Here is a 53738-nt window from a genome sequence, read left to right on the forward strand (position 1 = left end):
CTCACCGAGGGCACCGAGGACTACCTCGCCTCGGAGAAGTACCAGTTGCGGCCCCGTGACTGGGCGGGCCGCCCCTGGACGGTGCGGCCCTGACGGCCACGGGACGGGGAAGACGTGCGGCGGGGACGCTCCACGGCCGGAGCGGTGATGACGACCGGGACACCGGACGGCGCCTGGGCGCCGGTGATGCGGCTCAGCTCCGCCTCACCCGAGCGCACCGGAGTGATGCGCGGGGTGATGCCGGCCGAGGCCATCAGTCGGCTCATGTCGCGGCGCTGGCGGGGTGTCACCAGGGTGACGACGCTGCCGGACTCCCCCGCACGGGCCGTACGACCGCCACGGTGCAGGTAGTCCTTGTGGTCGCCGGGCGGATCCACGTTGACGACCAGGTCGAGGTTGTCGACATGGATGCCGCGGGCCGCGACGTTGGTGGCGACCAGCACCGTGACGTGACCGTCCTTGAACTGAGCCAGGGTCCGGGTGCGCTGCGGCTGGGACCTGCCACCGTGCAGGGCGGCGGCGCGGACGCCGCTGCTGAGGAGGTGCTCGGTCAACCGGTCCACGGCGTGCTTGGTGTCCAGGAACATGATGACCCGGCCGTCCCGTGCCGCGATCTCGGTGGTCGTCCGGTGCTTGTCCGCGTCGTGCACGTGGAGTACGTGGTGCTCCATCGTGGTGACGGCACCGGCCGACGGGTCGACCGAGTGGACCACCGGGTCGGTCAGGTAGCGACGGACCAACAGGTCCACGTTACGGTCCAGGGTCGCCGAGAAGAGCATCCGCTGGCCCTCCGGCCGCACCTGGTCGAGCAGGGCGGTGACCTGGGGCATGAAGCCCATGTCGGTCATCTGGTCGGCCTCGTCCAGGACAGTGACGGCGACGTCCCGCAGCCGGCAGTCGCCCCGGTCGATCAGGTCCTTGAGCCGCCCCGGTGTCGCGACGACGACCTCGGCCCCGGCCCGCAGCGCACTCGCCTGCCTGCCGATCGACATTCCGCCGACCACGGTGGCCAGCCGCAGCCGGACGGCGCGGGCATACGGGGTGAGCGCGTCGGTGACCTGCTGGGCGAGTTCACGGGTGGGTACGAGGATCAGGGCCAGCGGCTCCCGTGGTTCGGCGCGCCGGCCTGCCGTGCGAGCCATTACCGCGAGGCCGAAGGCGAGCGTCTTGCCCGACCCGGTGCGGCCACGACCGAGTACGTCACGGCCGGCCAGGGAGTTCGGCAGGGTCGCCGCCTGGATGGGGAACGGTACGGTCACGCCCTCGTGGCCGAGCGCGGCCAGCAACGGCGTCGGCATGGCGAGATCGGCGAACGTCTCGACGGCGGGCAACGCCGGTGTGGTCGTCTTCGGCGGTGCGAACTCACCTTGTGCGGCCTGCCGGTTTCCGTTGCCCGTGGAGCGGCCTGCAACACCGGAGCGGCCGACGGCAGCGCTTCCTCCGAAGCGGTCGTATGCGCGAGTCGTGCGTGTGCGAGTCGTGCGTGCACGGTTCATGTGGAACCTTCCTCGACGTGGGCACGTATCAAGGAATTTCCGCAGCAAAACGAGCGGCGCAGAGAATCGCGAGAACGAGCCGAAAAAAACAGGGCTGAATCGCCCTGAAAATGAAGCGAGCTGGGGCCCGCACCCCAAGGTGCGGGCCCCAGCTGCGAAGTATGCGTCAGTGCCGGCGCGTCAGGCGGGAACGATGTTCTCGGCCGTCGGGCCCTTCTGGCCCTGCGCGATGTCGAACGAAACCTTCTGGCCTTCCAGCAGCTCACGGAAGCCCTGGGCGGCGATGTTGGAGTAGTGGGCGAAGACGTCGGCGCCGCCGCCGTCCTGCTCGATGAAACCGAAGCCCTTTTCCGCGTTGAACCACTTCACGGTGCCAGTAGCCATTTTGTTTCCCCTTCGGAGACGGTGTCAGGAATACGCTCTGTGCGCTTTCCGTGTCGCCGTGATGATCAGCCGCCGGAAAAACCATTCTGGCAACCACACCTGCAACTGATACTGACAGTAGCACGTCGTGAGCGACCCCACGCGGTGAACAATTCCCGGCCGTCTCCCACCTCAGGAATATTTCTCGTGCGCCGTGTCGATTTCTCACTTCCCGACCACAGGAATTGCTCTCCCGGGCCGCACTGTTGCCGTCGAGTCTGTCCGGTCGCGGCGCCGTGACCTCCCACGACGGCTTGGGCGCGCTGCCGTCGCCATCAGCTGGCGACATGCCGACGAACGCGCCGAGACCCCAGCGGCGAGACGAGGCCTCACGGCGGTTCCGGCGGGGCGCCCGCGGCGGTCTTGCGGCCAGCGGGCCGATCGAGCTCCGCACTTGGACGCGCCTCTCACCCTCGACCGGTGCGGCTTCCGAGCTGTCCGCCCGCCGGGCCGCCACAAGGCACTCCGGGTGCTGCCCGACGATCCGCCACTTCGACGCGAGCGTCCTGGTACTGAAGTCCCGTCCACAGACGGGACCTGGTCAGCGGTCGCCTTCAGGCCCAGGCGCACGCGACTCGGCCTCACCGAGGGAACGGCAGGCCGAGGGCCAGGACGGGCGCCCGCGGCTCCCGAACGGTGCGCCGCCGATGCGCATCGAACCGGGTGACCCCACTCTGACGTGCGCTCCCGGCGGCTCGGGAGAGTCTCTTCCCCCGTCTCGGCGGCTACTTGTTCTTGCCGTTGCCCCGCCCGCCGTTCGCCCGGCCGTTGCCGGCAGCGGCGGTGGCGGTGGCGGTGGCGGTGGCGGTGGCACCTGCCGTGGCGGCGGAGTTCCCGGCACTCTTGCCGGACTTGCCCGAACCGGTCGAGCGGCTCGGCTTGGCCGTCGCGGCTGCCAGTTGTTCGGCGCAGTAGGCGGCCACCTTGTCCGTACCGCCGGCTGCCGCGATCAGCCGTTGCCAGGCCGTCGCGTCGAGCGCCTTGCCATGGCCCTGGACCTGGTCGTAGGCGCGGCAGTGGGCTTCGGTGTCCTGGGCGGTGGCGGGCCGGTCCGTCAACCGAGCCTTGCCGGAGGACGGTGCCGAGGCCGCACCGCCCGGCCGGTTCGGGGCGGTCGCCGAGGGGTTCGGCGTTCCCCGGCCGGGTCCGGCGCCCTCGGTGGAGGAGCCGACGGAACCGATGGCCGCGACCGCCACACCACCGAGGGCGAGGCTGGCGAAGACCACGCCGAACGTCAGCCTGACCGGGCGCCGCACCCGCCGCTCGGCTGCCGGCCGCCAGTCGTCCCGGCGCCGGGTACGTGCGCGATACGCGCCCGCCGCGTGGGCTGCCCGGAACGCGGCCACGGCCTGCCGCTCGCCCTGGGGCCCGCGATCGTCCGCACGGACGGCTGCGGCCAGTGCCGCCTCCAGCGCCGTGTCGTCACCCGCGTCCCGGGGATCCGACAGGGTGCCGCCGGGCCGCACACGTCGACGGCCCCCCACCCCGTCGCCGCTCAGCCGTTCACCCATGTCCGTTTCCGTTCCTGTCCGACCGCTTCGATTCGTCCCCTGTGCCGGCTCCGACGCCTGCCTGCCGATCTTGTCGCGGTTGTCGTTCATGTCGACTCCCCCAGCGCGCGGGAAGCCACATCCGTCACACTCTCCTCCGCCTCGCCGCCGATCCCGAGCTGACGGGCAAGGCGCTTCAGGCCCCGGTGGGCGGCCGTGCGCACCGCACCCGGCCGCTTGCCGAGGACGCGCGCGGCGGACGGGCCGTCCAGACCGACCACGACCCGCAGCAGCACGGCCTCGCACTGGTCCCGCGGCAGCCCGCGGATCAACTCCAGAGCCCACTCCGTGGAGAGGGACTCAAGGGCCTGCTCATGCGTGTTGTGCGGGCCGGCCAGATCCAGTACGTCCTGTTCGGTACCGCCGGCCTGGGGCCGCACCCGGCGCCGACGCAGGTGATCCAGTGCCCGGTGCCGGGCGATGGTCGCGGTCCAGCCGCGAAAGCCCGCGCCGTCCCCTTTGAACCGCCCGAGGTCGCGGGCTATCTCCAGCCAGGCGTCGGACGCCACGTCCTCCGCGTCGTCGCCGACGACACCCCGCAGGTAGCCCAGAAGGCCCGGCTGCACGATCCGGTAGAGGACCGCGAAGGCGCCCTCGTCGCCGTCCTGGGCGCGCACGACCGCCGCGCCCAGCTCCCCGTCGTACGCCTGTACGCGCCGGGTTTGCCGCACCTGGCCCAAGATTGCCCTCGTTCGCACCGATCACAACCGATTTCCCACCACCGCCGCGCTCCGGTCGCACCGACGGCCCCACGACAACCAGCGCGCGCGCTCACAGAAACGTCACAATGCCCAGGAGCGCTGTCCGGTATCACCCGTCTCCCGGCGCTCAGCCGCGGGATTCGGCGGACGCGACCGCGACGCAGCGGAACCGGTGCCGTCCGCACCCGCAGCAGCGATCCTCACCGGTAACGGCGCCGCAGGCCCGCCCCCCGGCCCCCCTCTCCGCACCGTTCACGACTCCCCCGTGAGCGGCGCGGAGAGGACCGGACAGACCTGCGGCGGGCGGTCGCTCCGTCCCCGGCACCGTTGGGGCGCGTGATGCTTCGGCGCTCTGGTGCGCTCCCCCTGTCATGAGTACGTACCTCCGTCTGCGTGCGGTGCCGGCCCCGGCACTGCGCAACAGTCCGGCTTGGCTGGAGCGGCTTTTCGCGAGCGGTGCGGAGTCCCTCCAGCACCCGGCCGGCCGGTGCCCCGAGGAGGTCCTGGACGTGTGCTGTGCGAACCAGGAGCGCCTCTACACCGGCGCTCCGCCGGACGCGCCGGGGGGCCGGCCACAGGCCCAGGTGGTGCTCGGCGGCCGCCCCGTGCTCCGCACCGACCGGCGCGAGCCGCCGTTGCTGGTCCTCACGGCGGCCCAGACCCGCCGGGTGGCCGGATTCCTGGAGCGCTCCGACTTCGACACGCTGTGGGACCTCGCCCGGGACCGGCTGCTGCCCGGCTACGGCGGGATGACCGCGGAGACCGAGACGTCCCGCGCGTTCGCCATGACGCACCGGGAGCTGCGGACCTTCTACGCTCACGCGGCCCAGTGCGGGGAAGCGGTGGTGAAGTGCCGCTCCAAGGCGTGAGGGGTCGCGATCCAGGACAGGCGAGGAAGCGCCGCGAGGCGGGACCTGCGGAGACCCGGAGCCGGACGTGTGGCCGTGCGGGGTGGGAGGTGTAACAGTTTCGGCCTGCTGCGCTCTCTCCATGCGGACGACCACGTCGGTCGGCTTGGAGGGAGGCGGAACTCGTGCAGTGGACGGGCGACGGCGGCGCAGGGTACGGCGAGGAGCCGCCCCCCGGCCGCGGGTACGGGTACGGGTATGCACACGGTCACGAGGCCACCGGCGGCACTACCGTCGACACGGCGACGGCGGAGCCGGAGCCCTGGGCCGCCGGTGCACCGGTGCTCGTCGCCGGGCCGGACCGCCTCGCCGGGGCGGAGTGGGACTCTCCGCACGGTGACGTCATCACCGTGCTGCCGACGGACCGCGACGAGTCCGGCCGTCCCCTACCGGAGCCGGACACGCCGGAGAACGATCCGGCGCGCCCCGTCTTCGTGGACGCCTCGGGGCGCCGCCAGCGGCGCGTGCGGCGTTCCGCACGACTGCTGTTGATCCCCGCGGGCGTCTATGTCGCCATGCTGGTCAGCGCGTTGCTGGGCGGCCCCACCATCAGCGCGCCGTTCGTCCCGCTGCCCGACACAACGCATCCGGCCACGCCCCGCGCGACCACACCCGGCTCCCCCGCCGGCACGGATCACGGTCACCCGGCGCGGAGCACGGACTCCGGCGCGGCGGACCAGGACGCCCGTCCCACCGCACCGCGGACGGTCTCCGGCCGGACCGGCGGGCAGGCGGCCGCGACCACCCCCGCGGCCACGTCCACCAGCACCGCGACGCCCGCCGGGACCGCCGCCCCGACCACGACCGCGACTCCCCCCACCAGTGCCGGTGCCACCAGCACCGAAGCACCCTCCGCCAAGGGGCGTGCCAACGCCGCGTCCCACAAGCCCGTGAAGTGACCCCAGGCACCGACGTGACAGATCCGACCGATCACCGGCCCCGCACCGCGGTGCCCCGCCCCACCGCCGTGCCGCGCCTCCGCGGCCGCACCCGCCGAGTCACCCCCCGCACCCACTGGCTGCTGCTGTGCGTGCTCGTGGTGACCCTGTCCGCGGCCCTCCTGCTGCAGGGCTACACCCACCACATGTTCGGGATCACCTCGGACGACGTGACCGGTCCCCCCGGCCGTGCCGACGCGGTACCCGGCCAGGTCGCCCACGGCGGCCCCGTGATCGCGGGCGCCGCCGGCTCCCCGCACACCGCCCGCCCGAAGACCCGTACCATCGCCCTCACCTTCGACGACGGCCCCGACCCGGTCTGGACCCCGCGCATCCTCGACGTCCTGCGCCGCAACCACGTGCACGCGACCTTCTTCGTCGTCGGCACCCAGGTCGTCGCCCACCCGGAACTGGTCCGCCGGATCGTCGCCGAGGGGCACCAGATCGGCATCCACACCTTCACCCACCCCGACCTCTCCCGCCTCGCCCCGTGGCAGCGCTCCCTGGAGCTGCGCGAGACCCAGCTCGCGGTGGCCGGCGCGGCCGGCGTCACCACCGCGCTGCTCAGACCGCCGTACTCCTCGGAGAACGACGCCCTGGACGACGCCGACTGGTCCGTCCTCGAACAGGCCGACGGGGCCGGGTACGTCACGGTGCTCTCCACCCTGGACGCCGAGGACTGGCAGCGCCCCGGCACCGCCCGCGTCCTCGCGAACGCGACACCGCACGGCAGGACCGGGCAGATCGTGCTGATGCACGACGCCGGAGGCGACCGCTCCCAGACCGTCGCCGCCCTGGGCACGCTCATCCCACGGCTCAAGGCACAGGGCTTCCGGTTCACGACGGTCGGCGCCGCGGTCGGCATGACCGATCCCGTCCGGACGGCCGGGCTGGGCGACCACCTCCAAGGCGTCGCCCTCATCAAGATGCTGCAACTCGGCGACGGGACCATCCGGCTGCTTGGCGTGCTGATGTACGCGGCCGGGGCGGTGAGCGTGCTGCGCGCGGCCGTCGTACTGGTCGCGGCCCGCCGGCACCGCCGGCTGCGGACCGGGCGCCGGGCTAGGCCGTGGGGACCGCCGGTGACCGAACCGGTCAGCGTCATCGTCCCGGCGTACAACGAGAGCGCCGGAATCGAGGCGGCCGTACGCTCTCTGGTCGCCTCGGACCACCCGGTGGAGATCATCGTGGTGGACGACGGCTCCACCGACGGCACCGCCGATCTCGTCGAGTCCCTGCGGCTGCCGGGTGTGCGGGTGATCCGACAGCGGAACGCGGGCAAGCCCGCCGCGCTCAACACCGGCCTGGCCGCTGCCACCTGCGAGCTGGTGGTCATGGTCGACGGTGACACCGTCTTCGAACAGGACGCCGTCCGCACGATCGTGCAGCCCTTCGCCGACCCCGCTGTGGGTGCCGTCTCCGGTAACGCGAAGGTCGTCAACCGAGGCGGACTGCTGGGCCGTTGGCAGCACATCGAGTACGTGGTCGGCTTCAACCTCGACCGCCGCCTCTTCGACCTCGCCGAGTGCATGCCGACCGTGCCCGGCGCGGTCGGGGCGTTCCGGCGCCGGGCCCTGCTCGCGCTCGGCGGGGTCAGCGACGTCACCCTCGCCGAGGACACCGACCTCACCATGGCGCTGTGCCGGGCCGGCTGGCGCGTCGTGTACGAGGAAGGGGCGGTGGCCTGGACCGAGGCGCCCGCATCCCTGGGTGCCCTGTGGCGGCAGCGATACCGCTGGTGCTACGGCACGCTGCAGGCGATGTGGAAGCACCGTGGCGCGCTGGTGCAGGGCGGCGCCGCAGGCCGCCTCGGCCGCCGGGGCCTGGTCTACCTCCTCCTCTTCCAGGTCCTGCTGCCGCTGCTCGCCCCCGTGGTCGACGTCTTCGCGCTCTACGGCCTGGTCTTCCTCGACCCGTTGCGGATCACCGTTCTCTGGCTCGCCTTCCTGCTCCTGCAATTGGTCATGGGCCTGTACGCGTTCCGCCTGGACGGAGAACGCCCCGGCCCGTTGTGGAGCATGCCGCTGCAGCAGTTCGTCTACCGCCAACTGATGTATCTGGTGGTCATCCAGTCCGTCTTCACCGCCGTGGCGGGTTCGCGGTTGCGGTGGCAGCGCATGGAGCGCTACGGCACCCTACGGGCACCGACGGGTGCGGAGACATCCGGCGAGGACCCCCCTCCGCGGGTCCCCGCCTGAACCGGGGTCCGCCCCGGGCCCCGGACGACGACACCGATCCGGCGGGCCATGACGCGGGCCCCTCGGTACCAAGGGCCGCCCCTCGCGCTTTCCGGTGTGCAGGGCCGCGAGAGCCGGCGTCGGCGTGCGTCCCTTCCTGCCCGGGCTCGGGAACGTGACATCTGGTCGTCCGGGTGCGCTGGTATGTCAGGGCACTCCCGTGACGGCTGTGCCCCGTGATGGCTGATGACAACGACAACGGGGCTTCAGGGTGGGGCATGAGAACTGAACACAGCGTTCGGCACGGTCGCCGTCGATCCGGTCCGAAGAGATCCGGTCCGAAGAAGCGAACGTGGGTGGCGTTGGGGGTGGTTGTAGCCGGTGGCGGCGTGGTTGCGGCGACCGTCGCCATGGCCGGCTCACCAGGCCGTGGAGCGCCGACCGCGCAGGGACCGATCAAGACGCATGTCCACTCGCTGTCCCTGACCGGATCCGGTGCGTCACGCAAAACGCTCGGGGCCCGGTCCACGGCTCCGTTCAGCATGGTCGGTGTCACCTGGAACGGTGCGCACGCCAAGCTGCGCGGCACGGTGGAGGTGCGGACCCGTTCCGCCGCCGACGGTCACTGGACCCAGTGGCTGAAGATGCAGCAGCCGGACGACCTCCCCGACGCCGCTGAGCTGAACCGTCCCGGTGTGCGCGGCGGGATGTCCCCGCTGTGGGCAGGACCGTCGAACGGAATCCAGGTCCGCGCGACCGGCGCGGGCAGGACCACCACGCTGCCCGCCGGGCTGCGAGTGGACCTGGTCGATCCGGGCGAGCCCGCCACCGACGGGACACCGGACTCCGGCATGGGCATGGCGGGCTACGCCATGGATGCGACGGCCACCGACACCGCCACCCCGCCGGGGGGCGACACCGCCTCGCCGACGGACAGCTCCGCCCCGACCGACACCGCGACGCCCACCACGGGCACCGGTGCCCCGGACACCGCGACCGCGACGGACTCCACGTCGCCCACGGACACCTCCACGGCCACGGACCCCACCTCCACCACCCCGTCCACCACGTCCACCCCGTCCACCGGGACCTCCGCGTCGTCCTCGCCGAGTGGGTCCCCGACGGCCTGGCCCAGCCAGCTTCCGACGACGGCCCAGGCGTACCCGTCCTGCACGACCTCCTCCGCCGCCCCGTCGGCGACCCCGCCGGACCCGATGCCGGCCACGACCGTCTCGACGGTGGCACCGCCCCCCGTGGTGACCCGGGCCGGCTGGGGTGCGGACGAGTGTGCGCGGGACTCGGGTTACCCGTCGTACGGCTCGGCGGTGAAGGTGATGTTCGTCCACCACACGGACACCACCAACAACTACTCCTGCGCCGACTCCCCGGCGATCGTGCGCGGCATCTACGCCGAGCACCTCAACCAGGGCTGGCGCGACCTGGGTTACAACTTCCTCGTCGACAAGTGCGGCACCATCTTCGAGGGCCGCTTCGGCGGAATGGCGCTACCCGTCGTCGGCGCCCAGACCTACGGGTTCAACACCAACAGCATGGGCGTGGCCGCCATCGGCACGTACACCGACCTCAGCGGCGGCGACTCCACGGCCAGCACCTTCACCGGCGCCGCGCCGAGCCAGGCGATGCTGGCCTCCATCGCCCGCATCGCGGCCTGGAAGTTCGGCATGACCGGCGTGAACCCGGGCACCGGTACCGCGTCCCTGCCCGAGGGCTCCTCCGACAGCTACGGCTTCTCCCTGGGCAAGAGCTACACCTTCAACGCGATATCCGGGCACCGCAACGGCTTCGCCACCGACTGCCCAGGCAACCAGCTCTACAACGCCCTGAGCACGATCCGCTCCTACGCGGCAGGCCCGGTCGGCACGGTCTCCGTCACCGGGATGTCCGGCGGGGCGGCCAAGTCCGGGACGAGCTACTACACCAGGGGCGCGGCCACGGTGAGCTGGACGACAGCCACGCCGTCCGCGGTGATCTCCGGCTTCGACGTCCTGGTCGACGGCAAGGCGGTGGCCCACACCTCCGGCTCCGCCCGCTCCGCCTCGGTCACGGTCGCCTCCGGCAGCCACACCGTCCAGGTGCGCGCCACCCACGTCCGAGGGGCGACCACGCTGTCCGGCTCGGTCACCCTGGTCGGCGACACCACCGCGCCCACCTTCCCGACCGCTCCCGGCGTGCGGCTGCGCACCGGCACGGTGAACTCCACCTCCGTCCCGGTCTCGGTGACCTGGAAGGCCGCCGACAACGCGGCACTCGCCAAAGTCACGTCGACCTCGCCGTCCTCGGCCACCTTCGGCCCGACGGCGACCTCCTGGTCGGCCAGTGCCAAGCCCGGCACGTCGGACCTGTTCGCCCTGAAGGCGTACGACGTGGCCGGCAACGCCGCCGGCGCCTCCGTCCAGCGGACGCCGAGCATCGTCCAGGAGACCTCCACCACCCGGACCGGCACCTGGACGCGCAAGAGCAGCACCAGCTACCTGGGCGGGTACTCCTACGGTTCCTCGTCCGCCAAGGCCTCGATCAGCTGGACCTTCACCGGACGCTCGGTGGCCTGGATCGTCTCGCGGGCCGCGACCTCGGGCCAGGCGTACATCTACGTCGACGGCACCAAGGTCACCACGGTGGACCTGAAGTCCTCCACGACCCTCTACCGCCAGGCGATCTGGACCAAGACCTGGTCGGCCTCCGCCAAGCACACCCTGAAGATCGTCGTGGTGGGCACCGCGGGCCGCCCGACCGTCACCACCGACGGCATCGCAACCATCGGCTGAACCGCCGCCCGCACCTCACGAAGGAGCTCTCCGCCCGCAGGAAGTCCGTGGGCGGAGAGCTCCTTCATGATCGGCGAAGTCCCGCAGCGCCCGGCCGAGGATCACGTCGCTGGAGCCCTGCGAGTAAGCGTTCGCCGTGTCGAGGACGTGGGCACGGAGGACATCCGCGCACTGCGCGCCGTCGCGCGAGAACTCAGCACTGACCAGCAGGAACAGCGATCCGCAACTGGAGTACTCGGCGTACGGCGCGGGAGATGCTGAAGCGGGGTGATCTCCTGAGCTCCCGCGTGTTCACCGGTGCTGCGACGACTTTCGCGGAACCGTGAACTTTTTGGATCTCGGCGGGGAACAGCAGGTGACATGCACTCGCCGATGAGTCAGGGGAAGCATTGTGAGCGGACCACCGCCGTCTGTGGCACGGACGGAGGACGACGCGGAAACAGTCGCGCAGTCGTTGGAGCAGCCGGAGCTGTTCGCCCTGCTCTACGACCGTTACGCCCCCGACATCCACCGCTACGTGGCCCGTCGCCTGGGCGACAGTGCCGCCGATGACATCACCGCCGACACCTTCCTGGTGGCTTTCCGGATCCGGTCCCGTTACGACCGTACGCGCGCCAACGCGCGTCCCTGGCTGTACGGCATCGCCGGGAACCTCATCGGCAAGCAGCGCCGCGCCGAGGTACGGGCGCTCAGGGCGCTCGCCCGCACCGGCCGCGACCCGCTCGCCGCGTCCGGGGGCGAGTTCTGGCTCGAGGACACCGACCGCCGGATCGCGGCACAGGGCCCGCTGGCCGGCGCCCTCGCGGGACTGTCGGCGCCGGACCGGCACGTCCTGCTGCTCGTCGCCTGGGCCGAACTGACCTACCAGGAGGTCGCGGAGGCGCTGGACATACCGGTGGGCACGGTTCGTTCGCGGCTCAACCGGGCGCGACGCAAGGTACGTACGGCGCTGGGTGCCGATCCCGCGTTCGTGATCGACGCGGCGGAGGTGGCGTAGCCATGGACGAGATGATCGAAGTGCGCGAGCTGCGCGCACAGGTGCCGGTGCCCGACCGGGCCCGGCTCGCACCGGGACGGGCCCGGCTCATCGAGGCCGTGCGGGCCAGTGAGTCGCGCCGTGCGTTGTGGCGACGGCGGGAGTTCGCGATCGTCGCGGTCGTGGCCGCGGTGACCGCCGTCGCCGTCACCGCCACCTTGCTGCTGGGCGGCAAGGACACGGGACGCACGGTGCGGCCCGCGGCCACGCCGGGCGTGCGCTTCAAGGGGGTGAGCGCGGCCGAGTTCCTGCGGCAGGCCGCCGACGCGGTCCAGAGGCAGCCGGACGGCACCGTCCCGACGGCGAAGCAGTGGATCTACATCAAGTCGGCGCAGGAGCCTGCGAACAAGTCCACCAAATTCGTGGGCGATGTGGAGAACTGGATTCGCTACGACGGCTCCGCCAGTGCCTTCCGGCTGAGGGACAGGCCGGTCGAGGTCACCAAGATGCACCTGGAGAACGGCGGCGAGGGCGATGACCGCTCGCCACGTGAGATGTACCGGGTCCTCACCGCTCTGCCGGCCGACGGCAAGGGGACGCTGAAGGCGCTGCGCGAGCAGGATGCCATCGCCGACTCCAAGGAAGTCTCACAGGCACGCAACGACTACTTCGAGATCAGGGTCCTGCTGTCGGCCGACGTGATGCCGGCCAAGGGCCTGGCGTCTCTCTACCGTGCCCTCGCACTCCTGCCGGGCGGAAAGGTCACCGGCCACCTGGTCGACACCGCCGCCGGACGCCGGGTGATCGCCCTGAACTACTCCCGTGGGGAGAACTCTGCGACCGGTGGATCGATGGCCGACCAGTGGCTGATCGACCCGCAGACCTACCGGATCGTCGGCACCCGGATGATCTCGGCACGCGGCAAGGTCCTCGGTGGTGATTCGATCGTCAGGACGGCCGTGGTGGACAAGGCGGGCAACCGCAACTGACCGACCGTAATCCCGGGCGGCCCGCGCCACGGGGGGGCGGGCCGCCCTTCTTCCGAGACCCGCAGGGCGCTCCGAGAGCCCGGCCAGGGGCATGGCGGTTGCTGCACTTCACTGCTGTACGCAGACGGCGCCTCGCGAGCCTCGCCTCCCTACTGACCAGCCACATCGCCCGGACGAGACCGAAGCTTCGCGAGTGTCACGGACTGGCCTACGTCCTCCGCGGCCATGGAACCGCCAACGGGTCCGAGGGCCGTCCCGGGGCGAAGCCGGTCGACGTGGCGCGCCGCTCCGGCGTATCGACCGGCACCGTCTCCAACGTCCTCAACCGCCCGGATGCCGTGGCGGAGCAGACTCGCCCGCCCTCCGCCGCCGGGATGTCGACCTCGACAACCTGCGCGTCCGCGTTCGCCTCGCCGAGCCGGAGCGGATGAACCGGCGGCGCGTGCAGGGCGACACCAAGTCCGAGGCCGGAACCCGGACTGCGATTCTTCCCGCGTTCCTCCACCGGGAGCTCCGCCGGCATCTGGAGAGCTACGCCGAGCAAGGGCCGGATGGGCTGCTCTTCGTGGGCGAGAAAGGTGCTCCCTTCCGGCGCAGCACCGTCGGGCGGAGGTGGCGGAAGGCGCGCGAGATCGTCGGCATGCCCGGGGGCTTCCGGTTCTACGATCTCCGAACGTCGATCGCCTCTACGCCATGTGGCAGCACGCCGACCCCGTGACCCGCTTCGATCCCCAGACCGTCTACGGTGCCGCCGATCCCGAGGACCCGATGTGGTTCGCGCGCCGGCTCGGCCCCTGGGACGGCTCGGGGAGGATGCGGCCCTGGTCGGCGCCGGAGTTCGAGGAAGAGGAGAAGAACTACCTCGATCTCAGCGTGGTCACACCACCCCAGTACGACACGATCCCGCCGGTCGGAAACGGCGCGGCCACCGGAAAAAGCTGGATGACCTGCGGCACCTGCTTGAGGACCCTGCCGTTCGGCAAGCGGTCAGGACTCTCCTGCCCGCGTAGGGCGCATCGGGGAGTCCGGGCCGGCGTTCCCGCCGACCGCCCGAACCACACCAGACAGTTCTCAGCCCCGTCTCTGTCGAGAGGGGGCTGAGAACTCCCCCTCCCGTTGGACCGATCGGCCCAACGGGAGGGAAGGCGGCGGCCCGGCGCGACCTTCAGGCACGCCGCCGGCCCCGTCGGCGCAGTCGGCGGCCTACGACCAGGACGGCGGCGAGTTTGGTCACGATCACGACCAGGACCGCTCCGAGGACCCAGGACGTCCAGCCCGAGGCGGTCAGCAGCGCGTCGGCCAGGCCCAGATGCACGGCCACGGCGACAGCGACGAGCGCCGCGAGCCCTGCCCATCCGAGACGGCTGCGGCGTGCGGACGCCGGGCCCGTGGGGGACGGGGGGTCGGCCATCACCGTGGACTCCCGCCATTCCACCCGCAGCTCGTCCCGCCTGCCGAATCGGCCGATGTGCATGGTGAGGAGGTCCTGCAGTCTGCGGAGATCCTCATCGGTGTCGGTCTCGACCCGTAGGACGAGTTCGCGCTCGGCGGCCCGGAGTTCGCACTCGCCCGTGGGCAGGGTGACCCTGCCGTGAGTGTCGGACCACTCGACGCGGATCTGATCGGGGGCGATGTCGAGTGGTTTGTGACACGCGGCGGAGGCTGTTTCGTCAGTACCGGTGTGGTGGCTGCGCGGGCGGTGTCCCAGGTGGCGGCCCTTGTTGCTGAAGTGTTTGCAGAGCTGGACGAGATACCGGCTCGGACGGTCGGTCGGGACGTGGGCTTCGGCGATGGGCATGGTGATCCTCGGGGTCAGGTCCGGGTGACGGTGATGAGCCACGCCTCGACATGGCCGGGCTCGGCGTTGATGTCGATGGCGGACGGCTCGACGGAGTCGAGCCGCCAGCCGTCCGCGAAGGCGGCTTCTACCCGAGCCCTGCTCGACTTGTGCAGCGGACCCCAGGCACCGCTTTCCTGGTCGCTGATGCAGAGGATGAAGCAGTGCCCACTCGGGCGCAGCAGGGTACGGAGCCCGTCGACGTACGCGGCGCGGTCCTCGTCGCCGAAGACGTGGAAGAGGCCGCAGTCCAGGACGGTGTCGAACTCCTCCGCGAGTACGGCCAGCTCGCGGGCGTCGTGGAGCAGGAACCGTGCCGTGCAACCCCGCTCTCGTGCCTTGTCCCGTGCGGTGCGCAGAGCGCGGGCGGCGAGGTCGATGCCGGTGGCATCGAGGCCGAGACCCGCGGCCAGGAGCGTGTGCTCGCCGGTTCCGCAGCCCGCGTCCAGCACGCGGCCCCGGAAGGCACCGGACGCGGCGAGGGCGGCGAACACCGGCTGGGGCCGGCCGATGTCCCAGGGGGGCGGCGTGACGTACAGGTCGTCGGGTGAGCGCGGAGCGGCTGCGCCCTGGCCGTGGGGTGAGGCCGGCATGGGTTCGTTCCTTCCGTTCTGGGCGGACGGAACCCCACCTCTTCCTCGCGGGGGTTCAGTTCCGTCGGGTGGATGACTCCGCCAGATTTATCGAGACACTGTGTCTTCGTCAAGTCATGGTGTATCGAGTGAGGCGTCTCGTACACTGCACGGGTGCCGAAGCTGTGGAACGAGACGATCGAGGAGCACCGCCGCGCGGTACGGGACGCGGTGCTGGAGGTCACCGCGGGGTTGGTGGCCGAGCATGGGCTGCGCGGGGTGACGATGTCGCGGATCGCCGAGGGGACCGGGATCGGCCGGGCCACGCTGTACAAGTACTTCCCGGACGTCGAATCGATCATGACGGCGTGGCACGAGCGCCAGATCTCCGGCCATCTGCGGGAGCTCGCCGCGTTGCGCGACCGGCCCGGCACCCCGGGCCAGCGGCTCACCGCCGTGCTCGACGCCTACGCCCGCATCCAGCAGCGACGCCACGGCCACGATGCGGAGATCGGCGCCTTGCTGCACCGCGGGGAGCACGTCGCGCACGCCGAGCAGCATCTGCGCGGGTTCATCCGCGACCTGCTCGCCGAGGGCGTGGCGTCCGGCGAGGTGCGCGACGATGTGGCCCCGGACGAGCTCGCCGGCTTCTGTCTGCACGCCCTCGGGGCGGCGAGCGGGGCGGATTCCGAGGACGCGGTACGCAGGCTCGTCCAGGTCACGGTGGACGGGCTGCGTCCGGGCCATTGAGGGGGCAGCGGGGGCAGGCGTTACGGACCCGCTTCGGGCAGAGCGAGGCAACCGGCGTCCAGCGGTGACGGAGTGCGGTCGCTGTCACTTCGGTCGGTGCGCGGCGAGCCGCTCGCCGGCCTGGCCTGCGCCATGCTGCCCGGTCTCGCCGGCATCCTGACCGGCGCCGGTACGGGGCTGATCACGCCACTCGGCTTCGCCGCGCTGGCCGCCAGCACGCCCACGGAGCGGCTCGGCCAGACCATGGGCGCCGCTGCGGCCGCGAACTCGGCGACGCGGGCGGCCCGCTGCTCGTCACCGCCGTCGCCTCGCTCGCCACCCTCACCTACGGCTGCGGGGCCCTCGCGGCCCTGATCGGGCTGGGCGCGTGGTCGCGCTCGTTCGCCGTCGCCAGGTGTCGGCCGTACCCGAGCCGGAGAGCTGAACGGTCTCCGGGTCAGTCCCGGTGCCGGTGGCGCAGTACGTGCCGGAGGACGAGTGCGGCGACCAGGACACCGAGGGCGATGAGCGCGTAGAGCTGGTAGCGGCTGATCTCGTCGTAGACGGCGGTGATGTGGGTGCCCGCCACATAGGCCAGGCTCACCCACAGGCCGGCCCACAGCGCGGCGCCGAGGGCGTTGAAGACGAGGAAGCGACGCCAGGGCATGCCGCTGGTGCCCGCGACGATGCCGTTGACCTGGCGCAGTCCTTCGACGAAGCGGGCGACGGTGACGATCTTGCCGCCGTGGCGGGTGAAGAACTCCTCGGCCGCCGCGAATCGCTCCGGCGTCAGGAACACGTAGCGGCCCCAGCGGTGCACGAAGGCCCGTCCGCCGGTGTGGCCGATCAGATAGCCGACGTTGTCCCCGACGACGGCGGCGGCGAACGCGATGACCGCCACGGCCACGATGTTCAGATCTCCTGCCCCCGCGTAGACCCCGGCGGCGATCAGGACGGTCTCTCCCGGCGCGGGCACTCCGAAGTCCTCCACGAGGACGACACCGCCGACGGCCCAGTAGCCGTAGTGGGTGAGCAGCGGGGCCAGGTGGGCCAGCGGGCCCGGAAGCGGCGGCGCCATGCCCCCACCGTACGCGGCCACCGAACCTGTGTGCCGGTCAGCAGGGCAGGGCGAGGACGACGCAGACCCCGTGCTCGGTGTTCTCGGCGTGCGCGGCGCCGCCGTGGGCGGTGGCCACCGCCTGGACGAAGGCGAGCCCCAGGCCGGAGCCCTCGCCGGTGCGGCTGGCCTCGGCGCGGGCGAAGCGGTCGAACGCCCGGGGCAGGAACTCCGGTGGGAAGCCGCTCCCCTCGTCCGTGACGCACAGCCGCAGCCTGCCCTTGTGGACGGCGGCCGTGAGGCGGACGGTGCCGGTGCCGTGCCGAAGGGCGTTGTCGACCAGGTTGCCGATGGCGGGCCGCAGCCAGCGATCGTCGACGTCGACGATCGCGCGGGCGGCGTCGACGGTCACGGCCCGCCCCTTCCGCTCGGCGGTGCGCCGATGGGGGGCGACGGCGGCGCCGACGAGGTCGGCGAGGTCAGTGGGAGCCCGGCTGAGGTGCTGGGCGGTGCCGAGTTCTTCCAGGTCCAGCAGTGCGTTGGAGAGCTCGATCAGGCGCTGGACCTCGGTGTCCACCGAACGGAGGGTCTCAGTGAGTTCGCCGGCGGAGCGGGGACGGTGCAAAGCGACGTCGAGTTCGGCGCGCATCAGGGTCAGCGGGGTGCGCAGTTCGTGACTGGCGTCCGCGACGAACCGGCGCTCGCGTTCTGCGGACGCCGCCAGGCGGTCGAGCATCTGGTTGAGGGTGTGGCCGAGCCGGGTGATCTCGTCGTCGCGGTCGGCGGGCACGTCCAGGCGCAGGTTCTGGGCGCCGTCCGCGAGACCGGCGACACCGCCGCGGTAGCGCTCGACGGGACGCAGTGCGGCGCGCGCGGTGCGGTAGCCGACGTAGGAGGCCGCGATCAGGGTCAGGCCGGAGGCGAGGGCCAGCTGGGCGAGGAGTTCACGCAGCGCCTCGTCGCGGTGTCCGCGCCGGACGGCGGCGACCACGATCCGGCCCTGGCCGCCGACTGTGACGCGCTTGGCCTGCAGCCGCAGGGTGTCCGAGGTGATCGGCAGCAGGGAGCCGACGTCACGCCGGACGGTGGCTCCGTGCGCGGCAGCGCCCAGCTCGGCCGGGGTCAGCAGCGACCGGTCGTGGAGGGCGTCGCTGGAGACCAGGACCCGGCCCTGCGCGTCGAGGATCTGCCGGAGGCTGCCGCTGGGGCCGGGCGGGAGCTGTCCTTTGGCCCGTACGGCCTGGTCGAGACTGCGCTGGTAGGCAGTCAGGTCGTCGTTCAGCTGCCGGTCCAGGGCGGCCTGGACCCGCCAGTAGACCAGGCCCGCCGTGCCCGCCAGCACCAGGGACATGGTGACGGCGACGGCCAGCACCAGACGGGCGACGACGGGCAGCCGCCGGAACCACGGCCACGACCGCCTGGTAGGACGGCTCACGGGGCGGTCTCCAGGCGGTAGCCGCGTCCGCGCAGGGTCGTGATCGTCGTACGGCCGAAGGCCCGGTCGACCTTGCCGCGCACCTTGGAGACGTGCACGTCGATGGCGTTGCTGCGCAGGTCGGTCTCGCCGTCCCAGACCTCGTCGAGCAAGTGGAGGCGGGTGACCACGCACCCGGCGTTCTCCATCAGCACCCGCAGTACGTCGAACTCCCGCCGGGACAGCTCCAGTTCGGCGTCCGCCCGCCAGGCCCGCTGCTGCTCGGGGTCGAGGACGAGGTCGCCGACCTGCAGACGCCCGGGGTGCTCGGGACGCCGCCGGGATATCGCCCGCAGCCGGGCCAGCAGCTCCTCCATCGCGAACGGCTTGACCACGTAGTCGTCGGCGCCGGCGTCGAGCCCGGCCACCCGCTCGCTGATCGCGCCACGCGCGGTGAGCAGGATCACGGGCACGTCGATGCCCTCGCCGCGCAGCGTCCGGCACACCTCGACACCGTCCATGCCGGGCAGCATCACGTCCAGCAGCACGGCGTCCAGGCGCGGATCGCGGGCGGCGGCGAGGCCGGAGGGCCCGTCGTAGCGGCCTTCGGCGGTGTGACCGGACTCGGTCAGGTAGCGGACGACCAGATCGGTCAGGCGGGTCTCGTCGTCGACGACCAGGCAGTGCATGCCGGCCAGGCTAACCGCGCGCCGGACCCTCCACCGCCACCGGGAAGGCTTCATGGTCTGTTCATGTGACATCCCTACCGTCCTTCAGGTCGCGGTGCTCCGCGGACCGCGACCAGTCCCCGTTTGACGCGCCGTGACGGAAGGGACCCCCATGCACGCATCGGTGCTCGCCGCCAAAGGCATCACCGCCCACCTCACGGTCACCGATCTGATGACCCGCGGCGGTCTCGACGTCCTCGCCCTGCTGCTCCTGGTCGGCTGGCTCTACCGGCGCCGGCCCAGCGTGCCCGCGATGCCGCTGGTGCTGGCCGCGCTCAACATCGGCCTGTTCGCCGCGATGAGCACGATCAGCGCCGGCAAGTTCCCGGCCGGGGTCGGGTTCGGGCTGTTCGGCATCCTCTCCCTGGTCCGGCTGCGCAGCGCGGCGTTCACCCTCCGGGACGTCGCCTACACCTTCGTCAGCCTGGTGATCGCCCTGTGCACGGGTCTGCCGCAGCGGCAGACCTGGCTCGTGGTCGCGCTGGACGTGGTGGTGCTCATCGCCGTCCTCGTGGTCGACGACCCCACGTCGTACGAGCCGCCGACCCGGACCGTGAAACTCACCCTCGACCGGATATACACGGACCCCGCCGTGATCGCCCCCGACGTGGCCTTCCGCTTCGGTCAGGCGCCGCTGTCGGTGGTTGTGGACGAGGTCGACTACGTCCGTGAGACCACCCGGGTCTCTGCTCGTTACCCTGCCGAGCCGGCCGTCGCAACGGATTCCGAGCCGAGTGAGCCGGTGATGGCGCCATGACCGTCGCCCCGCCCCTCACCATGCCCCTCGCGGCCCGGCTGGGTCTGGCGGAGCTGCGCGGCGCGTCCCTCGCCGAGGTGGACGCGGCGGCGGCGCTCCAGCACCGTGTCGACCGCAAGTACCTGGTCCCGCTCGACCGGGCGCGCCATCTCGTCGCGCGCCTCGCCGACAGCCACCACGTCCTCGACCTGGGCGACGACCGTCGTACGACGAACTACTTCAGTACGTACTTCGACACCCCGGAGCTGGGCGCCTGGCGGGCCCACGTCCAGCAGCGGCGTCGGCGCTGGAAGGTCCGCACCCGCCTGTACGCCGAGGACGGCCTGTGCCGGGTGGAGGTGAAGACGAAGGACGGCCGCGGCGCCACGGTCAAGCACGCCCTGCGGATCCCGGCCGCCGAGTACGGCGAACTGACCAGCCCCGCGGCCGAGTTCGTCGAGTCGGTGCTGGAGCAGACCGGTGTCCCTGTCACGGTCAAGGAGCTGTCCGCCGCAGTAGAGGTCCGCTACGTCCGCGCGGCTCTCGCCGATCTCCGCCACGGCAGCCGCGTCACCCTCGACTCCACCCTCAGCTGCGGTCGCGACGACCGGACCGTCGCGCTCGACCCCGGGCACGTCCTGATCGAGACCAAGGGCGGAGCACGCCCCGCCCTCGCCGACCGCCTGCTGCTGGGCATGGGGGTCCGGCCGGTCTCGCTCAGCAAGTACGTCATCGGCCAGTCCCTGCTCACCCCGGGCCTGCCCGACCACGACGTACGCCGTCTCGCCCGCGCCCACTTCACCACCGAGGCGCATCCGGCACCGCTCCCGGCACAGCCCCCGGCACCGCTTCCCGAAGGGATCCCCGCCGCATGAACGTCCTGCGCGGCATCAAATGGCGCTACCCGCTGATCGCACTGCTCGCCGTCGCGGCCGTGGGCATCAGCACCCTGCGACCGCAGTTGGTCACGGCTGTCACCTCCGCGGTGAACAACCCGAGCGCAACGGACCTGATCAAGCAGGACCCGCCGCCCAGGCTTTTCACCGACGCCGAGATCGCGGCGATCGCCAAGGCGGCCGATGCCCAGCGCACAAAGGCCGACGCCCTCTTCGCCCGATGGGCGAAGGCCCACGGCACCACCCGCGACGACAAGGCGTTCACCGCCTGGGCGGCGCAACAGGTCCCGGCCCCGCCGTCGGCGAAGCAGCGCACCGCCGAACTCCGTCAGGACCAGGCCCTCGCCAAGACCCGCACCACGGCAGGGAAGAAGGCCGCGACCTGGCTGGAGCTGCACGGCAAGAAGGACGTCTGGCAGCTCTACCTCCACGACCAGCGTGAACTGATCCCCGTCGCGCGCGGCAAGACCGAGAAGGCCGAGCTGAAGGCGGCCCTGAAACTGGCCAAGACGATCAGCGATCAACTGGCGGCCAAGGACAAGCAGCCGGCCCCGTTCGTCCTCGACCCGACCCTGCGCCCGGACAAGCACATCCAGCCCGGCGCCAAGGGCCCCTACTCCTACCCCTCCCGGCACGCGACCCGCTCCGCCGCGGCCGTGACCTTCCTCAGCGCCCTGTCCCCGCACCGCGCCGCGGACTACCAGTGGATGCAGGACGAAGTCCTCTACTCCCGCCTCTACATGGCAGGCCACGTCACCAGCGACCTCACCGCCGGCACGCTGCTAGGCGACCTGATCGGCGACTACGAACTCGCCGTCAGCGGACACTGACCTGGCCGACACCCGCCGATCTGCCGAACCAGCAACTCACCGGAGGCGTCTCCATGCCCTCCGGCGCGGCACACGAGGACGCGGGATCGCACCGCTATTGACCATGGTTGATCGGTCTCATGGGCAGGTACGGGCAGGACCGCCCGGCCGGAGACGTCAGCAGCCGCGCCTCGCGGCCTAAAAACCGCCGAGCCCCGGCCGGGTGCTACTCGTCCAGCGATGGGAAGCTGGAAGGCACTGAGCTGGGGTTTCGCAAGGAAATGCGCTGACGCGGGAAAAAATCTTCTTCGTGGTTCTCACGGGTCAACGCCGTTCCCCAGGCTCATGTGCGGCACGGGAGAGGGGCCTGGCCCTGCTGGCGGCCGAGGGCTTCGGCTCGACGCCCGGCGTGGGAGTCCGGGCCACCGTGGGCTCCCGCCCGGTCGTGGTCGGAGCTCCCGCGCGGCTGCTCGCCGGCGCCGGGGACGCCGACTCGGCACGTGCGTCGGTCCTCGGCGCCGAGCTGGAGGACGGCGGCCGGACCGCCGTTCCGGTCATGGCGGACGGCAAGCCCCTCGGTGTCCTCGGGATCGCCGACCGTCTCCGCCCGGACGGCAGGTCCACCGTCGTCTCCCTGACGGCGCTGACCGGAACGGCACCTCTCCTGCTGACCGGCGACAATCCGCGCGCCGCGGCCCTGTTGGCCGCCGAGGTCGGCATCGCGGACGTACGCGCCGGGCTGCTCCCCGAGCACAAGGTGCGAGCGGTCCGGGAACTGGAGGAGTCCGGACGCAAGGTGATGGTCGTCGGTGACGGTGTCAACGACGCGCCCGCGCCCGTGGCGACCGGCGGGCTCCCGACGCTAGAGCGGTCAACTTCCGGACGTACGCCGAGAAGTGGGTCGAAGAGCGGGAACTGTCCGTACGTACCGTGGACCTGTACGAAGACCTCCTCAGGGTCCACATTTTCCCGGCCTTCGGCGCCCTCGACCTGGACGAGATCACCGCCCCTCGCGTCCGTGAGTGGCGCAGCGAGCGGCTCCGCGCAACCGGTGCAAAGACAACCGTCGCCAAGGCGTACCGCCTCGTCAAAGCCATCATGGAAACCGCCGTCGACGACGAACTGATCAGCCGCAACCCGTGCCGGATCAAGGGCGCGGGCAAGGAGTCAGCCGCCGAACGTCGTATCGCCACCGTCGCCCAGGTCGACGCCCTCGCCGACGCGATCGGCATCCGCTGGCGCCTCAAGACGGGGGCAGCTTCTCCTCGCTTCCGATGAGCAATACGTCCAGACCTTCGGAGCCGCCAGAGCAACCCAGCAGGGGCTCACTTACGAAGCCGTGGCCGGTTCGAACTCCGTGGCAGATTCCGCCGCGGCGGACGACACGAACAGGGCCGTCGCCGCTGCCGACTCCGATACCGGCGAGGGTGACGCGGCGGCAGACGATGATGCCGCGAGCAGCCACTGGAGCGTGGTGAAGTTCGTGGCCCATGACAAGGACGGGCGCTACATCCCAACCCGTCAGGGAAACCGGTTTTTCGGCTGGGTCCACTTCTCCGGACCGCACAACATCCACAGCGAGAAAGTCATCAGGGCAGCGGTGAACGAGCATCCCGAGCGAGGGAGCACGAGGACCCGCAAGGTGTACGGCGCCGTGCTGTACGACACCCTCGGGATCATTCTCGCCAAGGTCAAAATCATTGCGCAGTACCACTGGGAGACCAGCGACCGCAAGTACAAGCTCGCCGACACCGACGACAAGATCGGTGTGATCACGGCGTTCTGTCAGGGTGTCAACAAATGCCCGGACGCGTTGAACCGAGTATGACGGAGCACTCGATGGCATGGGACGAGACGGGCCTGTCCGGTCTGCAGGCCGGGCTGGCACACGAAATGCTCAGCCGTGTCACGGCCTTCATGTTCGGACCGGACGTCCGGCTGGTCCGAGGCGTGGTGATCTCTCCGGGCCGGCCCGGTGCCGGCCGCGTCGTCCTCTGGGACGGGCAGCGACTCGACAGCTCCGTCGCCTTCGACGTACCGCTCACGGACACCCAGGGCGGGAACATCCCCGCAGGGGACCTAGCAGCCGCGCTGCGCGGCGTGACGGCCGACCGCTCGGAACGCGAAATCTCGGAGGCACCGCGCGACGCCTTCGGGATCCCCGTGATAGACGCATCCGCCCTCGTTCAAGCCTTTGTCGCCGAGCCACGTTTCGAGGTTCCGGACGCACTGCACGCCGCGGCGGCCGCATTCTCCCTCCCTCCGGAGCCGGAAGAGCCTCCAGAACTGCGCCTGCGCGGCTTCTTCCTCCTCGACCGGACAACGTGCCGCCTCTACCTGGACACCCCCGAATCACAGGACGCACCCCCGTTCGGCATCGACCTCCCTCTCCAAGACGAGAAGGGCTCCGTCGCAGTCGGCGTAACAGCGGTGCACGCCGCGCTCCCGGTCCTTCTGCTGGGCGAGCTGGAACGCGTGCGCAAGGACGTCCACGACCCCTACTGCCACACCGTCTACGACTTGGCGGACTGGCTCTCCGGCAGCTGACCACTCGGTACCGAGAACCGCTTCGCACGTATCGACCCGCGCTTGGGGTGTCCATCAGCTCCCCGAGCGGACGGACCCACCAGGAAACTACGGCCATGCCGTACGACAGCGCCCTCGATCCAGACGGCCACCCCTTCGGCGCGAATCCGGCACGCGACAACTGATCACGACGGACAGCAAAAAGGCCCGGGTCTCTGACCTGGGCCTTCTCCATGGAGCGGGTGACGAGAATCGAACTCGCGCTCTCAGCTTGGGAAGCGACGGCGCTTGGATGGCGGCATGGCTTCTGACCTGCGGGTATGTCGCCCGGGGTGCAGTTTCGAGTGCTGGGTTCGCACCGCTGTTCACCGTGGTTGTCCGGTCTTATGGGCACGCTATGGGCACGCCTCCGCGTGGGGACGCCATGCGGGGCGGGACTGCTCCACTGCGGTTCCGCACCTGTGGATGCGGGACGTTCCCGACACATGGTCGCGGGCAGGAGCGTGCGAAGCCCGCCAGCAGTACGGCTTCCGCGTCCAGGATGGAGACCATGTGGTCTAGGAAGCGGTTGCGCACGGTGCGTTCCGCGACGGCGAGTCCGAAGGCTCGCCCCAACTCCCGTGCCTGCATGGCACAGCAGGAGAGTTCCGGACTCTGGCCCTCCTCGGACAGGGCCAGGTGGTCGCCGGGGCCGGTCGCCAGAGCCTGGCAGTACTTAAGCCCCTGCCAGTGTTCGGAGAGTCCTCTCCCACGTCCCTGACGGGCGAGTGCGGTCGCCCGCGCGAAGACGCCGAGCAGTTCCCAGGGCGTGGTGACGAGATCCTGCCGGCCGTCGCCCTGTAACGGACCGAGTTCGGGTTTACGGGAACTCGGCTCCTTCTCCTTGTGCTTGCGTGCGCGCTGTCGGTCGATGGCCGCGGCTGCCTTGTCCGTGTCCGTGACCAGAGCGGCGGTCGAATTGATACGGACGGGGATCTTCGTGCTGAGCCTGTCGAGTACCTCTTCCGTAGATGCTGACATGGCTCGGCACTGTACGAATGCGGATATGGGCGCACGCAAGTGTGCATGGGCGCCTGAAACCGTCTGGTGCAGCGCGCCTGCGCGGGGACGTCATGCCGAACGTGCTGTTTCCCGGGCCACGTGGCCCGCTCTCGGACGCCATCGTCACCGCCGACCCGGCGCCTTCCGTCATGGATGGGAGGGTCATCGCGCCCGCCGGTCCCCCGGCATCGCAGACGGACCAAACGGATGGCCGCACGATCAGCCTCAAGGCCAGTTCCGTCTCGGAACAGAGGGCCGTGCCGGCCGGTGGGAAGCGGTTGACACCTGCTGCCGCTATCTGAGCGGCCGCCTCGACATCACCGGCGCCCGCTGGGGCCTTCACAGCGCCGCAGCGGCCCTTGAACACCCCGCATTGATCGACAAAGGCGTTCTCGACACCTACTGGACTTACCACGCGCACCGCGAGCACTAGCGTCTCTGTCCTGCGCCTGGCCCGCGGGGATACGACCTCACCGCATGATCTGGAGATTCACTTCAGACGAACTGCACCCATCTCGGGTTTGGCTAATCCATGACCAGCTTCGGGACTGCCCGTGATGATTCGGGGGCTAAAATCCGGCCTCCGGGCCCCTCCGATGATATTTCAGATGTTCCCTGGAAGTGCCCATCTCTCCAGCCCATAGAGATACAAAAGGACACAATTGAAGAGAATTGCGGGGCCTTCCCGGGCCGCGGCTTTCGCGCTGCTGGGCCTGGCCCTCCCGGTTGCGTCCAGTGGCCCGGCCACGGCGGACACAGCGGCATCCAACGTGCTGTACGTCGCGAAGACGTCGACGTGTTCTGACACTGCGGCTGACAGCGGCAGCGAGGGGCGGCCGTTTTGCACGATCAGTGCCGCGGCGGGGGTCGTCGAGCCGGGCCAGACGGTGCTTGTCGAGGCGGGTGACTATCCGGAGTCGGTGACGATCACCCGCTCGGGTACCGCGGACGCGCCCATCACCTTCGTCTCCAACAACTCGTCGCTGAACATCGCTTACGTCAGGGGCCAGTCCACGACGCAGGGGGCGAATCCGGCGTTCACCGTCTCCGGCGCGGAGCATGTGGTACTCCGCGGCTTCTACACGACAGCCCCCGGCGGAGCTACCTCCGTGCTGATCGACCACTCCTCCGACGTCACCGTCGATCAGGCCGCCCTGAACAGCAGTACGGGCGCGTCGGCGATCCGGATCACCGGCACGTCCAGTGACGTCACACTGACCCGCACGAGCGTCACTCACCTCACCAACGGCAGCCCGGGCGTCGAGATCGACGCCGGCGCGTCGGGCACCGTGCTGAGCGCAGACAGCATCTTCAGCCCGTATGCGGCCAACCACGCGCCAGGCATCGCGGTTTCTGGCGCGCCCGGCACGGTCATCACCGGCGACACCGTGGTCGGCGACTGCGGGCAGGGCATTGTCCTGGCCGGGGATTCCTCCGGCTCGACGGTGAAGAACGACGTCGTCGAGGAGGCAGCCAACGGCTGGGGCTCCTCCCCTTCGGCCTGTGCATCGACGGTTGATGCGACCGCGATCTCGGTCGCCGACACTGCCACCTCCGGCACGAGCGTCGACGACAACGTGGTCGACCCCACCAGCGGCGGCTCCCTCTACTCGTGGGCGGGCACCGGCTATCCGGACGCGTCCTCCTTCGCGGCGGCCACCGGACAGGGCGGCGCCGACATCTCCGCCAGCCCCCAGCTGACCGCACAATCCACCGCGGGGCGGCAGTGGTTCAAGCCCGCCGGCTCCTCGCCCGTCATCGACTCCGCAGACCCCGGGGCGCCGGGCGAGACGGCCACGGACTTCTTCGGCAATCCCCGCGAGGACGACCCCTCGGTGTCCAACGCGTCGAGCGGCTACTACGACCGGGGCGCGGTGGAGTTGGTGGGCCCGGAGAGCGGCGGCGGCTACACGATTCAGCCGCTGGGCTCGCCGAATCCGCTGCAGGTCACCGTCACCACGACCGCCCCCACCCCCACCTGGACGGCCAATGGCCCCATCCACCGGGTGTATTCGTACGTCCCCGACGACGCCACCACCGGCTTCCCCATCGACACGGACGGCACGTTCACCTACACCTTCCACCGCGCAGGCGACCACGCGATCCACCGCTACGGCCCCTGGGGCGGCCCCTCCAGCGACAAGCACGTCGTCGTCGGTGCCGACTACACCCCGCTCACCCCGGTGCGGCTGCTGGACACCCGGCACGCCGTCGGGGTGACGACCACGACCCCCGTCGCCGCCGGAGCCGACCTCGTCCTGCCCGTCCCCAGCATCGCCGGCATCCCGGCCGCCGACGTCAGCGCGATCGTCGCCAACGTCACCGTCACCCAGCCCAGCGCCGCCGGGCACCTGACGCTCTACCCCCACAACGGACAGAGCCTTCCCACGGCGTCGAACCTCAACTTCATGGCCGGGCAGACGGTGGCGAACCTGGTGACGGTGCCGATGGGCGGCGATGCAGTGGTGATCCACAACGGCAGCAGCGGCATCGCCCACGTCCTGATGGACCTGCAGGGCTTCTACGGGCAGGCCGGTTCCGGCTTCAAGCCCGTCTCCCCGACCCGGGTCCTGGACACACGCTCCGGCCTCGGCACCTCGACGGCGAGAGCGATCAACGCCCACGCCTCCCTGTCCCTCAACCTGTCCGGACGCGTGCCGGCGGGCACCACGGCTGTGGTGCTCAACCTGACCGTCACCCGGCCGACCCAGCACGGCTACCTGACCGCCTACCCCGACGCAGGAACCATGCCGGGCGTGTCGAACCTGAACTTCACGACCGGGCAGACGGTCGCCAACCTGGCGATCGTCCCTGTCACCGACGGCAAGGTCGACTTCTACAACGGTAGCGGCGGCACCGTCCAGGTCGTCGCCGATCTGGAAGGCTTCTTCGGCTCGGCAGCCGCCGGGGCGAACCAGTCCTATGTCCCCTTCGGGCCCGCCCGTCTCGTCGACACCCGCGCTGACGCCGATATCCCGGGACCCGTCCCGGCCTACGGAAGCATCGGCTTCGCCCCGCAGTGGCACACCGACTGCACAGCCAGCTGCCCCCGGCCGGCCGGCGCAGTGCTCAACGTGACCGCGACGCAGCCGCAGAAGAACGGCTTCCTCACCGTCTACCCCAACGAGCAGACGGTGCCGAACGCCTCCAACCTGAACTTCACCGCGGGGCAGACCGTGCCCAACCTGGTGTCGGTCGCCGACCCCGGCCTGATGATCGGCGTCTACAACCACAGCAGCGGCAGCATGCAGGTCATCGTGGACGAGGAGGGCTACTACATCGCCCCGCAGACCTGGGCCAACTAAAGCGACACCAGTAGCTCAGTGCGCCCGCCGGACATCCCCTTTCCGGCGGGCCCGAAACCATCCAGGCACCGAACGACGGTGCTTGGATGGCGTCATGGATGCTGACCCGTGCTGGTCCATGGCCCACATGGAGGGCGTCTACAACGGTTTCCAGCGCCTGGTGGCCGACGGCCAGCTGATCGGTCTGGACACCGACGCACTGGGCACCGAACAGACACTCGCGCGGGTACGTGCTCGCATCGACGAACTGCACCTCGAACGTGCGGGGCAGCGGAGCCTGGCATCGTGACCGGCCACCTGACCACGACTCTGCTGGCCCGGCGGCCCTTTCGCTCGGGCCAGCGCGGGGACGGCACTCCATTGGCCAACTACTTCGACGGCCGTCGCCTTCTCGGTGAACCGCGCATGCCCGCCGCGCTCGCCGACGAGCTCTACCTCGCGAACGCGGGACGGACGCCGACCCGACCGCCGGAGAGGTGGCGGCCGGAGCCCAGTTGGCCACCGCGGTGGCACTGGCCAGTGTCCGGCACGACCGGATGTTGGAGTCCCGCGGAATTCGTCGCGTGCGCAAGGAGTAGGGTGTGTCGGCACTCCTGACCAGCCCCGCCCCGGCCGCCTCGCGAGTCTCGGTGGTAGACGACGTCGCGGATACTGGAGCCGGCGGTCTGCACTGCGTCGAGGCTCTGCGCGAGGCTGGGCACGAGGTGGTCGGTGTGTTCGCACCCCGGACCGCAGCCAAGGCGTCGCCGATGCGCTCGCACGCTCTGGTGTGACACTCACCTCGCTCTTCCGTTTGGAAGACGGTGGACGACGAGTTGATCACTCGCAATCCGTGCCGGATCAAGGGCGCCGGTAAGGAGAAGGCGGCTGAGCGGCGCATCGCCACCGTCGCCCAGGTCGACGCACTCGCCAACGCCGTGGGAATGCGCTGGCGGCTCATGGTCTACCTCGGTGCGTACGGTCCGATGCGGCCGGAAGAACTGGCCGGCCTCCGCCGCCGGGATGTCGACCTCGACAACCTGCGCGTCCGGGTTCGCCTCGCCGAGCCGGAGCGGATGAACGGGCGGCGCGTGCAAGGCGACACCAAGTCCGAGGCCGGAACCCGGACTGTGATTCTTCCCGCGTGCCTCCACCCGGAGCTCCGCCGGCATCTGGAGAGCTACGCCGAGCAAGGGATGGATGGGCTGCTCTTCGTGGGCGAGAAAGGTGCTCCCTTCCGGCGCAGCACCGTCGGGCGGAGGTGGCGGAAAGCGCGCGAGATCGTCGGCATGCCCGAAGGCTTCCGGTTCTACGATCTCCGACACACGGGGCACACACTGTCGACGCGCTCCGGGGCCACGCTCAAGGACACCATGGTCCGGGCCAGACAGTCCTCCGAGAAGGCGGCGCTGATCTATCAGCACTCCGACGACGAGCGGCAAGAGGAGGTTGCCGCCGGGCTGGACGCCACGGTCCGTAAGGCCCGGGCCGCTGCCGCGCAGTTTCCCTCCGGAGCGGGTGACGAGAATCGAACTCGCGCTCTCAGCTTGGGAAGCGACGGCGCTTGGATGGCGACACGGCTTCTGACCTGCTGGTATGCCGCCCGGGATGCAGTTTCGAGGGCTGGTTTCGCACCGCTGTTTACCGTGGTTGTCCGGTCTTATGGGCACGCTATGGGCCCGCCTCCGCGTGGGGACGCCATGCGGGGGCGGGACTGCTCCAATGCGGTTCTGCACCTGTGGATGCGGGCTGTGCCCGGCACATCGGCTTGCAGAAGCACACCCCTCCACGGGCACCTGACGGCCGGTGATCGACGAGACTTCCGGGCAGTACGCCCACTCGGCCGCCACAAGGCGTTCCGGGTACTCCCCGGTGACCTCCCGCTCCGACGCCGGCCCCCCGGCGGTCAAGTGCCCGCTGCCGCAAGGGCCTCGTGTCCTGCCCGCGACGAAGCATGTGCAGGACGGGTGTCTGCCGTCGCCCAGCGCCGGTGGCTTCGTGGTCGCCGGACAGCGCGTCCAGCTCGGCCGCGGTCATGCCCACCAGGTCGTCACCGCCCATCCGGACGAGACCAGCATCCGTGTCTTCCAGGGCACCGAGCTGATCACCACCGTCCCCCGCATCACCAGGAAGGAGGTGGTCGTGCGCAACTCCGGCGAACACAACCGCCGGAAGATCGTCTAGGGCAGACGTCAAGCATCACCCGACGCCAACCCGTCAACCATCAACTGAGGCTGGACACTCGTGGCTTCTCTCTCAAGTTCAGCGAGTTGAAACTGATTCCCTGGTTGCGCACAGTGCCGTTGCGGGCGTGATGGAGTTCATGTCTTTGGTTCGGAGCCCTGGTGGGCGTGCGCCGTCACGTCTGGGCCGCCACCGAGAGAGATCGAATGTCTCTCAAGCCGATGCGGTCAGTGGCAGTGCCGGATGATCCAGCGGGCGCCGCGGTTCGCTCCGTACCAGCGGTGGCGTGCGCGAGGTCCTTTGCCCGGTGGTGCAGTTCCTCGATCAAGCTCGGTGCTGGGGCGGCTGTGGCGGCCACGCGCTGGTAGGCGGCCTCTGCCGCAGCCCACGCTTCGGCGAGGCTCACGGCCTGTGAGGGGGCTGGGTGGTTCATGTCCACCCCCGGGGTCGACCAACAAAGTGGTGGACTGTCAACCGCGCTCGCTCGTCTCAGGTGCGGCCGGCGCTCTTCGTGAGGTAGCTCACCGCCCGGTGGATTCGGCGTGCCGGCTGCCTACCATGGGCGCCATTGAGCGCTTTGCCCGGTTTCATTCGACGGAAGGGAGGGGCGGGATGGTGTGGCTGGTTGCCCCGGACGACGTCCGTGTGATCTCGGTGCGTGAGGCGCTGGCGCCGTACGCGTGGCAGTCGCTCCGCCCTGAGGCGCTGTGCCGGCGAGCGCTGGCGGCTATGGACCGCGTGGACGTCCATCGGCCCCTTTCTGGCACGGATGAGCGTCTGGCTGCGCTGTCGGCTTTCCTGGACGGTCGCCCGTGGCGGTCACTCACGGTCCAGGCTCTGAGCCGGCAGCTGGTCAGCGCCGCTGAGAGATGGCGGCAGGAGCAGGCTTGGCTCGATATTCAGCTGGGCCTGCTCCTGGACGACGCCGGCTGAGCGGTCGCCGCTCGGCCCTACTGCCGGGCCATGTGCATGCGCATCTCGCTGTTCATATCGGTGATCAGCTCTCCGGACAGGTCGACCGTCACGCTGTGCAGGGTGCCGGTGAACGGGAACGGTGAGGTGTAGTCCGGGTCCACGGCGGAGCCCGGGTTGCGGCCGCATGTCAGGCCGCCGGGGTTGAACATGACCGGGGTGGTGACGGGGAAGTCCGTCTCGGCCGCGAGTTGGCGGTCGATGTAGAGCTGGGCCTTGCCCGGGGTGCCTTTGCCGTGCAGGATGTCGGGCTTGCCGGTGGGTTCGAACTCGAACCGCAGCTCGTGGCGGCCCTCGGGGACGGGGTCCGCTCCGGTCAGGCGGTACAGGGCGCGGCGGACGTAGTTGTGGGTGTAGTGCAGTCGGCCGTCCTTGATGAACAGCGTCCAGCCGCCGGCGTCGGTGCCCTGGCAGACCAGTACGCCGTCGGCGCCCGCCGGGAGGTCGACGTCGACGGTGACGCTGTGCGGGCGGTTGAGCACGCGCGGGGTGACCGCGGAAGGCAGGCTCTGGGTGCCGGGGCGGAAGGTGTAGCTGGTACGGGTCTCGGTGATCTGCGGGCGTTGTGTCATCATCCGCTGCACGGCGCTGCCGTCGATGGGCAGCACGTTGTACTTGCCGGCCTCGACGTACCACAGGGCGACCATCTCCACCAGCTTGTCGCGCTGCTCGGCGGCCAGGTCGCGGGTCTCGGCGAAGTCCTCGTCCACGTGGTACAGCTCCCAGTGATGGGCATCCAGGTCGGTGAGGTCCTGCACGGTGATCGGGGTGCCGAAGGGGCGACCGGCCTCGGCGAACGAGGGGCCGGGCCACGGGCATACCGCTCGCCAGCCGTCGTGGTCGATGGCACGGTGCCCGATCATCTCGAAGTACTGCGTGTGGTGGTTGCTGGGTGCGTCGGCGTCGTCGAAGGTGCGGGCGAAGCTCACGCCGTGCAGCGGCGCCTGCGTCACCCCCCGGATGGTGGACGGCGGCTCGATGCCCAGGGCGTCGAGCACCGTGGGGACCATGTCGACGAGGTGCGCGTACTGGGTGCGGATCTCCCCGCGTGCTCTGATCCCGCTGGGCCAGTGGACCAGGAACGGGTCGCTGGCGCCGCCGCGGTAGGTCTCCCTCTTCCACCTTCTGAAGGGGGTGTTGCCGGCCCAGGTCCAGCCCCACGGGTAGTGGTTGAAGGTGGTGGGGCCGCCGAGTTCGTCGATGGAGCGCAGGCTGTCCTCCAGCGGCTCAGGGGCGTTGTTGAAGAACTGGGCCTCGTTGGCGGTGCCGGTGACGCCGCCCTCCGGGCTGGCGCCATTGTCGGACACCACCATGATCAGGGTGTTGTCGAACTCGCCGATCTCCTTCAGGAAGGCGAGCAGGCGCCCGATGTGGTGGTCGGTGTGGCTGAGGAACCCCGCGTAGACCTCCATCATCCGTGCCGCCAGGCGCCGTGCGTCCGGGCTCAACGAGTCCCACTCGGGCACGTCCGGGTCGTGGCGGGAGAGCCGGGCGTCCGCGGGGGCGACGCCGAGTTCCTTCTGACGGGCGAAGGCGGCCTCTCGGTAGGCGTCCCAGCCCTCGTCGAACCGGCCCCGGTAGTGGTCCGCCCACTCCTTGGGCACGTGGTGAGGGGCGTGGGTCGCGCCGGTGGACAAGTTCAGGAAGAACGGCTTGTCCGGGGCGACCTGCTTGGCGTCGGCAACGAATGCCATCGCCTTGTCCACCAGGTCGGGGGTCAGGTGGTAGCCCTGCTCGGGTGTGGCCGGCGGCTCGATCTGGTGGTTGTCGTAGACCAGTTCCGGATACCACTGGCTGGTGTCGCCGCCCAGGAAGCCGTAGAACCGCTCGAAGCCGCGCCCCAGCGGCCAGCGGTCGTACGGGCCGGCCGCAGACTCCTGCTCGGAGGGCATCAGATGCCACTTGCCGACCATGTAGGTGTTATAGCCGTGCTGGAGCAGCATTTCCGAGACGAAGCCGTTCTCGAACGGTATCTGCCCGTTGTAGCCCGGGAAACCGGTGGACATCTCGGTCACACCGGCCATTCCGTTCGCATGGTGATTACGACCGGTGATGATGCACGACCGCGATGGTGAACACAGGGCCGTGGTGTGCATGTTGTTGTACAGCAGCCCGCCTTGGGCCAGGGAGTCCAGGTTGGGGGTGGCGATCGGACTGCCGTAGCACCCCAGTTGCCCGTACCCGGTGTCGTCCAGCACGATGAACATCACGTTCGGTGCACCCGGCGTCGCCCGCAGTGGCTGCGGCCACGCAGGCTGCGACTCCTCCGCGGTCCGTCCGATCACCCCCGGAAAAACCGCCCCCGGCCGGTACTCCTTCCACGACGGCTGCGACATGAGGCCCTCCGTCCCCGCCGGCCTGCGCCCAGCGCCATGGGTCGGCACTTTTCTCCGGGTTTGTTCGGGGCATGGACGACACGCGCCTCCGAATACGGCGATCGGCCGGACCGGCCTCCGGGCTCCCCTGTGTCCGGCTGCGGTGCGACGGCACACCATCCACACTAAGAACACAAGGCCACCTCTGCCACTGCAGGAGGAGGCATGAAAGGCACCGGCACACCGCGCCCCAACGCCGGCAGCACCGCCCGCGACCACCTGGCCAACGAACGTACCTACCTGGCCTGGCTGCGTACCGGTATCAGCGTCTCCTCGCTCGGCATAGCGATCGCCAAATTCGCCCCACACCGAGGTGAGCGGGCCGTCGCCGCAGGAGTGATCCTTCTTTTCGCCGGTCTCCTGGTGGCCGCCTACGGCACCTGGCGCTATCGGGATGTCGACCGTCAACTCGATGCTGGGCTCTTCACCCCTGCCGGCTTCACCGCCATCGTCACTGCCGGCGCTGTCACCTTCCTCGCTCTGATCGCCCTCCTCGTCCTCGTCTGACCGCCAGGCCCGCCGGGGAAAGGAAGTTCCAACCTGCCCTATCCTCTGTGGCCGATGTGGCGTCGGAGTCTCCGAGGCCGTCAGGGAAATCGGTGCCGAGTCGCAGGTGGACAGCGCTCGGGTGGATGGCCGGCACAAGAGGAACCTGTACTGCCTGCGCTTCGTCGCTCAACCTGGGCGCCTCCGTTCGGAGGGGCTTGCATGCGGCCTCGTGCTGCTGGTCCGTTCAGGAGTCCCAAGCACAGGAGCCCAGGCCGAGCAGCAGGGCGAGGGTGACGACGCCGAGGCCGACGTGCATCCTCCGCCGCTCTCGTTCAGCCCGCAGTCTTGCCCTCTCGACTCGGGCTTCTGCCTCCGCCTTTGCCGCTTCGCGCTCGGCCCGTGTCGCGTGATGGCGGCAGCCCCGGCCGATCTCTTGGGGGAGCTCGCACGGCGTCCCCTTCTTTGTGGGGCGCCCGCACCGCGGCGATGGCCGGCCTCTTCGAGAGCGGCTGTACCTGGGGGACATTCGCGCATTGTGAACCACCAGCTCGCCTGGCCGGGGCAGAACGGTCGAAGCAGGGCTGGCGCAGTCGAGGCCCGGCGCCATCCTTCAAGTCGCCTTTTGCGACGGTGACTTGTTCACCGTTTGCTCGACCTGTGACCGGGGTCACTCAAAATGCGCCTCGCCATTCGAGACACTCCGGCGCTGCCGAGGCCGAGCTGGCGCTCCAGGACCCCCTGAAGGCCGTTTGACCTGCACTTAGGGCACGCAGAGGGCACGCCACCCTCAAATTGGACTAGACAACAAACAAACCCCAGGCCAATGACCTGGGGTTTCCACTGGAGCGGGTGACGAGAATCGAACTCGCGCTCTCAGCTTGGGAAGCTGATGTTCTACCATTAAACTACACCCGCGTAAGACGCCGAGCTGGTCGGTGTCTGAATGCTCGCTCACTGTACCCCATGACGGACCCCCGGTGCTCGGACCGTGGGGTTCGTGTGCGTTTCGAGGGGTGGGGCGGGGGTGGGATCCGGGTGCGGGCGGCCGGAGTTGGGGCGTACGGTGGAGGTGTGGGAGAGGGGCCCGGCAGGCCGGAGTGCCGCCTGGAGAGCCGTCCCTTTGATCCCGTAATGTGGCTTTCCGTCGTCACGGCAGCAAGCCCGACGCGGCTCCTGGGGAAGGGACTTAAGGGACTTGATGGAACGCACCGTCGTCCGCTGTGCCGAAGGGCACGTGTTCAGCACCGCTTCGTTCCCGATGCAGCAGGCCGAGCGGCTCGGCCCCGGCAGGCTCGTGCGGTGTCCCAAGTGCGCCCGGCTGCGCAGCGTCGTGCCGGTCGCACTGGAGAAGCAGCAGTAGCGGAAGAAGGACGGAAACAGCAGCAGCACGGGCGCGCGGACTCGTCACGATTGTCATGGGTCCGCGCGCCTTGCGTATCCTCGGGGCGTGCTTCTCTCAGACAAGGACATCCGGGCCGAGATCGACGCCGGGCGGGTACGGATCGATCCCTACGACGAAACCATGGTGCAGCCGTCGAGCATCGACGTCCGGCTGGACCGTTTCTTCCGGGTGTTCGAGAACCACCGGTACCCGCACATCGACCCCTCCGTCGAGCAGCCGGACCTCACTCGGCTCGTGGAGCCCGAGGGCGACGAGCCCTTCATCCTCCACCCCGGTGAGTTCGTGCTCGCCTCGACGTACGAGGTCATCAGCCTGCCCGACGATCTCGCCTCCCGGCTGGAGGGGAAGTCCTCGCTCGGGCGGCTCGGACTGGTCACGCACTCCACCGCCGGGTTCATCGACCCCGGGTTCAGCGGGCACGTCACCCTCGAGCTGTCCAACCTCGCGACCCTCCCCATCAAGCTGTGGCCGGGCATGAAGATCGGGCAGCTGTGCATGTTCCGGCTCTCCTCCCCCGCCGAGCACTCCTACGGCAGTGAGCGCTACGGCTCCCGCTACCAGGGGCAGCGCGGACCCACCGCCTCCCGCTCCTACCTCAACTTCCATCGGACGCAGGTGTGAGGGACCGGTCATGAGCAGCGACAGTCCCGTGCGGGAGAACCTCACCTACGAGCAGTTCGGCGTCGCCGTGCGCGAGCTCGCGCAGACCATCGCCGACGACGGGTTCGAGCCCGACATAGTGCTCAGCATCGCGCGCGGCGGCGTCTTCGTCGCCGGCGGGCTCGCCTACGCCCTCGACTGCAAGAACCTGCACCTGGTGAACGTCGAGTTCTACACCGGGGTGGGGACGACCCTCGAAATGCCGGTCATGCTCGCGCCCGTCCCCAACGTCATCGACTTCAGCGACAAGAAGGTCCTGATCACGGACGACGTCGCCGACACCGGCCGGACGCTGAAGCTGGTCCGCGACTTCTGCCTCGAAACGGTCGCCGAGGTACGGTCCGCGGTGATCTATGAGAAGTCCCACTCCCTCGTGAAGTGCGAGTACGTGTGGAAGCGGACCGATGACTGGATCAACTTCCCGTGGTCCGTGCAGGCTCCCGTCGTGAAGAGGGACGGGCAGGTTCTCGACGCCTGAGCGCGGACAGGAACGCGGACGAGGGGCCCCGGCAGCAGTGCCGGGGCCCCTCGTCCGTGTGGGCGGTGCTAGAACGTGCCCAGCTTCACGATCGACAGCAGGGCGATCAGCTGGATCGCCGACGCGCCCAGGGCCTTCGGCCACGGCAGGTCGTGGGACTTGCCGACCATGAGGGTGAGCAGGACGCCCGCCGCGACCCAGGTGGCCCAGCCGAGGAGCTGGACGAAGCCCGCGTTGCCGCCGAAGAACATGGCGAAGAGCAGGCGGGGGGCGTCGGTGATGGACATGATCAGCATGGAGAGGCCGACCGTCGGCTGCCAGGCCCCGTCGCCGCCGAGCTGGCGGGCCAGGGTGTGGGTCACCACGCCCAGGACGAAGGACGACAGCACCATCGCGATGGCCGTCACCAGGACGATCGGGACCGCGTTGGTGAGGGTGGCGTTGATCGCGTCCGCGCGGGCACCGTCGAAGCCGAAGACCGCGAGCAGGCCGTAGAGGAAGGTCACGATGAGGGCGGGGCCCCACATCGCGTAGTCCCGCATCTGGAGGAAGGTCTGGTTCGGGGCCAGGACGATCCCCTTCAGCAGGTCCTTCCAGTGCAGGCGCGGGCCGATCGGGCCGGACGGCGCCGCCGAGCCCGCGTGGTAGGTCGCGCCCTGCGTGTAGCCCTCGGCCTCGTCGACGGAGAAGGACTGGGTGCTGCCCGGGTGGTTCGCCGCGTACGGGTCGGGGGCGCCGTAGCCGCCTGAGCCGTTGTCGTCGCCGAAGTACTCCGGGCCGTCGCCGGGCTGCGTACGGCCGGGGTGGCCGCCGCGCGCCTGCGCCTGCGGCCAGCCGGACGCGCCGCCGTGCTGCGGGTACGGCTGCGGGGCCGACGGGTATCCGTACGACGGCCCCGGCTGCCCCCCGTAGCTCTGGGGCGGCGTCTGCTGCCCGTACGCGGGTTGTTGCGGTCGCGCTTGCGGGGCGCGGTCGTCCCGGCCGCCGCGTCCGTTCCTGAATCCAGCCACGTCATCGAACGTACCTGGTCCTGGAGAACCGTGTGCGGGCTCAGGCGACGGAGCCCGCCATTGCGGCAGAGCTGTGACATCCCCTAGGGGGCCGGATCCGGGTCGGATCGGGGCCGGATCGGGGCCGGATCGGGGGCCGCCCGGGGTCGTGGGCGGGGGCGGCCCGGTCAGGCCTCGCCCAGCCGGGCCAGGGCGGCTCGCATCCCCTCGGTGAAGCGCCGGCCGGCCGGCAGGAGCTCGCCGCTGCCGAGGAGCGTGTCGACGGCGCCGCGGGTGTATCCGTACCAGGTGGCGTGCTCCCGCTCGGCCCGGGGAGACGGCGCTGCGGTGCCCCGCTCGGTGTGCCAGAAGTCGCAGACGCCCAGGTGGGCGTAGGTGCCCTGGAGCAGCGCGTCCAGCGGCCGGGGGTCGGGGCGCCAGGGGGCGTGGTAGCGGGCCGGTGACGCCGGGCCGTGCAGGGGGACCAGGTCGAGCAGGGCGCCGAGCTGCACGTGCAGGAACTCGTGGACCAGGGTCAGGGCGAAGAGCACGGGATCGGCGGGCGGGGAGAGGGCGACGGCGCCGTAGGCCCGGCGGGCCGCGGAGCTCACCGCCGTGCCGCCCGGCGCGGGGTGGAGCGGCACCAGGGTGGACAGGCAGGCGGCGACGGCCCGGGCGTGCCAGGGGTGCCGGCGGACCAGGACCTGCCAGGCGCCGTCCAGGGCGTGCTGCCAGCGCCCGGCCTCGGCGGCGCTCTGCGGCCCGGCGGGGAGATGGCCGTGGACGTCGCGGAAGGGGCCGCGGTCGGCCAGCCGCAGGCTCAGCACCAGGCCGTCGCACTCGGCGGTCAGCAGGTGCGGTCCGGACAGCGCGGCCGGTCCGCCGTCGGTCAGTTCGCCGAACCAGGAGAGGTCGGGCCGGTCACCGCGGGCGCACCCGGCCAGCGCGCGGGCCAGGCCCTCGTCCAGGTGGGGATGGAGCATCACCGCCCGCCAGCGGTCCGGTTCGTCGCGGTACAGGGCGGCCAGCCGTCGGTAGGGCTCGTCGAAGCCGGAGCCCGGGGGCAGCGACCGGCGGACGGCCGCCATCAGCAGCCTGCGCTTGCTGAGCTGACCGCGTCTCAGCTCGGCCACGGCCGCGGTGCCGCCGCGGGCCCGGGCGACGGCGTCGAACAGGTCCGGATCGACGTCGTGCATGGCGAGGGTGCCGGGAGCGGACGGGTCGGGGGGCGGGACGGGCACGGGGGCTTGCTCCTCGCGGGCGGGCCGGTCGTGGGGCGCCGTCATCCCGCCGCCGGCTGTGCCGCCGCCCGCAGCGCGGTGACGTCCCGGCGCAGTCGTTCGGCGATGTGGTCGACGAGGACGGCGAGGTCCTGGCAGTAGACGGAGGGGGCGGCGAACGGGGTCGGTGCCGCCCCGGGGTGGTAGCGGTGGGCGTACAGGCCGCCGCCGCAGACCGCCGCGCGGGGGCAGGCGGCGCAGACGGGGGCGAGGCCAGCCAGCCCGCGCTGACGGGCCCGGAAGGCCTCGTGGCGGGCGGCGTCGGCGAAGGTGTGCCGGAAGACGTCCAGGCCGGTGCCGGGGGCCCCGGGGTAGGTGACCTTGAGCGAGTCGGCCTGCTCGATCGTGCCGTCGGTCTCGACGACCACGAGGTCGACCGGGGTCAGTCCGACGGTCTCGCTGCGGGCGGTGCCGCCGAGCAGCAGCGCCAGGATCTCCTCGAAGAGCCGCACGCCGGTCTCCCGGCGCGGTGCGTCGTACCACCGGTCGAAGACCGCGCACAGCCACCGCGCGTACGGCGCCGGTCCGTCGGGTGCGGCTCCGGGCGCCGTGCGGGGCGGGCTGGTCCGGTCGGCGAGACCGGGTGGCGGGCTCTCCCAGGTGCCGTGCGGCAGCAGGAGGTTGAGCCGGGGCGGGGTGAACTCCAGCAGTGCCTCGTACGTCTCGACGGGGTCGGCGGCCAGGTCGACGGTGCACAGCAGCCCGGCGTAGAGGGCGCGGTACGGGCCGTCGGCGAGGAGCCGCAGCGCCCGTGCCACGTCGGCGTGGCTGCCGCGGCCGTCGGGGCGGCGGCGGTGCCGGTCGTGGGTGGCGGCCGTGCCGTCGACGCTGACCCCGATCCGGACGCCGTGGCGGGCCAGGACCGGCAGCAGTGCCGGGTCCTCGACCAGCCGCAGGCCGTTGGTCTGCAGCGTGAGCCGCAGCTCCGCCACCCCGTGCAGGGCGTCGGCGAGTGCGCCCAGTACGGCGTCCAGCCGTGCCGCCCCCACCAGCAGCGGCTCGCCGCCGTGCAGGACGACGTGCACCTCGCCCAGGCGGTGCCGGCGCGCGTGTTCGGCGATGAGTGCGGCCGTCCTGCGTACGGTGCCGGGGGCCATGACGCGGGGGCGGTCGCGCCAGCTCTGGTCCACCGACTCGTAGACGTAGCAGTAGTCGCAGGCGAGATTGCAGCGACTGTGGATCTTCAACAGGAACTGCCGGAACGGGACCATGAGCCAGCCTCGCTGGGGCGCACCGGAGCCGCTCCCGCCGACGGCCGGGTCGACACGGAACGGGTGCTGGCGGGTGGCCGCATCCTACCGCCCGGCAGGTGTCCCGGACGGCGCTCCGCTCACGTGGTCGGCGGCTCGATGTCGGAGTCCAGCCGGACCCCGCGTGTGATCGCCAGCGTCGTCGGGTGCTGCTCTCCCAGGGTGCGCCGGGCGCGGGCCAGGGCGTCCTCGCGCAGGGTGTCGGCCTCCGTCGCGCGGCCCAGTTCGCGCAGGCTCAGCGAGAGGTTGGAGCCGCTGCCGATGGCGTCGTAGTGGTCGGGTCCGAACGCGGCCAGCAGCCCTTCCCGGGCCCTGGTCTCGATGCGGGCGGCCTCCTGTGTGCGACCGGCCGCCACCAGGTCGTTGGCGTGGTTGAGCAGGCAGCAGCAGGTGTGCGGGTGGTTCTCCCCGAGGACGGCGCGCAGGTGCGCCGCGGTGCGCTCGGAGAGCGCGAGTGCCTCCTCCAGGCGGCCCTGCAGCCGGAGGTAGACCGACATGTTGTTGGCGCAGACCAGGGTGACCGGGTGCTCCTCGCCCAGGTAGTCCTTGTAGCGGCCGAGGGCCCGCTCGGTGAGCTCCAGCGCCTGGCTGGTGTCGCCGAGCGCGGCCAGGTCGCCGGCCAGGCTGCAGGCGACGGCGAGGGTGTCGTAGTGGTCGGGGCCGTGGGCCTGCAGGTAGCGGTTGTAGATGTCCTGGTCGATGTCGCGGGCCTCGGCGTACCTGCCGTCCCGGCACAGGGCCACGGCCAGGTTCTTGCGCGCCCGCAGGGTGTCGCTGTGCCCGTCGCCGAGCAGCTGCTGGTAGAGGCGGGTGGTCGTCTCCAGCAGGCTCAGCGCCTGCTGGAGTTCGCCGGTCTCGCGCAGGTCGCGCGCGTAGTTGTTGGCCAGGTTCAGGGTGCGCGGCTTCATGCTGCCCTGGTTCTGCCGCTGCCGTTCGTAGGCGCTGCGGTGCAGTTCCAGGGCGGCCCGGCGGTCGCCCGCCAGGTACTCGGACATGCCCAGGTTGTTGGCGTACATCAGGGTGCGCTGGTGGTCCTCGCCGAATTCGGCGTACGCCGCCTCGTAGGTGGTGCGGTCCAGCTCGCGGGCCTCCTGGTAGCGGCCGAGGGCCCGCAGATCGGCGCCGACGTTGCCGGCCGCGGCGAGGGTGGCCGGGTACTCGGCGCCCCTGGTGCGGGTGAACCGCTCCAGGACGTCGGCGTCGAGTTCGTACGCCTCGATCAGCCGGCCCTGCGAGCGGAGCACATTGCCCAGCTGGGTACTCAGCAGCAGGGTGTGCGTGTCGTCGGGGCCGCCCGGGAAGTCCGGCCGCCCCCAGCGTTCCAGGGTGCGTACGGCGAGGTCGTGGGCGGTGCCGTACAGGCTGCGCTTCCACAGGTAGCGCACCGAGTCGGTGATCAGCTTGCGGACCTCGGGGTTGGGGTCGGCGGAGGCGCGGGAGGGTTCCAGGTGGGGCAGGAGCTCGTCGTACTCGTCCCAGTCGGCGGTGGCCTCCGGGTTGCCCGGGTTGGCGTCCGCGAGTGCGGTGTGCACCACCCTGCGCAGCTCCGCCCAGCGCCGTTCGCCGACCCCGTCCCGGATGACGGCCTGGACCAGCCGGTGCACGCTCAGGGTCTCGCTGCCCTGGTCGCTGCGGGCCAGCCCGTAGCGGTTGAGGAGGCGCAGCAGCTGGGCGACGGCCATCTCGTCGCGGGGTTCGTCCGTGTCGGAGGTCAGCGCCCGGGTGACCGCCCGGCCGTAGAGCAGCCGCATGGGGATGGGGTCGGGGCCGAAGAAGGAGCAGATCTCCAGCATCTCGGCGGCCGCCCGGTCGCGCCTGCGCAGGTCCTCCACGGCGATCTGCCAGGTCCTGGCGGCGGAGTTGGGGTACTCCCGGGGCGGCAGCTGGGTGTGGTCGAGGATGTCGGCGGGGCGGTCCCGCAGCTGGGCGAGATAGCGGTCGACCGGCATGTTGCTCTCGCTCAGCCAGGTCGCCGTCTGCCCCACCGCGAGGGGCAGGTCGCCGAGTTCGCGGGCGATCTGCTCCGCGTCCTCGGTGGAGAGCAACGGGCTGAACCTGTGCAGCAGTTCGACGCTCTCCGCCCGGGTGAAGACCTCCACCTCGGCCCGGCCCGCGCTGTTGACCCAGGCCCGGTCCCGCGAGGTGATCAGCACGTGCCCGCCGGGCGGCCCGGAGGGCAGGAGTCCGTCGAGTTCCTTGGGGCTGCCGGCGTTGTCGTAGACCAGCAGCCAGCGGTCGTAGGGCTGTCCCTGTCCGAGGACGCGCAGTACGGCCTCCGCGGTGCTGCCCACGTCCTCGCCCTCCTCCAGGTCGAGGTAGGGGGCGAGGTCGGCGAGGGCGGAGCGGATCAGGCCGGGCTGGGCGGCGTTCATCCACCAGACCACGTCGTAGGAGGATTTGTGCCGGTGCGCGTACTCGAGCGCGGTCTGCGTCTTTCCCATGCCGCCGAGCCCGTACAGCGCCTGGCTGGGCACGGTGGCGGTGGGGCCGGCGGTGAAGTGGTCGCGGAGCCGTTCCAGCAGCGGGCCGCGCCCGGTGAAGGAGAGGTTGCGGGACGGCAGGCGCTGGGCCGCCGGGATCGAGCCGGGGAAGCCGGGCAGCGCGGCGGCCGCGGACGCCGCGGACCCGTCCGGGAGGCGCCGGCCGGAGGGCGGTCCGAGGACCGCCAGGAGCTGGTCGACGGCCTCGGCCGGACCGCACCGGCTGAGGTCGGCGGCCGTGCTGTCGAGGTAGGGGCCCGCGGCCGCCGGGTCGAGGTCCTGGACGCGGACGGCGACCAGGCCGGGGCCGCCGAGCGTCTCGTGCCCGGCCAGCTGGAGACGGATCGTGGCGGCCCGCGACTGGGTCGCGTACTCGGGTGACAGCAGGGCGAGCACCCGGCCCTGCCCGCTCAGGGTGCCGGCCACCTCGGGCAGGACGCTGCCGCCCGGGGCGACCGTGCTGTGCAGCGAGACCTGGTAGCCGACCGCCTCCAGGGCCTCCGCCGTCCACTCGGCCCAGACCCGGCCGAGCGGCGCGTAGCTGATGTAGACCTGGGTGGGCAGGGTGCGGGGCGCCCGCAGGTAGGCGGCGCGCAGTTCGGCCCGCCGGTCCACGGGCAGCGCGGCGAGCCGGCGTACCCGGCCGTCCGAGATCCATTCGGTGAGCCGCTCGAACGCGGTGAGCAGCGAGCGCTCCTGACGCGGCCGGTCGGCGATCGTGGCGGGGATCTCCTCGTACGCGTAGAACGCCTTGTACGGGATCTCTATCTCGCCCCAGTAGCGGCTGTGGTCCTCTTCCGGGAGCCAGCTCAGGAAGGGTTCGAACTCGGTGCGGGAGAAGTCCCGGCCCGCTTCCAGCCGTTCGGTCTCGGCCTCCTCGACCCGCATCGGGACGGGGAGCACCTTGATGTCCCGGGGGGCCGAGCGCCGCACGGCGGCCGCCGCGTCCACCCCGCCGCGGATGCTCTGGGCGCTCATCGTGAAGCAGTCGACGAGGACGTCGGGCAGGACGATGGTGCAGATGCCGGAGGTGTCGCTCACGCCCGTACGGCTGTCGATCAGCACGTAGTCGTAGGCGGCGATCATCTCCTCGCGCAGCGCCTGGAGGAAGTAGCCGCCGCCGTGCCGGTCGTAGAAGCTGTGCCAGTTGAAGCTGGTCACGGCGGCGGAGTAGGCGGCCGTCTGGCGTCCGGCGGGCAGGAAGTCGAGCCGGCCGCCGGAGGGGAACTCCAGCAGCAGTCCGACGGTGTACGGGCTCAGGTCCGCGGCTTCCCGCAGCCAGGCGTCGTGGCGGGCGGGCCCGGTCGGGCGCGGTCCGGGGCCGCCGACGGTCTGGCGGACCGCGGGCGGTTCGGGGCTCAGCACCGTGCGCACGTAGGCCTGCACCATGTTGATCAGGCCGTCGGAGGAGCGCAGTTCGGGGTCGACCAGCAGGGGGTGCAGATAGCGGTGCAGACCGGGGGCCTCCAGGTCCCAGTCGACCAGCAGCACCCGGTGGCCGCCGCTGGCGAGGATCCAGCCGACGTTGGCGAGCGCCATGGTGCGCCCGGTGCCGCCCTTGTACGAGTAGAACGTGACGATCTTGCCCGGTCCGCCGGTGCTACTGGTCATCGTCTGGGTCCTTCGGAACAATTCGTCCGCCGGGCGGCTGCGGTGGGTGCGGGGCAGCGTGCGGGCGGGGCGTCGGGGCGCCGCCGAGGAAGGGGAACCGCGGCGGCATGTCGGCAGGTACGGCGGGCACGGGCGGGCCCGGGATGGTGAGCCCCGCCATCGGGGGCGGGGTGGGACCCGTGGGAACCCGGACGGGAGTGGTGCTCTCCATCTCCATCAGCCGGTTCTGGGCGACGACCAGCATCACGGAGAGCCGTTCGTCGAACTCCTCCCCGCCCACCCGTACCCGGAACAGGGGATCGTGCGGGTCGTTGTGCCGGCGCCAGTTGCGCCAGAACACATGGCTTAGGTCCTCCCAGATCGACTCGCCGCCGGACTCCTCGTCGGAGTCGTGACAGGGCACGAGAACGCCGGTGGCCGGGCGGTTCTGGCCGTCGTAGTCCGCGAGCACGTCCCGGTAGGCCGGGCTGCGCGCGGCCCACGGATCGACCAGCAGGATGCTCGTCTGGTTGTTGGCCATCGACTCGTCGAGGCGGCTGCTCAGCGCGGCGTCGACGACCTCCACGCTGCTGGTGTAGGGGCCCGACTCCATGATCACCCGCTGGGCCCGCCGGGCGACCGTGGGGTCCCTGGGCGGGTGGTACGGCGTCCATTCCCGCGGCGAGCGCCCGTAGTACTCCGACCGGTGCCGCCCCTCGGGCAGCTCGTCCGCGACGCCGGCGGCCAGGAAGATCTCCACGTGCCCGGCACCCGGCGCGGCGGCCCGCCGGTGCCCGACCGCGGGGAAGAGGCCGCGGACCTCGCCGAGGTCGAGTCCGGACGTGAAGGGCAGCCGGAAGCGGTCCGCGGCCATCCGCACCCGGGCGGCGACCTTCCCGACGACCCTGCGGTAGGCCAGGCCCATCGGGTCGGTACGCAGGATCTGCAGCAGTCCCTGGGTGAGGTACTCCTCGCCCAGGTCGGCCTCGTGGTACTGGAAGCGGGCGATCTCGTCCGGCAGGTCCCCCTCCATGGGCGCCCAGAGGACCGGGACCAGCGCCGGTACGTCGATCTCGGTCTCCCGGCGGTACTCGTGCAGCCTGTCCCGGAAGGCCGTCCACTCCTTGCCGCAGTACTCGCTGTTCAGGTAGGCCGGCGAGTACAGCGCGACGAAGGCGCGGCAGTGCCCGACCGCGGCACCGAGCACCCGCGCCCAGTCGTCGCCCAGACCCAGCCCCTCGACGTCCCGGAACGGCGGCTGAGCGGCGGGATCGGCGCCGATCTGACGGAGTTCCAGCACGAGGTCGTCGTAGAACCGCTTCACGAACTCGTCAGGATTGTCTTTCCGCGCATAGCTGAGGAAGAAATACGGCTCCTGAACCAAGGCGCCCCCCGAGTGCTCTCCGGCCGACCTGACAGTGTGCCACCTGAATGCCAGAGCATGTCCGGGTCATACCCCGAGGGGTGAGACCTCAAGCTGCCGGCTCCTGATCACCTGTCAACTGCACGCACGGGGACGGGAGATGGCCGCAGCACCGGGGCGAGGTGGGGCGGAGGGGCGGAAGGACGGGGCGGGACGGCGGCGGGAGGAAGGACGGCGGCGGGAGGGAGGACGCGCTCAGCCCATCGCGGAGTCGAAGGCGGCGTAGGGCACACCGACCGGGTTGACCGCCTCGTCGACCATGCGTCGCAACGCCACGCCCAGCGCGTTGTCGGGCAGCTCCCCGAGCAGCCCCTCCAACGCTTCCGTACTCAGGTCCGCGACGTCGAGCAGACACGAGTCGATCCGAGCGCCAGCGTCCATCGACATCCTTCGCACACGGGCGTGCCCCGTAGGTGCTGGGGCACGCATAGTTCGCTCACCCTACAGGTCCGGGACCGCCTGATATCAAGCGTCGCACCCAGACGCGCGAAGCGGTTCGCGGCACGGGCGGACGGTCCACGCGCCGCGCCCTCCGCGGGGGTGCTCGGCAGCGTGGCCGGGCCTCCCAGGTCACTCCGGCCGTGCCGGGTTCGGCGTGCGGGAGCAGGGACGGCGCCGGGCGTCGGGCCGTGGCCGGGCAGGGGGTGACGCCGCGGCGGTGTGCCGTGCGTCGCCGCTCCACTCGGCGGTGACACGGCGGACTTGGCGGCTCGGGGGAAAACCGGATGCGGGGGCCGGGCGGGCTGGCTACCGTCCGGGCGTGGCCCACACCTATCCGCCGCTGAACGTCGAAGTCCGCACGCCGCGCCTGACGCTGGCCGGCGCCTCCGACGAACTGCTGGAACGCCTCGTGCCGCTCGTGCGGGCCGGGGTCGCCGACGCCGAGCCGTGGCCGTTCGACGACCCGAGCTCGTTCTACACCGAAGGACCCGAGCGGGAATGGCAATGGCTGCGCGCCGTCTGGTCGGGCCGCGCCCGCGTCAGTCCGGACGCGTGGCGGCTGTACTTCGCCGTCCTCGTCGACGGCGAACCGGTCGGCATGCAGGACCTCATCGGCAGCGACTTCACGCGCTTCGGCACGGTGTCCAGCTTCTCGTGGCTGGCCCCCGGCAGCCGCGGCCGCGGACTCGGCAGGGAGATGCGGGCGGCGGTCCTGCAGCTGGCCTTCGCCGGACTGGGCGCACGGGAGGCCGGCAGCGACGCCTTCGTCGACAACGAGGCGTCCAACCGCGTCTCCCGCGGCCTGGGCTACGAAGCGAACGGCACGGACTGGGACACCCGCCGCGGGGAGCCCGCGCTCATCCAGCGGTGGCGGCTCACCCGGGACGCGTGGGAACAAATCCGCCGCGACGACATCGAACTGACCGGCATCAGCGAATGCCTGCCCGTCCTGGGCATCCGCTAGCCGCCTCACGCCCTGCTGATCACCTTTGGGGCAGGATGGCCCCATGAGCGTAGTCAAGATCAACGTGCTGGAAGTGCCGGACGAGCAGCGGGAGACGCTGGAGAAGCGGTTCGCGCATCGCGCGCATGCCGTGGAGAGCTCCGACGGGTTCGAGTGGTTCGAGCTGCTGCGGCCGGTCGAGGGGACCGACAGCTACCTCGTGTACACGCGGTGGCGCGACGAGGAGTCGTTCCAGGCGTGGATGGAGGGGCCCATGAAGGCGGCGCACCAGGGCGGCGGCGAGGAGGGCGGCGAGAAGCCGAAGCCGGCGGCGTCGGGGTCGACCCTGTGGTCCTTCGAGGTGGTCCAGCAGGCGGAACCGAAGCAGGCCTAGATCCGTCGGTATCCCCTCGTACGCCGCTGCCGAGTGGCGGCGGGTGAACGTCATGCCGGGCTGGACGCCACCACCCGCCGCGTGGGTCCTGCCCGGTCGTCGCCGGAGGCCCGGGCGGGCTTGCCCGGGGTCCCCGTCCACGGCCGGCAGGAGAAGCCGTTGCCGGTGTACCGGTCCGGGCGGGTGTCGCCGCAGGCACTGCTGTGGACGTCGGGGAAGTCGTGATCGACCGCCTTGACGGACCTCTCGGCCGGTGCCCTCGTGGGCACCGGCGTGGTGGGGGTCAGGCGGCCTTTTCGGTGGTCGTCGTGAGCGATGGGGTGGAGCGGGCCGGGGCCGGTACGAGGGGGCGGCGGCGGGCCGGGAGGCCGAGCATCGGGTGGGACACGGCCCAGGCCGCGCCCTTGCAGATGAGTTCCTTGTAGAGGGCGGCGGTGCGACCCGTCAGGGCGGCCCGTACGGCGCGGTCGTCGGCCGTGACGTACTGGACCAGGCCCTGCCTGCGGCCCAGCGAGACACACTGGTTGACGTAGCGCAGCGGGGTGTTGGGGAGCTTTCCGCCGGTCAGGCGGGCCGCGATGGCGTCGGCGGCCTGCCAGGCCATCGGGAGGCCCGAGGCGCAGGACATGCGCAGCGGATTGCCGGCCGGGCCCGTCGCCTGGGCCGCGTCGCCGATGGCGTACACGTCCGGGTGCGAGACCGAGCGCATGGTCCGGTCGACGACGATCCGGCCGGTGCCGGTGACCTCCAGCGCGGTGGCCCGCGGGATCGGGTGGACGGCGAAGCCGGTGGTCCACACGGTGACCGCGGCCGGGACCGACCCGCCGTCGGCCGTGGTCACGTGGTCGGATGCCACGGCGGTGACGGCGGTGTGCTCGTGCACGGTGACGCCCAGCCCGTCGACGACCTTCCGCAGGTGCCGGCGGCCCTTCGGCGAGAGCCAGTCGCCGAGGGCACCGCGGGCGGCGAGGGCGACGTCGAGGTCCGGGCGGGCCTCGGCGATCTCGGTCACGGCCTCCAGACCGGTCAGTCCGCCGCCGACCACGAGCACCGGCTGTCCGGCCGGGAGCGCGGCGAGGCGACGGCGCAGCCGGAGCGCTCCGCGGCGGCCGGCGATCTCGTCGGCGTGCTCGGCGGCGCCGGGGACGCCCTGGTCGTTCCAGCCGCTGCCGAGGGCGTACACGAGGGTGTCGTACTCCAGTTCCTCGGGGGCGTCCTGCTCGGCGGTGGCGGCCGTCGTGACCGTCCTGCGGTCGACGTCCACGGCCGTGACCCTCGCGAGCCTCAGCCGCACGCCGGTCCCGGCGAACATCTCGGCGAAGGGCCGGGGCCGCAGCTCCTGACCGGTCGCGAGCTGATGCATCCGGACGCGCTCGACGAAGTCGGGTTCGGCGTTGACGAGGGTGATCGCGACGTCCTCGCGGCGCAGCCGCCGGGCGAGGCGGCCGGCGGCGACGGCTCCGGCGTATCCGGCGCCGAGGACGACGATGCGGTGCTGCATGTCCGTTCTCCTGTCATCCAGCTGTTCAGCGGTCGCCCCCTGAACCGGGCGGCCCGCCGTTTCCTGACAGGAGGGCGGTGTGAAGCGGCTCACATCACCCGGGAGAACTCGGCAGGGCTCAGAAGAGACAGGCGACGGGTTCGCCGTGGGCCGTCGCCGCCCACTGCCTGGTCGCGCGCTCCAGCTTGTCGGGGTTGACCTGGTTGCGGAACGCGGCGATGCCCTCGGTGGTGATCTCCAGGCACATCACGCCGAAGACCCGGCCGTCCACGATCGCCACCAGCGCGGGGCCGCCGTTGGCGGTCGTGGCGTACAGCTCGACGGAGCCGCCGACCAGCGCCCGCTGGGCCGGGCCCTGTTTGAACAGGCCCCGCATGAACTTCGCGACCGCGAGGGCACCCTCGAACGCCCTGGCCGCGGCCGGGACCTTCCCGCCGCCGTCACCGACCGCGACGGCGTCCTCGGTGAGCAGCCGGACGAGCGGCTCGGTCCGGCCGCCGGCCGCGGCCGCGAGGAACTCCTCGATGATCCGCCGGGCGGCGGCCTCGTCGACCGCGGTGCGGGTCCTGCCCTGCGCGAGGTGCTTCCTGGCCCGGTGCAGGATCTGCTGGCTGGCGGCCTCGGTGAGGTCGAGGATCCGGGCGATCTCCCGGTGCGGGTAGTCGAAGGCCTCGCGCAGCACGTACACCGCGCGCTCGGCCGGGGTGAGCCGCTCCAGCAGGACCAGGACCGCGTACGACACCGACTCCCGCCGTTCCGCGGTGTCGGCGGGGCCGAGCATCGGGTCGCCGGCGAGCAGCGGCTCGGGCAGCCACTGGCCCACGTAGGTCTCGCGCCGGGCGCGGGCCGAGGTGAGCTGGTTGAGGCACAGGTTGGTGAGCACCTTGGTCAGCCAGGCCTCGGGGACGTCGATGCGGGCGGTGTCGGCGGCCTGCCAGCGCAGGTACGTGTCCTGCACGGCGTCCTCGGCCTCGCTCGCGGAGCCGAGCAGGCGGTAGGCGATGGCCGCGAGGCGCGGCCGGGCCGCCTCGAACCGGTCCACGTCGGTAACGGTCACTGCCATGCTGCGGATCCTAGGCGTTCGGCCGGAGGCGCCGCGATGTGCCGTCGGCCGGCTGCTCCGCCGTCGTGGCCGGACGGGCCCTCGCCGCCCGGTCGCACAGGGCGGCAGCCCGCGTTCCTCAGGGTGTCGGCGCCGCGTTCCTCCGGGGCGGCGGCGCAGCGTCCTTCAGGGCGTCGGCGCGGCGTTCCTCCGGGGCGGCGGCGCCGGGGCGGCCGGGGCACCGCACCGTGCGAAGGTATGCGCATATGCAGCCGGAAGGTGAGCCACAGTGCCGCGGCGGCACCGGCGCGGTAGCACTCCAGGCTGATCTCCCCCAGGTGGAGCTCGCCGGAGGTGAAGTAGGTGTACGGCGAGTCGTGCAGGTAGAAGCGGTAGAAGCGGCCGACGTCGGGGTCGCGGAAGAGACGGCCCCGCGGCCGTGGGGCTGCAGCCCGTGCTTGTGCGGGTCGACGACGATCGAGTCGGCCCGGGCGAGGGCCCGCCAGGGCTCGGGCGGCAGCCCCTCCGGGCCGCCGGCGCCGTCAAGGAGCGTGAAGAAGCCGCCGTGGGCCGCGTCGACGTGCACCCGGGCCCCGTGGCGTGTTCTTCCACCCGCACTACGCCGGCGCGGCTGACCGGCGCGCCGGCCGCGATCGACCGGGCCCTGCGCGAGGACACCGGCTGACGGCTCGCGGGGCCGCAGGTTGAAGGGGATTCGGGGCGGCGCGATCCTGGGAGGTGTACCCGGACAGCCGGAGGCGCCATGGAGGGTTGCGTACCGGAGGACCTAGCGGTCGTCGTCGACGCCGGCGGGGCGGTCCTGGTGTGGAGTGCGGGGGCCCGGCGGCTCCTCGGGTACGAGCCCGCCGAGGTCGTCGGCCGCTCCGTACAGACGCTGCTCGCCGCCGACCTGCCCGTCTCCGCGCGCCGGCACCTCGCCGACGGGCAGCGCTGGTCCACCGAGGTGGCGCTGCTGCACCGCAACGGCGACCGGATCGTGGTGCGCCTCCAGGGCACCCCGCTCGCGGACGCGGGCGACCGGCCGCTCTGGCTGGTGACCGGGGCCCCGCGGACGACCGTGGCCGGACGCGACCAGCCCGGGGCGGCGGCCCTGTGGGACCTCACGCTCGCCCAACTGCCCACGCCGGTGGCGGTCTACGACCGCGACGCCCGGTTCGTCGCCGCCAACGACGCCATGTCCCGGATCATGGGCCTGCCCGCGGCGGAGATGCGGGGCCTGACCCTGTCGGAGATCGAGCCCAGCTTCCCCTTCGACGAGTACGACCGCCTCCAGCGGCAGGTCCTGCGCACCGGGCGGACGATCTTCCACGAGCAGCACGCCCAGGCGCCCGGCGAGACCAGGGAGCACTCCTGGTCGATGTACTTCTCCCCGCTGAGGGACGGGAACGGCACCGTGCAGGGCCTGTCCGCGGTGGTCTTCGACACCACGGAGCAGTACTGGGCCCGCCGCCACCTGGCCGTCCTCAACGACGCCGGCCTGCGCATCGGCACCACCCTGGACGTGACCCGCACCGCCGAGGAACTGGCCGAGGTGGCCGTGTCCGGGTTCGCGGACTTCGTCACCGTGGACCTGCTGGAGTCCGTCGTCCTCGGCGAGGAGCCGGAACCCCTGACACCGGGCGAACCCGTCGACATACGCCGGGCGGCCCAGCGGTCGGTGCTGGCGGGCTGCCCGGAGGCGGTGTTCGCCCCCGGCGACGCGTTCCGCTACCCGGTGGACACGCCCCCGATGCGGACGCTGCTCACCGGCCACGGCACCCGCCACCGGCCCGGCGACCCCGGCATGCAGGAATGGCTCAGGGCCTCCCAGGCCCGCGCCGAGTCCGTCGCCCGGCACCTGATCCACTCGGTGCTGATGGTCCCGCTGCGGGCCCGGGGCGTCACCCTTGGCCTCGTCCACTTCCTGCGGCACCGCACGCCCGAGTCGTTCACCGAGGACGACCAGCGGCTCGCGGAGGAGATCGTCGCCCGGGCCGCGGTGAGCGTGGACAACGCCCGCCGCTACACCCGCGAGCGCCGCACCGCGCTCGCCCTGCAGCGCAGCCTGCTGCCCGGCCGGCCACCGGCCCTGGCGGCGACGGAGGTGGCCTACCGCTACCTGCCCACCGGGGCCGGTGCGGACGTCGGCGGCGACTGGTTCGACGTGATCCCGCTCTCCGGCGCCCGGGTCGCCCTGGTCGTCGGCGACGTCGTCGGCCACGGCATCCGGGCCTCGGCCACCATGGGCCGGCTGCGCACGGCGGTACGGACACTGGCGGACGTCGACCTCGCCCCCGACGAACTCCTCACCCAGCTGGACGACCTGGTCATCCGGCTCGACCGCGAGGAGGGCCCGGAGGTGCCCGGCCGGGCGGAGGCGGCGTCGGCCGGCGACATCGGCGCGACCTGCCTGTACGCCGTCTACGACCCGGTGACCCGCCGCTGCACCATGGCCCGCGCCGGTCATCCGCCGCCGGCCCTGGTCACCCCCGGCGGCGACGTCAGCTTCCTCGACCTCCCGGCCGGCCCGCCGCTCGGCCTGGGCGGCCTCCCCTTCGAGTCCGCCGAGGTGGAGCTCGCGGAGGGCAGCGTGCTCGCCCTCTACACCGACGGTCTGGTGGAGACCGCCGACCACGACATCGAGGTGGGTCTCGGCCTGCTCCGCCGGGCCCTCGCCGACCCGGCCGCGCCCCTGGAGGAGACCTGCGACCACGTCCTGCGCACGGTCCTGACCGACCGCCCCGCCGACGACATCGTCCTGCTGCTCGCCCGGACCTCCGCCCTGGACACCGCGAAGGTCCGCACCTGGCAGCTCCCCCAGCACCCGGCCGCTGTCGCCGGGGCCCGCAAGATGGCCTGCGAACAGCTGGCGGCCTGGGGCCTGGGGGACGCGGTCTTCGCCACCGAACTGATCGTCAGCGAACTGGTCACGAACGCGGTCCGCTACGGCGACGGCCCGATCGCCCTCCGGCTGATCCGCGACGCCGCCCTCATCTGCGAGGTCTCCGACGGCAGCAGCACCGCCCCGCACCTGCGCCGGGCCCGCGTCTACGACGAGGGCGGCCGGGGCCTGCTCCTGGTGGCCCAGATCTCGGAGCGCTGGGGCAGCCGCCAGACCCCCGCCGGCAAGACGATCTGGGCGGAACAGCCCCTGCCGACGTGAGCCGCGCGCCCGGCCGGCCCACGCGACCCGCCGGCCAGTTCGTGCAGCTGACCATCCCCCAGGCGAGGTAGTCGCCGAACAGCGGGGAGGCGGCGCGGAACTCGGGCAG

45 protein-coding genes, 1 tRNA gene and 8 pseudogenes are annotated in these 53738 nt (G+C 71.4%); 32 read left to right on the forward strand and 22 right to left on the reverse strand.

All coding sequences use genetic code 11. The features are described 5' to 3' along the window. Positions 1-20: 20 nt before the first annotated feature. Together AB0472_RS08580 and AB0472_RS08585 are read right to left on the reverse strand one after the other, a co-directional pair. On the reverse strand, positions 21-1496 hold the full coding sequence (locus AB0472_RS08580; protein WP_366354570.1) for a DEAD/DEAH box helicase: 1476 nt from the start codon (positions 1494-1496) through the stop codon (positions 21-23). Positions 1497-1676: 180 nt separating this feature from the next. Continuing rightward, positions 1677-1880 carry a cold-shock protein gene (locus AB0472_RS08585; protein ID WP_004986771.1) on the reverse strand — a complete coding sequence of 68 codons (204 nt, stop codon included), beginning with the start codon at positions 1878-1880 and terminating at the stop codon, positions 1677-1679. 436 nt (positions 1881-2316) lie between these two features. On the opposite strand from AB0472_RS08585, the pseudogene AB0472_RS08590 reads away from it, so the two are divergent. After that, positions 2317-2412, forward strand: a pseudogene (locus AB0472_RS08590) (VapC toxin family PIN domain ribonuclease); the annotation flags it as partial. Between the two features lie 232 nt (positions 2413-2644). Here the strand turns inward: AB0472_RS08590 and AB0472_RS08595 are convergent. Then, positions 2645-3430: a hypothetical protein gene (locus AB0472_RS08595; RefSeq protein WP_366354572.1), complete on the reverse strand. Its 786-nt coding sequence runs from the start codon at positions 3428-3430 to the stop codon at positions 2645-2647. 86 nt (positions 3431-3516) lie between these two features. After that, a complete protein-coding gene (locus tag AB0472_RS08600; protein WP_366354574.1) occupies positions 3517-4149 on the reverse strand; it encodes an RNA polymerase sigma factor in 633 nt (210 codons plus the stop codon). Between the two features lie 392 nt (positions 4150-4541). Here AB0472_RS08600 and AB0472_RS08605 point away from each other — a divergent pair, with 392 nt between their 5' ends. From AB0472_RS08605 to AB0472_RS08645, 9 genes and pseudogenes are all read left to right on the forward strand, one after another. Then, positions 4542-5039: a DUF1877 family protein gene (locus tag AB0472_RS08605; protein ID WP_366354576.1), complete on the forward strand. Its 498-nt coding sequence runs from the start codon at positions 4542-4544 to the stop codon at positions 5037-5039. 164 nt (positions 5040-5203) lie between these two features. Then, entirely contained in the window at positions 5204-5977 is a 774-nt protein-coding gene (locus AB0472_RS08610) for a hypothetical protein (protein ID WP_366354578.1), read from the forward strand. Between the two features lie 14 nt (positions 5978-5991). Then, complete coding sequence (locus tag AB0472_RS08615; protein ID WP_366354580.1) at positions 5992-8214, forward strand: bifunctional polysaccharide deacetylase/glycosyltransferase family 2 protein; 2223 nt, start codon at positions 5992-5994, stop codon at positions 8212-8214. A 521-nt stretch (positions 8215-8735) separates the two neighbouring features. Further along, the gene (locus AB0472_RS08620; protein WP_366354582.1) at positions 8736-10979 is read left to right on the forward strand and encodes a peptidoglycan recognition protein; all 2244 of its coding nucleotides are present in this window, start codon (positions 8736-8738) and stop codon (positions 10977-10979) included. A gap of 391 nt (positions 10980-11370) precedes the next feature. Further along, positions 11371-11976, forward strand: a complete 606-nt coding sequence (locus AB0472_RS08625) for a sigma-70 family RNA polymerase sigma factor (protein ID WP_366354584.1) — start codon at positions 11371-11373, stop codon at positions 11974-11976. A gap of 2 nt (positions 11977-11978) precedes the next feature. Beyond that, the gene (locus AB0472_RS08630; RefSeq protein WP_366354586.1) at positions 11979-12944 is read left to right on the forward strand and encodes a CU044_5270 family protein; all 966 of its coding nucleotides are present in this window, start codon (positions 11979-11981) and stop codon (positions 12942-12944) included. A gap of 140 nt (positions 12945-13084) precedes the next feature. Then, positions 13085-13300: pseudogene (locus AB0472_RS08635) on the forward strand (LacI family DNA-binding transcriptional regulator); the annotation flags it as partial. Between the two features lie 5 nt (positions 13301-13305). Further along, positions 13306-13617: pseudogene (locus AB0472_RS08640) on the forward strand (site-specific integrase); the annotation flags it as partial. A gap of 20 nt (positions 13618-13637) precedes the next feature. Beyond that, positions 13638-14045: a hypothetical protein gene (locus AB0472_RS08645; RefSeq protein ID WP_366354587.1), complete on the forward strand. Its 408-nt coding sequence runs from the start codon at positions 13638-13640 to the stop codon at positions 14043-14045. Positions 14046-14109: 64 nt separating this feature from the next. Here the strand turns inward: AB0472_RS08645 and AB0472_RS08650 are convergent, their stop codons facing one another. Continuing rightward, positions 14110-14742 carry a DUF2218 domain-containing protein gene (locus AB0472_RS08650; protein ID WP_366354589.1) on the reverse strand — a complete coding sequence of 211 codons (633 nt, stop codon included), beginning with the start codon at positions 14740-14742 and terminating at the stop codon, positions 14110-14112. 14 nt (positions 14743-14756) lie between these two features. Then, positions 14757-15374 (reverse strand): class I SAM-dependent methyltransferase, encoded by a 618-nt coding sequence (locus AB0472_RS08655; RefSeq protein ID WP_366354590.1) that lies wholly within the window; start codon positions 15372-15374, stop codon positions 14757-14759. Positions 15375-15527: 153 nt separating this feature from the next. Between AB0472_RS08655 and AB0472_RS08660 the strand changes: the two genes are divergently transcribed. Both AB0472_RS08660 and AB0472_RS08665 read left to right on the forward strand, forming a co-directional pair. After that, on the forward strand, positions 15528-16103 hold the full coding sequence (locus AB0472_RS08660; protein WP_366354592.1) for a TetR/AcrR family transcriptional regulator: 576 nt from the start codon (positions 15528-15530) through the stop codon (positions 16101-16103). A 96-nt stretch (positions 16104-16199) separates the two neighbouring features. Next, the gene (locus tag AB0472_RS08665; protein WP_366354593.1) at positions 16200-16457 is read left to right on the forward strand and encodes a hypothetical protein; all 258 of its coding nucleotides are present in this window, start codon (positions 16200-16202) and stop codon (positions 16455-16457) included. Between the two features lie 82 nt (positions 16458-16539). Here the strand turns inward: AB0472_RS08665 and AB0472_RS08670 are convergent, their stop codons facing one another. The 3 genes from AB0472_RS08670 to AB0472_RS08680 are packed head-to-tail and all read right to left on the reverse strand — an operon-like array spanning position 16540 to position 19242. Next, on the reverse strand, positions 16540-17160 hold the full coding sequence (locus tag AB0472_RS08670; RefSeq protein WP_366354595.1) for a DedA family protein: 621 nt from the start codon (positions 17158-17160) through the stop codon (positions 16540-16542). Positions 17161-17197: 37 nt separating this feature from the next. Next, positions 17198-18574 (reverse strand): HAMP domain-containing sensor histidine kinase, encoded by a 1377-nt coding sequence (locus tag AB0472_RS08675; protein ID WP_366354597.1) that lies wholly within the window; start codon positions 18572-18574, stop codon positions 17198-17200. Continuing rightward, positions 18571-19242, reverse strand: a complete 672-nt coding sequence (locus AB0472_RS08680) for a response regulator transcription factor (protein WP_366354599.1) — start codon at positions 19240-19242, stop codon at positions 18571-18573. Before AB0472_RS08680 ends, AB0472_RS08675 begins: the two co-directional genes overlap by 4 nt. Positions 19243-19393: 151 nt before the next feature. On the opposite strand from AB0472_RS08680, the gene AB0472_RS08685 reads away from it, so the two are divergent. The 7 genes and pseudogenes from AB0472_RS08685 (at position 19394) to AB0472_RS08715 (ending at position 24269) form a co-directional block, all read left to right on the forward strand. Next, the gene (locus AB0472_RS08685) at positions 19394-20038 is read left to right on the forward strand and encodes a DUF4956 domain-containing protein (RefSeq protein ID WP_366354601.1); all 645 of its coding nucleotides are present in this window, start codon (positions 19394-19396) and stop codon (positions 20036-20038) included. Further along, positions 20035-20892, forward strand: a complete 858-nt coding sequence (locus AB0472_RS08690; RefSeq protein WP_366354603.1) for a polyphosphate polymerase domain-containing protein — start codon at positions 20035-20037, stop codon at positions 20890-20892. Before AB0472_RS08685 ends, AB0472_RS08690 begins: the two co-directional genes overlap by 4 nt. Beyond that, the gene (locus tag AB0472_RS08695; RefSeq protein ID WP_366354605.1) at positions 20889-21743 is read left to right on the forward strand and encodes a phosphatase PAP2 family protein; all 855 of its coding nucleotides are present in this window, start codon (positions 20889-20891) and stop codon (positions 21741-21743) included. Before AB0472_RS08690 ends, AB0472_RS08695 begins: the two co-directional genes overlap by 4 nt. 328 nt (positions 21744-22071) lie before the next feature. Further along, positions 22072-22557 (forward strand): annotated as a pseudogene (locus AB0472_RS08700) (HAD-IC family P-type ATPase); the annotation flags it as partial. A gap of 2 nt (positions 22558-22559) precedes the next feature. Beyond that, positions 22560-22967: pseudogene (locus AB0472_RS08705) on the forward strand (site-specific integrase); the annotation flags it as partial. A 94-nt stretch (positions 22968-23061) separates the two neighbouring features. Further along, the gene (locus tag AB0472_RS08710) at positions 23062-23550 is read left to right on the forward strand and encodes a hypothetical protein (RefSeq protein ID WP_366354607.1); all 489 of its coding nucleotides are present in this window, start codon (positions 23062-23064) and stop codon (positions 23548-23550) included. Positions 23551-23561: 11 nt separating this feature from the next. After that, a complete protein-coding gene (locus AB0472_RS08715; RefSeq protein WP_366354608.1) occupies positions 23562-24269 on the forward strand; it encodes a hypothetical protein in 708 nt (235 codons plus the stop codon). 363 nt (positions 24270-24632) lie between these two features. Here AB0472_RS08715 and AB0472_RS08720 read toward each other — a convergent pair whose 3' ends face one another. After that, positions 24633-25268 (reverse strand): hypothetical protein, encoded by a 636-nt coding sequence (locus AB0472_RS08720; RefSeq protein WP_366354610.1) that lies wholly within the window; start codon positions 25266-25268, stop codon positions 24633-24635. Positions 25269-26209: 941 nt separating this feature from the next. Between AB0472_RS08720 and AB0472_RS08725 the strand changes: the two genes are divergently transcribed. The 6 genes and pseudogenes from AB0472_RS08725 to AB0472_RS08750 all read left to right on the forward strand — a co-directional run bounded on the left by AB0472_RS08725 (position 26210) and on the right by AB0472_RS08750 (position 31690). Then, positions 26210-28594 carry a right-handed parallel beta-helix repeat-containing protein gene (locus AB0472_RS08725; protein WP_366354612.1) on the forward strand — a complete coding sequence of 795 codons (2385 nt, stop codon included), beginning with the start codon at positions 26210-26212 and terminating at the stop codon, positions 28592-28594. Positions 28595-28688: 94 nt separating this feature from the next. Further along, positions 28689-28883 (forward strand): hypothetical protein, encoded by a 195-nt coding sequence (locus AB0472_RS08730; protein WP_366354614.1) that lies wholly within the window; start codon positions 28689-28691, stop codon positions 28881-28883. Between the two features lie 292 nt (positions 28884-29175). Beyond that, the gene (locus tag AB0472_RS08735) at positions 29176-29367 is read left to right on the forward strand and encodes a hypothetical protein (RefSeq protein WP_366354616.1); all 192 of its coding nucleotides are present in this window, start codon (positions 29176-29178) and stop codon (positions 29365-29367) included. Positions 29368-29397: 30 nt separating this feature from the next. Continuing rightward, positions 29398-30060 (forward strand): annotated as a pseudogene (locus tag AB0472_RS08740) (tyrosine-type recombinase/integrase); the annotation flags it as partial. A 496-nt stretch (positions 30061-30556) separates the two neighbouring features. Further along, a pseudogene (locus AB0472_RS08745) lies at positions 30557-30757 on the forward strand (IS481 family transposase); the annotation flags it as partial. A gap of 558 nt (positions 30758-31315) precedes the next feature. Beyond that, entirely contained in the window at positions 31316-31690 is a 375-nt protein-coding gene (locus AB0472_RS08750) for a hypothetical protein (protein ID WP_366354618.1), read from the forward strand. Between the two features lie 17 nt (positions 31691-31707). Here AB0472_RS08750 and AB0472_RS08755 read toward each other — a convergent pair whose 3' ends face one another. Then, positions 31708-34065 carry an arylsulfatase gene (locus tag AB0472_RS08755; protein ID WP_366354620.1) on the reverse strand — a complete coding sequence of 786 codons (2358 nt, stop codon included), beginning with the start codon at positions 34063-34065 and terminating at the stop codon, positions 31708-31710. 204 nt (positions 34066-34269) lie between these two features. Between AB0472_RS08755 and AB0472_RS08760 the strand changes: the two genes are divergently transcribed. Then, positions 34270-34611 carry a DUF202 domain-containing protein gene (locus AB0472_RS08760; RefSeq protein ID WP_366354622.1) on the forward strand — a complete coding sequence of 114 codons (342 nt, stop codon included), beginning with the start codon at positions 34270-34272 and terminating at the stop codon, positions 34609-34611. 823 nt (positions 34612-35434) lie between these two features. Here AB0472_RS08760 and AB0472_RS08765 read toward each other — a convergent pair. After that, positions 35435-35508: transfer RNA gene (locus AB0472_RS08765), tRNA-Gly, on the reverse strand. 283 nt (positions 35509-35791) lie between these two features. Between AB0472_RS08765 and AB0472_RS08770 the strand changes: the two genes are divergently transcribed. From AB0472_RS08770 to AB0472_RS08780, 3 genes are all read left to right on the forward strand, one after another. Next, complete coding sequence (locus AB0472_RS08770) at positions 35792-35953, forward strand: hypothetical protein (RefSeq protein WP_177233016.1); 162 nt, start codon at positions 35792-35794, stop codon at positions 35951-35953. An 87-nt stretch (positions 35954-36040) separates the two neighbouring features. Further along, positions 36041-36616: a dCTP deaminase gene (dcd, locus tag AB0472_RS08775; protein WP_351956638.1), complete on the forward strand. Its 576-nt coding sequence runs from the start codon at positions 36041-36043 to the stop codon at positions 36614-36616. 10 nt (positions 36617-36626) lie between these two features. After that, a complete protein-coding gene (locus AB0472_RS08780) occupies positions 36627-37133 on the forward strand; it encodes a phosphoribosyltransferase (RefSeq protein WP_366354624.1) in 507 nt (168 codons plus the stop codon). A gap of 68 nt (positions 37134-37201) precedes the next feature. Here AB0472_RS08780 and AB0472_RS08785 read toward each other — a convergent pair whose 3' ends face one another. The 6 genes from AB0472_RS08785 to fxsA all read right to left on the reverse strand — a co-directional run bounded on the left by AB0472_RS08785 (position 37202) and on the right by fxsA (position 46526). Continuing rightward, positions 37202-38143 carry a YIP1 family protein gene (locus AB0472_RS08785; RefSeq protein WP_366354626.1) on the reverse strand — a complete coding sequence of 314 codons (942 nt, stop codon included), beginning with the start codon at positions 38141-38143 and terminating at the stop codon, positions 37202-37204. A gap of 167 nt (positions 38144-38310) precedes the next feature. Continuing rightward, positions 38311-39363 (reverse strand): HEXXH motif-containing putative peptide modification protein, encoded by a 1053-nt coding sequence (locus tag AB0472_RS08790; protein ID WP_366354628.1) that lies wholly within the window; start codon positions 39361-39363, stop codon positions 38311-38313. A gap of 41 nt (positions 39364-39404) precedes the next feature. After that, entirely contained in the window at positions 39405-40613 is a 1209-nt protein-coding gene (locus AB0472_RS08795) for an FxsB family cyclophane-forming radical SAM/SPASM peptide maturase (protein WP_366354629.1), read from the reverse strand. 119 nt (positions 40614-40732) lie between these two features. After that, positions 40733-44743, reverse strand: a complete 4011-nt coding sequence (gene fxsT, locus AB0472_RS08800) for an FxSxx-COOH system tetratricopeptide repeat protein (RefSeq protein ID WP_366354631.1) — start codon at positions 44741-44743, stop codon at positions 40733-40735. Beyond that, complete coding sequence (gene fsxC / locus AB0472_RS08805; protein WP_366354633.1) at positions 44733-46106, reverse strand: FxsC protein; 1374 nt, start codon at positions 46104-46106, stop codon at positions 44733-44735. The genes fxsT and fsxC overlap by 11 nt, the downstream gene beginning before the upstream one ends. 234 nt (positions 46107-46340) lie before the next feature. Continuing rightward, positions 46341-46526 (reverse strand): FxSxx-COOH cyclophane-containing RiPP peptide, encoded by a 186-nt coding sequence (gene fxsA, locus AB0472_RS08810; protein ID WP_366354634.1) that lies wholly within the window; start codon positions 46524-46526, stop codon positions 46341-46343. 379 nt (positions 46527-46905) lie between these two features. On the opposite strand from fxsA, the gene AB0472_RS08815 reads away from it, so the two are divergent. Then, on the forward strand, positions 46906-47550 hold the full coding sequence (locus tag AB0472_RS08815; RefSeq protein WP_366354636.1) for a GNAT family protein: 645 nt from the start codon (positions 46906-46908) through the stop codon (positions 47548-47550). A 43-nt stretch (positions 47551-47593) separates the two neighbouring features. After that, positions 47594-47923 (forward strand): antibiotic biosynthesis monooxygenase, encoded by a 330-nt coding sequence (locus AB0472_RS08820; protein ID WP_366354638.1) that lies wholly within the window; start codon positions 47594-47596, stop codon positions 47921-47923. A gap of 50 nt (positions 47924-47973) precedes the next feature. Here the strand turns inward: AB0472_RS08820 and AB0472_RS08825 are convergent, their stop codons facing one another. The 4 genes and pseudogenes from AB0472_RS08825 to AB0472_RS08840 form a co-directional block, all read right to left on the reverse strand. Further along, complete coding sequence (locus AB0472_RS08825; protein ID WP_366354640.1) at positions 47974-48192, reverse strand: hypothetical protein; 219 nt, start codon at positions 48190-48192, stop codon at positions 47974-47976. Between the two features lie 14 nt (positions 48193-48206). Beyond that, on the reverse strand, positions 48207-49424 hold the full coding sequence (locus AB0472_RS08830) for an FAD-dependent oxidoreductase (RefSeq protein WP_366354642.1): 1218 nt from the start codon (positions 49422-49424) through the stop codon (positions 48207-48209). Between the two features lie 118 nt (positions 49425-49542). Continuing rightward, complete coding sequence (locus tag AB0472_RS08835) at positions 49543-50487, reverse strand: RNA polymerase sigma-70 factor (protein WP_366354644.1); 945 nt, start codon at positions 50485-50487, stop codon at positions 49543-49545. 248 nt (positions 50488-50735) lie between these two features. Then, positions 50736-51067: pseudogene (locus tag AB0472_RS08840) on the reverse strand (aspartate aminotransferase family protein); the annotation flags it as partial. Between the two features lie 162 nt (positions 51068-51229). Here AB0472_RS08840 and AB0472_RS08845 point away from each other — a divergent pair. After that, positions 51230-53629 carry a SpoIIE family protein phosphatase gene (locus AB0472_RS08845; protein WP_366354645.1) on the forward strand — a complete coding sequence of 800 codons (2400 nt, stop codon included), beginning with the start codon at positions 51230-51232 and terminating at the stop codon, positions 53627-53629. Positions 53630-53738 lie beyond the last annotated feature (109 nt).

This window comes from Streptomyces sp. NPDC086777, from assembly GCF_040702065.1.
Lineage (GTDB): Bacteria > Actinomycetota > Actinomycetes > Streptomycetales > Streptomycetaceae > Streptomyces.

Excerpts from the sequence above, each read along its gene's own strand:
- AB0472_RS08580 (WP_366354570.1), bottom strand. The coding sequence starts at position 1,496 with ATGAACCGTGCACGCACGACTCGCACACGCACGACTCGCGCATACGAC.
- AB0472_RS08585 (WP_004986771.1), bottom strand. The coding sequence starts at position 1,880 with ATGGCTACTGGCACCGTGAAGTGGTTCAACGCGGAAAAGGGCTTCGGT.
- AB0472_RS08595 (WP_366354572.1), bottom strand. The coding sequence starts at position 3,430 with ATGGGTGAACGGCTGAGCGGCGACGGGGTGGGGGGCCGTCGACGTGTG.
- AB0472_RS08605 (WP_366354576.1), top strand. The coding sequence starts at position 4,542 with ATGAGTACGTACCTCCGTCTGCGTGCGGTGCCGGCCCCGGCACTGCGC.
- AB0472_RS08620 (WP_366354582.1), top strand. The coding sequence starts at position 8,736 with ATGGTCGGTGTCACCTGGAACGGTGCGCACGCCAAGCTGCGCGGCACG.
- AB0472_RS08630 (WP_366354586.1), top strand. The coding sequence starts at position 11,979 with ATGGACGAGATGATCGAAGTGCGCGAGCTGCGCGCACAGGTGCCGGTG.
- AB0472_RS08645 (WP_366354587.1), top strand. The coding sequence starts at position 13,638 with ATGTGGCAGCACGCCGACCCCGTGACCCGCTTCGATCCCCAGACCGTC.
- AB0472_RS08650 (WP_366354589.1), bottom strand. The coding sequence starts at position 14,742 with ATGCCCATCGCCGAAGCCCACGTCCCGACCGACCGTCCGAGCCGGTAT.
- AB0472_RS08655 (WP_366354590.1), bottom strand. The coding sequence starts at position 15,374 with ATGCCGGCCTCACCCCACGGCCAGGGCGCAGCCGCTCCGCGCTCACCC.
- AB0472_RS08670 (WP_366354595.1), bottom strand. The coding sequence starts at position 17,160 with ATGGCGCCGCCGCTTCCGGGCCCGCTGGCCCACCTGGCCCCGCTGCTC.
- AB0472_RS08680 (WP_366354599.1), bottom strand. The coding sequence starts at position 19,242 with ATGCACTGCCTGGTCGTCGACGACGAGACCCGCCTGACCGATCTGGTC.
- AB0472_RS08685 (WP_366354601.1), top strand. The coding sequence starts at position 19,394 with ATGCACGCATCGGTGCTCGCCGCCAAAGGCATCACCGCCCACCTCACG.
- AB0472_RS08690 (WP_366354603.1), top strand. The coding sequence starts at position 20,035 with ATGACCGTCGCCCCGCCCCTCACCATGCCCCTCGCGGCCCGGCTGGGT.
- AB0472_RS08695 (WP_366354605.1), top strand. The coding sequence starts at position 20,889 with ATGAACGTCCTGCGCGGCATCAAATGGCGCTACCCGCTGATCGCACTG.
- AB0472_RS08715 (WP_366354608.1), top strand. The coding sequence starts at position 23,562 with ATGGCATGGGACGAGACGGGCCTGTCCGGTCTGCAGGCCGGGCTGGCA.
- AB0472_RS08720 (WP_366354610.1), bottom strand. The coding sequence starts at position 25,268 with ATGTCAGCATCTACGGAAGAGGTACTCGACAGGCTCAGCACGAAGATC.
- AB0472_RS08730 (WP_366354614.1), top strand. The coding sequence starts at position 28,689 with ATGGATGCTGACCCGTGCTGGTCCATGGCCCACATGGAGGGCGTCTAC.
- AB0472_RS08750 (WP_366354618.1), top strand. The coding sequence starts at position 31,316 with ATGGGCGCCATTGAGCGCTTTGCCCGGTTTCATTCGACGGAAGGGAGG.
- AB0472_RS08755 (WP_366354620.1), bottom strand. The coding sequence starts at position 34,065 with ATGTCGCAGCCGTCGTGGAAGGAGTACCGGCCGGGGGCGGTTTTTCCG.
- AB0472_RS08760 (WP_366354622.1), top strand. The coding sequence starts at position 34,270 with ATGAAAGGCACCGGCACACCGCGCCCCAACGCCGGCAGCACCGCCCGC.
- AB0472_RS08770 (WP_177233016.1), top strand. The coding sequence starts at position 35,792 with ATGGAACGCACCGTCGTCCGCTGTGCCGAAGGGCACGTGTTCAGCACC.
- AB0472_RS08780 (WP_366354624.1), top strand. The coding sequence starts at position 36,627 with ATGAGCAGCGACAGTCCCGTGCGGGAGAACCTCACCTACGAGCAGTTC.
- AB0472_RS08795 (WP_366354629.1), bottom strand. The coding sequence starts at position 40,613 with ATGGTCCCGTTCCGGCAGTTCCTGTTGAAGATCCACAGTCGCTGCAAT.
- fxsT (WP_366354631.1), bottom strand. The coding sequence starts at position 44,743 with ATGACCAGTAGCACCGGCGGACCGGGCAAGATCGTCACGTTCTACTCG.
- fxsA (WP_366354634.1), bottom strand. The coding sequence starts at position 46,526 with ATGGACGCTGGCGCTCGGATCGACTCGTGTCTGCTCGACGTCGCGGAC.
- AB0472_RS08820 (WP_366354638.1), top strand. The coding sequence starts at position 47,594 with ATGAGCGTAGTCAAGATCAACGTGCTGGAAGTGCCGGACGAGCAGCGG.
- AB0472_RS08830 (WP_366354642.1), bottom strand. The coding sequence starts at position 49,424 with ATGCAGCACCGCATCGTCGTCCTCGGCGCCGGATACGCCGGAGCCGTC.
- AB0472_RS08835 (WP_366354644.1), bottom strand. The coding sequence starts at position 50,487 with ATGGCAGTGACCGTTACCGACGTGGACCGGTTCGAGGCGGCCCGGCCG.
- AB0472_RS08845 (WP_366354645.1), top strand. The coding sequence starts at position 51,230 with ATGGAGGGTTGCGTACCGGAGGACCTAGCGGTCGTCGTCGACGCCGGC.